We start from the raw sequence: 56811 nt of genomic DNA on the forward strand, positions 1-56811 counted from the left end.
ACATCTCAGTACCCGCAGGAAGAGAAAACAACCGTGATTCCGGGAGTAGTGGCGAGCGAAACCGGATGAGGCCAAACCGTATGCGTGTGATACCCGGCAGGGGTTGCGCATGCGGGGTTGAGGGATCTCTTTTCTGTCGTCTGCCGGCGACAGGACGAGTCAGAAACCGTTGGTGTAGGCGAAGGACATGCGAAAGGTCCGGCGTAGAGGGTAAGACCCCCGTAGCTGAAACATCAACGGCTCGTTTAAGAGACACCCAAGTAGCACGGGGCCCGAGAAATCCCGTGTGAATCTGGCGGGACCACCCGTTAAGCCTAAATATTCCCTGGTGACCGATAGCGGATAGTACCGTGAGGGAATGGTGAAAAGTACCGCGGGAGCGGAGTGAAATAGTACCTGAAACCGTGTGCCTACAAGCCGTGGGAGCGTCGCGCATTGAGTTTACTCAATGCGTCGTGACTGCGTGCCTTTTGAAGAATGAGCCTGCGAGTTAGCGGTGTGTAGCGAGGTTAACCCGTGTGGGGAAGCCGTAGCGAAAGCGAGTCCGAACAGGGCGATTGAGTTGCACGCTCTAGACCCGAAGCGGAGTGATCTAGCCATGGGCAGGTTGAAGCGGCTGTAAGAGGTCGTGGAGGACCGAACCCACCAGGGTTGAAAACCTGGGGGATGACCTGTGGTTAGGGGTGAAAGGCCAATCAAACTCCGTGATAGCTGGTTCTCCCCGAAATGCATTTAGGTGCAGCGTCGTGTGTTTCTTGCCGGAGGTAGAGCACTGGATAGGCGATGGGCCCTACCGGGTTACTGACCTTAGCCAAACTCCGAATGCCGGTAAGTGAGAGCACGGCAGTGAGACTGTGGGGGATAAGCTCCATGGTCGAGAGGGAAACAGCCCAGAGCATCGACTAAGGCCCCTAAGCGTACGCTAAGTGGGAAAGGATGTGGAGTCGCAGAGACAACCAGGAGGTTGGCTTAGAAGCAGCCACCCTTGAAAGAGTGCGTAATAGCTCACTGGTCAAGTGATTCCGCGCCGACAATGTAGCGGGGCTCAAGCGTACCGCCGAAGTCGTGTCATTCCAGCACATACCCCCAACGGGGGCTGGGATGGGTAGGGGAGCGTCGTGTGCCGGGTGAAGCAGCCGCGGAAGCGAGTTGTGGACGGTTCACGAGTGAGAATGCAGGCATGAGTAGCGATACACACGTGAGAAACGTGTGCGCCGATTGACTAAGGGTTCCTGGGTCAAGCTGATCTGCCCAGGGTAAGTCGGGACCTAAGGCGAGGCCGACAGGCGTAGTCGATGGACAACCGGTTGATATTCCGGTACCCGCTTTGAAACGCCCAATACTGAATCAGACGATGCTATGCCCGTGAAGCCGTTCCGGACCCTTCGGGGAAAGGAAAGTGGTGGAGCCGGCGACCCAGATCTGTACTAGGTAAGCGATGGGGTGACGCAGGAAGGTAGTCCAGCCCGGGCGGTGGTAGTCCCGGGGTAAGGGTGTAGGCCGTGTGATAGGCAAATCCGTCACACATTGAGGCTGAGACCTGATGCCGAGCCGATTGTGGTGAAGTGGATGATCCTATGCTGTCGAGAAAAGCCTCTAGCGAGTTTCATGGCGGCCCGTACCCTAAACCGACTCAGGTGGTCAGGTAGAGAATACCGAGGCGTTCGGGTGAACTATGGTTAAGGAACTCGGCAAAATGCCCCCGTAACTTCGGGAGAAGGGGGCCATCACTGGTGATCCGTTTTACACGGTGAGCTGGGGGTGGCCGCAGAGACCAGCGAGAAGCGACTGTTTACTAAAAACACAGGTCCGTGCGAAGCCGTAAGGCGATGTATACGGACTGACGCCTGCCCGGTGCTGGAACGTTAAGGGGACCGGTTAGTGCACTTTCGGGTGTGCGAAGCTGAGAACTTAAGCGCCAGTAAACGGCGGTGGTAACTATAACCATCCTAAGGTAGCGAAATTCCTTGTCGGGTAAGTTCCGACCTGCACGAATGGCGTAACGACTTCTCGACTGTCTCAACCATAGGCCCGGTGAAATTGCACTACGAGTAAAGATGCTCGTTTCGCGCAGAAGGACGGAAAGACCCCGGGACCTTTACTACAGTTTGATATTGGTGTTCGGTTCGGCTTGTGTAGGATAGGTGGGAGACTGTGAAGCTGTGACGCCAGTCATGGTGGAGTCGCCGTTGAAATACCACTCTGGTCGTGCTGGATGTCTAACCTCGGTCCGTGATCCGGATCAGGGACAGTGTCTGATGGGTAGTTTAACTGGGGCGGTTGCCTCCTAAAGAGTAACGGAGGCGCCCAAAGGTTCCCTCAGCCTGGTTGGCAATCAGGTGTTGAGTGTAAGTGCACAAGGGAGCTTGACTGTGAGACCGACGGGTCGAGCAGGGACGAAAGTCGGGACTAGTGATCCGGCAGTGGCTTGTGGAAGCGCTGTCGCTCAACGGATAAAAGGTACCCCGGGGATAACAGGCTGATCTTCCCCAAGAGTCCATATCGACGGGATGGTTTGGCACCTCGATGTCGGCTCGTCGCATCCTGGGGCTGGAGTCGGTCCCAAGGGTTGGGCTGTTCGCCCATTAAAGCGGTACGCGAGCTGGGTTTAGAACGTCGTGAGACAGTTCGGTCCCTATCCTCTGTGCGCGTAGGAATATTGAGAAGGGCTGTCCCTAGTACGAGAGGACCGGGACGGACGAACCTCTGGTGTGCCAGTTGTCCTGCCAAGGGCATGGCTGGTTGGCTACGTTCGGAAAGGATAACCGCTGAAAGCATCTAAGCGGGAAGCCTGCTTCGAGATGAGTATTCCCACCCCCTTTGAGGGGTTAAGGCTCCCAGTAGACGACTGGGTTGATAGGCCAGATGTGGAAGCCCGGTAACGGGTGGAGCTGACTGGTACTAATAGGCCGAGGGCTTGTCCTCAGTTGCTCGCGTCCACTGTGTTAGTTCTGAAATAACGAACAGTCCTGTGTTTACAGCCAGGTGTTCAGTGTTTCATAGTGTTTCGGTGGTCATAGCGTTAGGGAAACGCCCGGTTACATTCCGAACCCGGAAGCTAAGCCTTTCCGCGCCGATGGTACTGCAGGGGGGACCCTGTGGGAGAGTAGGACGCCGCCGAACAATTATTGCGAAGAGCCCCGTGCCGGGGATACCGGTACGGGGCTTTTCTGCGTTCACGGGACGATTCAACAATCGCCTTGCCCGGGTGGCCGGGGGCGATCAGGATCGGACCATGGAACACCTCATACGTCGTGTACGTGCCGATGAATGGCAGCAGGTTCGGGATCTCCGGCTGGCCGCGTTGCAGGATCCCGCCGCCCCGATCGCCTTCCTGGAAACGTACGAGGACGCGTCGGCCAGGCCCGACGCGTTCTGGCGGGAGCGGGCAGCCGGTGCTGCGGAGGGGGCTGCCGTGGCGCAGTTCGTGGCCGAGGCGCCCGACGGGAGCTGGGACGGGACGGTGAGCGTCCTGGTGGAGGGCCGGGGGAGCGCATCCGCGTTCTCCGACCCGGCCGTGATGGACCAGACGCACGTGGTGGGCGTCTTCGTACGGTCCGAAGCGCGTGGCGCAGGGCTGGCCGACGCGTTGTTCCGGGCCGGCGTCGCGTGGTCGTGGGCGGTGGAGGAGCCGCGGGTCCAGCGGGTGCGGTTGTTCGTGCACGAGCGAAACGCGCGGGCCGAGGGGCTGTACAGGAAACTCGGGTTCGAGCGGACCGGGGTCACCGTCCCGATGGCCGGTGACCGCGTGGACGAGCGGGAGATCGAAATGGCGGTGCGGAGGCCGGGGTCCGGATAGGCGACCGGCGTGCTGTGCAACAGGCGGGATCAGTAGGCGGAGTTGCAGGCGCAGCCGGGGCCGGTTGCCGGTGCCGGCGGTTCGGCGGCCGGTGGGGCGGCGGCGGCCGCCCTGGCCACGTCGGCGAGGAGGTCTGTGCGTTCGTGCGGGTCGATGTAGCGGCCGGCGTTGACGACCGCGTGGATGCGGCGGGTGTGGGTGATGTCCACGAGCGGGTCCGCGTCGAGGACGACCAGGTCTGCGAGGCGGTCCTTCGGGAGCCGGAGCAGCTGGGCGGGGGTCGTGGTGGCGGCCTGCAGTACCCGCTGGGCGGGAATGCCTGCCTCGGCGAGGAGGCCGAGTTCGCCGTGGAGTGAGAAGCCGGGCACCGAGTAGCCGGTACCGGTGTCCGTGCCGGCGACGAGGCGGACACCCGCGCGGTGCATCTCGTCCACCAGCCGCAGGCGGTGCTCGTAGATCTCGCGGACGCGGGCAGAGTCCTCGCGGGTGCGGGAGCCGACCAGGGCCTCCCAGGTGTGCGGCCAGGTTTCGACCTGGTGACCCGGGACGTACTTCCACTCGTCGGCCGGTGTGGGGAGGTCGTCGGTGCGCTCCAGGGCGCGGTGGATGGTGAGGGTCGGGACGACGTACGTGCCGTTCTCGGCGAGCGTGGCGAAGAGGCGGTCGGCGCGGCCCTTGTCGTAGGACCGCATCGCCTGCCACTCCAGCGGGTGCACCTGCCGGAACCAACTGTCGTAGCGGGAGGTGCTGGAGGGATCGTCGGGGTTGATGCGGACTGCGGCCAGACCTGCGCGGATCTCGCGTTCGCGGGAGGAGGTGGCGAGGAGCATCGCGTGGAGGTGCTCGATGGAGCGCTGGCCCGAGGTGGCGGCCGTGGCCATGGGGAGGGTGTCGGGGCAGTGGCCCGCGAACGGGATGTCCTGGGCGCGCGACTCGTCGGCGACGGCTGCGTACGCCTCGGGGGAGAGCCGGGAGTAGACCTTGACGAAGTCGGCGCCCTCGCGCTTGACCCGGCGGACGGCGGCGCGGGCGGACCGGGCGTCCGCCACCTCGATGACGGGCAGGCCGGTGTCGTGGGCCCAGATCGAGGGCGGGCCGTCGATGATCGGGCCGGCGATGACGAACCGGGGGCCGAGTAACGTGCCTGCCTCGATCCTTTCGCGCCAGGCGTGCTGGAGGGGCGTGCCCCACATCTCGCGGACCGAGGTGACGCCGGTGAGGGGAAAGAGGGGCGGGGTGTAGCCGTCCTGGCCGTCGACGGTGTGGATGTGCGACTCGATCAGACCCGGGATGACGTACTTGCCGGTGAGGTCGACGACGTGGGCGCCGGGCGGGGGTCGGAGCTGGGCGCTCGGGCCTTCGTCGATGAGGCGACCGTCGCGCAGGACCAGCGTGTGGTCGTGCCGGGGGCGTGAGGTGGTGCCGTCCAGAGCGGTGACGTGGGTGAGGACGACCGTGCCGGCGGTGGCGGTGGCGGTAGGGGTGTCGGCGGTGCCGAGGGTGTGGTGTCGGGTGCGCATGCTGGCCTCTTTGGTCGGTGCCGAGTCGGTGTTCCCGGGGGAACAGCTGTCACTCTCCCGGCTTCGGAGGCGTGCGGGAATGGGGGTGTCGTCCGGGTCGCGGGGGTGGGTGGGTACACCCTGGACGACTCAACGGCGCTGTGGCCAGCGGGAGTCGAACTGTTCCTGTGAGCGGAGCAGGGCCAGGGTCGGGAGGCCTTGGTCCTGCCCGGACGTGAGAAGTTCCGGGAGCCGGGGAAGTGGAGCCACGGCCGCGACATCGTCCAGGACGAGTGTCATTGGTGGGTCGAGCCGACCGTCGGATGACCGTGCGGCCATGCGGCGGCCGTGCTCGACCACGTGTGAGGCGAGGGCGGTGAGCAACGGCATCGCGCCCGGACCGGCGCGGCGGGTCCGGGGGTCCTCGATTGCTTCACCGACCATGTAGAGCGTTCCCCTCTCGTCCGCAAATGATTCCAAAGTGAGCGAATCGCTTCGGTTGGGTGTACAGGATTCGCGGATGTGGACCGATGAGAGGGCGGCGAACGCGCGGGCCGTCAACTCCTGCGCCATTTCCCGGCGTTCCGGGTACGCGGTGAGCGCGGACTCCAGGAGGCCGGCGGCACCGGAGGACGCCTTGGGGTGCGTACGGAGGATGCGTACGGCCTCGTGGGGGCTCGTGCCGTTGGCCCAGCGGTGGACCTGTTTGACCGGGTGGCCCGCGACGGCGGCGGCGTGCAGCCAGCTGCTGAGGAGGGTCGCCGCGGTGTCGGCGACGGCCGCGTCCATACGGGCCCGCGGGCGGACCGGGGCGAGCAGGGCGGCAGCACGTGCGGTGGCCGTGGCGGCGTCCTCGCAGCCGGAGAGGGGGGACCAGTGGAGCCGGGCGGGGGTGTCGCAGCGGTGCTCGGGGTCGTAGAGGAGGACGGGGCCGAGTTTGGCGCGGGAATCCTTGGTCTCTTGCCACAGGTTGGGCGAGGAGGAGAGGACCAGGGCCGGGCCGGGGGCTTCGAGGATGCGTTGGAGGGCACCGGGGTGCGGGGAGGGGTGGGGGCCGAGGAGGAGGCCGGGACCGGGACCGGGGGTGGGACCGGGGCTGGGGGTGGGGGTGTGGTGTGGGTGGGGGGCTTGGGTGTGGTGGGGGTGCTGGGTGTACGGGGTGGTGGCGCGGCGTGGGGAGGGAGGGGCGGCGTCCGGCGGGGGGCCGCCTCGTTGCCCGTGGGTCGCCGTGCAGTTGGGGTCGTGCGCGCAGGGGGGTTCTCCCGCGGCCCTGGAGGGCGGTGGCGCGGTCGAAGGACCGGCGGTGGGATGGCCCGCTGACTGCGGGGGCCCACCGTGGGGGTGTGACGACTCCGTCGGCCACGCGCGATTGTCGAGAGTGTGGGGGGCCGCCGTTTGTGGGGGGAGGGCGGCGTGGGTTCGTAGGTGGCGGCGGTGGGCGCGGACCAGCCGCCAGCGGGCGAGGGTGGTGAGGGTGAAGATCGCGAGCACTGTCAGGGTGAGGAGCTGGCCGATGAACAGGCCCCAGAACAGGCCGTAGCCGGAGAGCTCGGTGGCGGGTGTCTGCGGCCAGGCCGTCGCCAGGTCGGTGGGGGCCGAGGCGAGCCGGCGCAGTGCGGTGGGGGTGTGCGAGAAGGTCACGCCGGTGGGCCAGGAGCCGTGGGCGAAGAGGCCGGCCAGTCCGGTCGCGGCCCAGGTCAGGACCGTCGCGCTCAGGAGCAGGGCCAGGCCGCCGATCAGCAGGCTGTCCGGTACCCCTCGCTGTGGAGCGGGCCGGTGCGGGGCGGGCGGTCGGTGCGCAGGGGGTGGGGATGCGGAGGGCTGGGGAGAAGGCGGCTGAGGGGACGGCGGCCGGGGGGCGGGGTGGTCGGTGTAGTGCCCGGGATCTTGGCCGGGGGCTTGGCCGGGACCTTCGTGTCCGCCGGAGTTCTGACCGGTGTTTTTGTACACGGCGGGGTCCTGGCGGTGTTCCTCGTACGTGGCCGGGTCCCGGCTGAGGGCCTCGTATCCGGCGGGCGCTTGCGCGTTGTCTTGGTACCTGGCGGGGCCCTGGCGGCGGGCCCCGTACCCGGCGGGCGCTCGTCCGTTGTCCTGGTACGTGGCGGGGTCCTGGCGGTGGGCCTCGCGTCCGACGGGCCCCCGCCCGTTGCCCTCGTACCCGCCGGACCCTTGCCCGTTGCCCCCGTTGTCCCCGCTCCCGCCGGGGTCCCGGGCGGCGTTCTTGTGCGGGCCGGGATTCCGGGCGGTGTGCTCGTCGTCGGTGGGGCGTGGTCGATCGGCGGCGTAGCGCCCTTTGGGGTTGAGGAAGCGGGTGCGGCGTCTGGGCATGTCAGGCGACCGTGGCGTCCGAGGATTCGACTTCGGCCATCTGGGATTCGATCAGGGCGGCGCGTTGTTCGGCTTCCCAGTCGGCGGCGCGGGCGTCGTCGTTGAGGAAGGACTCCTCGGGGGTGGGATCGGCGGAGGACTCGGTCATGGCGCGGTCGGTGAAGACCAAAGGGCGTTCCGCTTCGGTGATGAGGTGTTTGACCACCTGGACGTTGCCGTTGACGTCCCAGACCGCGATGCCGGGGGTGAGGGTGGGGATGATCTCGACGGCCCAGCGGGGAAGGCCGAGCACCTTGCCGGTGGCGCGGGCCTCGTCGGCCTTCTGGGCGTAGACGGTGCGTGTGGAGGCCATCTTGAGGATGGCCGCCGCTTCGCGGGCGGCGGCTCCGTCGACGACGTCCGAGAGGTGGTGGACGACGGCGACGAAGGACAGGCCCAGGCGTCGGCCGAACTTGAGGAGGCGCTGGAAGAGCTGGGCGACGAAGGGGCTGTTGATGATGTGCCATGCCTCTTCGACCAGGAAGATGCGCTTCACGCGGTCCGGGCGGATCCAGGTGTGTTCGAGCCACACGCCGACGATCGCCATGAGGATCGGCATGGCGATGGAGTTGCGGTCGATGTGGGAGAGGTCGAAGACGATCAGGGGCGCGTCGAGGTCGATGCCGACGGTGGTGGGGCCGTCGAACATGCCGCGGAGGTCGCCGTCGACCAGTCGGTCAAGGACGAGTGCGACGTCGAGCCCCCACGCGCGGACGTCGTCTATGTCGACGTTCATGGCTTCCGCCGACTCGGGCTTCGGGTGGCGGAGCTGCTCGACGATGTCGGTGAGGACGGGCTGGCGGTCGCTGATGGTGGCGTTGACGTACGCGTGGGCGACCTTGAGGGCGAAGCCGGAGCGTTCGTCGAGGCCGTGGCCCATGGCGACTTCGATGATGGTGCGCAGCAGGGCGAGCTGGCCGGTGGTGGTGATGGAGGGGTCGAGGGGGTTGAGGCGGATGCCGTGGTTGAGGGCGGCCATCGGGTCCAGGCGGATGGGAGTTATTCCCAGCTCTTCGGCGATGAGGTTCCATTCGCCGACGCCGTCCTCGCCCTGCGCGTCCAGGACGACGACCTGGCGGTCCTTGAAGCGGAGCTGTCGCAGGACGTAGGTCTTCTCCAGCGCCGACTTGCCGTTGCCGGACTCGCCGAGGACGAGCCAGTGGGGGGCGGGGAGCTGCTGTCCGTACAGCTGGAAGGGGTCGTAGATGTAGCCCTTGCCGCTGTAGACCTCGCGGCCGATGATCACGCCCGAGTCGCCGAGGCCAGGGGCCGCGGTGGGGAGGTAGACGGCCTGGGCCTGGCCCGTGGAGGTGCGGACGGGCAGGCGGGTCGTCTCGACCTTGCCGAAGAGGAAGCTGGTGAAGGCATCCGTGAGGGCGGACAGCGGGTCTCGCATGTGTCTGTCCCTTCCAGGGTCCAGGGGGTGCTGTTAGCGACGGATGCCGGTGGCGAAGGGGAGGGTGTTGACGAAGGCGCGGTGGTGTTCGCGGTCGCACCATTCGAGCTTCAGGTACGACTTGCCGGCCGACGCACGGATGGTGCGCTTGTCGCGGGCCAGGGCCTCGGGGTTGCGGGAGGACACCGTGATGTAGCCGACGAGGTTGACGCCCGCGGCTCCGCTCGCGAGGTCTTCGCCGCGCTGGTCGAGGCGGCCGTGCGCGGCGATGTCGCGGGGGTCGACGGTGCGGTTCATCTTGGCGGCACGGGAGGCGTCGGCCTCGTCGTTGGTCTTCTCGGTGAGCATCCGCTCGATGGCGACCTCGGTGGGTTCGAGGTCCATGCAGACGGCGACGGTGCGGATCACGTCCGGGGTGTGGACGAGGAGCGGGGCGAGGAAGTTGACGCCGACGGGCGTCATCGGCCATTCCTTCACCCACGCCGTGGCGTGGCACCACGGCTCGCGGGTCAGCGACTCGCGGGTCTTGGCCTGGAGGTACGTGGGTTCCATCGCGTCCAGCTCGGCCGGCCAGGCGTTGCGCTTGGTCATCGCCTGGATGTGGTCGATGGGGTGGTCCGGGTCGTACATGGAGTGGACGAGGGAGGACAGCCGGCCCTGGCCGAGGGGCTGGCGTACCCGGATGTCGGCCTCGGCGAGGCGTGCGCAGATGTCGGTGAGCTCGCGCGCCATGACGATGGCGAGCCCCGAGTCCTTGTCGAGCTTCTTCGCGCCCTTGGGGCGGGTGGCGCGTGCCATGGCCGCGCCTTCGGCGGCGAGTTCGCGCGTGTAGTGCATGCAGGCGACCAGGTACGCGCGGTGCTGCTCGCTGGAGGTGGACACCATCGACTGGAGCTGGTCGTAGGACTCCTGGAGCCAGCCGGGGGCCGTGCGGTCGCCGCGCTGGCTGACGTCCTTGGCGTGTGCGTCGGGGTCGGCGGGGAGGGTACGGGCCAGCATCTGGAGCCGGGTGACGAACCCGTCGCCGTTCGCGACGTGCTTGAGGAGCGTGCCGAAACGGTCCACCAGGGCTTCCTGGTCCTCGCTGTCGCGCAGGCCGACGCCGGGGCCCTCGATCTCGATGGCGGCGGTGACGGTACGCCGGTCGGCGTGCAGGAGCACCGCGATCTCGTCCGGGCCGAAGGGGGCGGCCAGCCAGTTGATACGGCCGATGCCGGGCGGCGGGCCGATCTCGACCTCGCGGCCGTCGGCCTTGACGCCCGCCTCCATGGCGCTGGAACGGTACGTCGTCCCCTTGCGGAGGTTCCGCTTGTAGCTCCGGTTGATCTCGAACCACTTGTAGAACGTGCGGTGGCGGTAGGGGACGTACACCGCCATCAGCGCCAGCAGCGGCAGGCCGACGAGCAGCATGATGCGCAGGGAGAGGGAGGGGACGAGGAGCCCGCACATCATGCCGAGGAAGGCCCCCACGATGATGAGGGCGATCTCGCCGGTCTCGCGGTTCTTGCCGACGATCGCGTTGGGCCGGGCCCGGCCGATGAGATACGTGCGGCGGGGTGCGAGCGGGTGGATCTGGGTGGTCAACGCCCTCCACCTCCTCCTGTGTTCTTGCGGTGGCTGTGGGGGCCGGCCCCGGTGGCACCGGTGGTGCCCGTGTTGCTGGTACCGCGGTTGCTGTGGGTGCTGTTGCTGCGGGCGGAGGGGGCGGCGGAGGGGATGGGTCCGGTGCTGGACGTTCCTCCGGAGGTCCCTCCGGTTCCGCTTCCGGTCGGCGAGCTGCCCGTACCGCCGCCGCGGCCGCTGTGGGCGGCGATTCCGCCGCTGGCGTTGGCGGCCTGGCGGGGGGCGGGGGCGCTGCCTCCGCCGCCTCGGCTGCTGTGGGTCTTGATGCCCTGGGAGACGAGGTTCGCGGGGGAGGAGAGGACGGCGGACGCGCGGGCCCCGTCGGTGACCTGCTTGCGGCTGGCGCTGGCGGCGGCGATGTCGTCGCCGAAGCCGGGCACGAAGCGGTAGATCATCGCCGAGGCGAAGATGGCCAGGAGGATGATCGCGAGGCCGGAGACCACGGCGGAGAACGCGTTCGGTCCGTCGCCGGTGGACAGCGCCCCGGCGAGGCCGAGAACGATCACGATGACCGGTTTGACGAGGATGACCGCGATCATGATGCCCGCCCAGCGGCGGACGTGGTTCCACAGGTTCTTGTCGACCAGGCCCGCGTAGACGACGGTGCCCAGGAGCGCGCCGACGTACAGGAGGGCGGCCCGGATGACGAGTTCCAGCCACAGGACGCCCGCGGCGAGGATCGTGACGAGGGCGACGACGATCAGCATGATCGGTCCGCCGCCGATCTGGTCCCGCTTCTGGAGGGCCTCGGCGAACGACCCGAAGAAGACGTCGGTCTGGCCGCCGGACGCGGCGGCGATGACGTTGGTGACGCCGTCGGTGGCCGAGACGATCGTGTAGAGGATCAGCGGGGTGAAGGCGGAGGCGAGGACGGTCAGCCAGAGGAAGCCGATCGCCTCGGAGAGGGCGGTGGGCAGCGGGACGCCGCGCATGGCCCGCTTCGCCACGGCCAGCAGCCACAGGACGAGGGTCAGGATTGTGGAGGCGGCGAAGACCACGGCGTACTGCTGGAGGAACTTGGGGTTGGTGAAGTCCACGTTCGCCGTCGACTTCACGGCCTCGCTGAGCTTGCCGACGATCCAGGCGGCGGCGTCGGCACAGCCCTTGGCGAGGGAGGTGAGGGGGTCGAGGGAGGCGTCGGTGTCGGTGGGGGAGGGGGCTCGGGGGGTGGAGGCGCCGGGCTGGCTGCCGCGTTGGCAGTACTCCCGGGCCGGCCCAGCGATGAGTTCGCACGGATCGTTGCTCTGGCCGGGCGACGGCGTCGGTGTGGGGGTAGGTGCTGCGAAGGCGCGCGCCGACAGCAGGACGGCAGCTGTCTGGAGCGCAGCCAGAGCGCCGACAACGTTACGCACGCGGTGTCGAGGGCTACCGGGCATACGTGAACCCTCCGAACTCGGTGACCGCGTCGGCGATCTCTTCGGACTTGGACGCGGGGTTGTCGGCGGTGAGCGGAGTGGGGCCCTGCTTCTGGCTGGTTTCCAGGACCTTCCAGTCCGAGCCGCTCCATCTGAGCTTGAGGCTCACGGTGAACCAGCCGCTCGTCACCGGCTTGGTGGACTGGTCGCCGGCAAGCCCGAACAACCCCATGCACCAGACGTCCACGCTCGCGGCATCGTCCGAGTAGCTGGTGGCCTTGGTGCCCGAAGGCACCGTCCGGTTGACGAAGGTCATGCCAGTCGGCGCACTGCCGTTCTCGTCGAGGCCGATCTGCTTGAGGAAGTTCGCGGAGTAGTCGGCGTCGAACCCCGACTGGAGCCTGTCCACCGCACCGGGGTCCGCGATCGTTTGCACGATGCCTCGACGGCGGCCTGCATTGAACATTCCGTCGGACCCCAGAACCGAGGCGTAGTTGGCCGCCGCGCTCTCTGCGCCCTGTTGCGTTCGCGCGAAGCCTGAGGGAATGCCGCCGGCCCTGCCACTCACCGGCCTCTCCCCCGTAGCCGCCGTCGAGTCCGATGCCGGAGGTGCGCCCCGGGTGCCGCCCTGGTCCGCGGGGCCGTTGGCCGGGCCACGGTTGGCGAAGGCGATGGCGGCGACGAGCAGGACCACCACCCCCACCACCGTGATCATGGAGCGGGACGTCCGCGGTCCTCTCCCGCGGAACGGCGACGCGTCGCCGTCCGGCATCCGGGTGCGCGTCTGGCGGGTGCCGCCCATCGTCGTGTAGGGGTCGTCCGTCCCCCTCCGGCCGTCGTCCTCACCGAGGCTCATGCCGCGTACGCCCCCTCAGCCTTTCGCAGTCCCGCGTCGTAGTCGCACTCGCATTCGCATGCGTAGCAGTTAGACGGTAGCGGGGCTGCTTCCCGCGTGAGCGCCGTGCAGTGACTCGTCATCAGAGAACGCAACCTCAGGGGGAGAGCCGGGCACGCCCGGTGAGGACTGGGGAGAGGTGGCTAGACGGCCATTCCGTACACGATGGTGAAGAGGGTTCCGAGCGAACCGATGATGAACACGCCCGTGAGCCCCGCGACGATCAGCCCCTTGCCCTGTTCGGCACTGAACGTGTCCCGCAGTGCCGTCGCGCCGATCCTCTGCTTTGCCGCACCCCAGATCGCGATGCCGAGGCAGAGCAGGATGGCCACGGCCATCACGACCTCGATCATGATCTTCGCTTCGGTGCCGAGGTTCCCGAACGGGCCCCAGTTCGGCGCGATTCCGCCGATGATGGTGGTGATGTCGCCCTTTTCGGCTGCCAGGATCATTAAGTCACCGCCCCTGTCGGTTAGTTCGCGCCCCTGCCGGACGGCAGAGGGCATCGCCCTATCTTCCCTGATGAAACCGCCCCGGTATGTCGACTTGGCGGCTCTCTTTGCTCGGGTTTCGCACGGGAGTCCGGTACCAGTGCTCTGACCTGCGGAAGCGGAGCGGTGGAGACCGGAAAGTATGCGAAAAGCCGTATCGTCACTCTGTGTATCACGGAGCGTGACTCCGGGCAATGACTGGCGTTGTACACCCTTGCTCTGTTGGGGCGTCGACGGGCGCGGAACGGTGGCGGGAGGGCGGCGGTGGGCTGACCTCCGGCGGGTGCCGGAGTGCCGCCGTTCGGGGGCACTCTGAGTGACCGTCACGCCGGTCGACCTCGGAGGCGGGCGGGCTGTCCGTCACTCCGGCCGGGGGCGGGGGGTGCCCTCGCTCGGAGTGCGGAGTGTCAACTGATCGCCCTTTTCAGGTAGTTGGTCGCAACGTATAGTCGGCCACGAAGGGTGTCCAGGTCGGTACGCACATGCGGACTCGGACACCCTTTTTCCCATGTCCGGGGCCCCGTGCGTGCCGGGCCGGGGGCGCCGGGGCACCCGAGTGGCGCACGGCTCTCCGTACGGACTTCAAGGGCTCGGCCCCGAAAGGGCTGTGAACCCGCGCCGGATGGGGGAGGGTTGTGGGGTGCGCAAAGTCTGGGTGATCGGCGGGATCGGGACCGGGATGTTCCTGGCCTTCGTCGCGCTGCTCGTGGTCGGTACGTTTTCGGCCGCGGCGGGCATCGCGGGGCAGGGCGGCGCCGGAGGGCGGGCCGTCGGTCTGGCGAAGGGCGCCGTGCCCGCGCTCTACCAGCCGCTCGTCCAGAAGTGGGGCAACCTGTGCCCCGCCATCAACCCGGCGCTGCTGGCCGCCCAGCTCTACCAGGAGAGCGGCTTCAACCCCAAGGTCGTGAGCCCCGCCAAGGCGCAGGGCATCGCCCAGTTCATCCCCGGCACCTGGGCCACCCACGGCATCGACGGCGACGGGGACGGGGACCGCGACGTGTGGGACCCGGCCGACGCGATCCCCTCGGCCGCCTCGTACGACTGCGCACTCGCCGGGTACGTGAAGAAGGCCCCCGGCGACCCGACGAACAACATGCTGGCGGCGTACAACGCCGGCCCGTACGCCGTCATCAAGTACGGGGGCGTGCCTCCGTACAAGGAGACGCAGAACTACGTCAGGATCATCCGCTCCCTGGAGCAGAGCTTCGCCGAGCCCGTCGGGCGGATGGCGCCCTCCCGGCAGGCCGCCGCCGCCATCTACTACGCGCAGAAGAAGCTGGGCACTCCGTACCTCTGGGGCGGCAACGGAACCCCCGAGCAGGGCGGCCGGTTCGACTGCTCGGGGCTCACCCAGGCGGCGTACCGGACCGTGGACATCGAGCTGCCGCGCGTCGCCAACGACCAGTACAACGCCGGGCCGCACCCGTCGCGGGACGAGCTGTTGCCCGGTGACCTCGTCTTCTTCTCGGACGACCTGACCAATTCCCGCATGATCCGGCACGTGGGGATCTACGTGGGAGGCGGATACATGATCAACGCGCCGTTCACCGGAGCGGTCATCCGGTTCGACAAGATCGACACACCTGACTACTTCGGCGCCACCCGAGTGACCGAGGATGGCGCGAAAGCGCTGCCGACCAAGCCTCCGCAGGCATGAGGAAGCCCTGGCCGATGCCGTACGGAAGCTGACGGTGCGTGGGATGTGGCCGGAACTCTCTGTGACGAGCCCGCCCTGAGCTGGGGCGATGAGTCTCTCTTGGGTAACGTCATGGTGATCTTTCGGTAGAGAGTGGAACCCGGGCGGGGCGCAGGGCGTTCCCTGGACGGGGCAGTCGCACCGACCAGGCAGCTGACCCGCACAGACACGGAACCGCACCGACACGGACACAGAGAACTGTCACGGGGGTGAGGGGCCCACGCGCACACCGTCGTGCGTGCGGGCGGGTGATGCGAAGCGACTGCGACACAGCAAGGGCAAGGGGCCGTGCAGATGGCTGGACTGGCTGGACCGGTAATGGCTGGACCGCTGAAGGCTGGGCCGGTGATGGCCGGGCCGGAGATCGACGGGTCGTCGAATCCCGACGTCAGCCTGCTCTACGACATCAACGGGATCGCCGCCGATGCGCCGGTCTGGGTCGACCGGGTCATGGAGTACGTCGGCGAGTACGGCATCATGCTCGGGCTCGTGCTGGTGGCCGTCTGGTGCTGGTGGCGCGGACGCAGCAGGGGCACCGCCGAGGACTCGGCGGCGTCGGCGGCAGCGATCGTCTGGGCACCCCTCGCGGCAGGCATCGCGCTGCTGATCAACATTCCGATCCGCGGTTTCGTGGAACGACCGCGCCCCTTCCTCGACCACAAGGGCCTCGAAGTCCTCGTGCAGGGCAAGACGGACTTCTCCTTCGTGAGCGACCACTCCACGGCCGCGATGGCCATCGCGGTCGGGGTGTTCATGGCCGACCGCAAGTGGGGCCTGGTGGGCATCGCCCTCGCCGTCGCGGAGGGCTTCTGCCGTGTGTACATGGGGGTGCACTACCCGACCGACGTGGTGGGCGGCTTCGCACTCGGAACGGCCGTGACCCTGCTGCTCGCACCGCTCGCGATGATGGCTCTCAACCCGGTCGTGGCCGCGTTCTCCCGCTGGGGCGCCACGCGCTCGCTCGTACGGTCGCGGCAGGCGCGGGAGCACGACGCGGAGCGACGGGCCGTCGAGTTGGCGGGTCAGGCGCGCGCGGCGGCGGACTCGCGGCGGCGGGACGGCGACGGGCGCTTCAACGACCTCGCGGCGTAGCCGGCCTCGTTCACAGTGCCTGGGGGAAGTCGAAGAGCCGGGTCGGGTCGTAGCGCGCCTTGAGCGCGGTGAGCCGTCCGGCCGCGCTGCCGTAGTAGGCGCGGCGCCAGTCAGGGAGCGTCGCGTCCGGGTAGTTCTGGTACGCGGAGCCGCTGGCGTGACGGCGCATCGAGGCGTGGGTGTCGGTCAGCCACTTCTGCTGGGCGGTGCCCGGGGTCTGCGGGCGCCAGGAGGCCGTGTACTGGGCGAGCATCCGCATGTTCCGGTGGACGAAGGCGGTGGCGTCCGGGGCCACGCGGTTCACCGCGCCGCCGAGGGCGGTCAGGGCGACCGTCGCCGCGCCGCCGCCCTGGGCGGTGGTGACGCGGCTGAAGTTCTCGACGCCGGTGAGGAGCGTACGGATCCCGGCGGGCGAGAGGGAGCGGGCGAAGAGGTCCGAACGGGAGTCGTAGGTCTCCCGGTTGAGGACGCCCTGCGGGTCGCGGCCCGGGGTGCTGCCCGGCAGCCGGCACTGCGCCTCGGAGTAGTCGGCGCATCCCGCGTACTGGAGCATCCCCTCCAGGTAGCCGCGCGGGCGGAAACTGACCGACCGGGGGGCCGAGCCCGCCCGGTCGGCGAGGCGGTCCACGGCGTTCGCGAGGTCGGCGCGGGAGCCGAGGGAGAACAGGGCGACCGAGAAGGTCGGACTGCCGCCCGCCGCTCCGACGGAGGCGTGCGCGGACGACCAGATCTCGTCCGGCTGGTCCGGGCCCCACTCCTGCCACGCGCCGAGGACGGCGGATGCCTTCGACCAGGGCCAGGAGAGGTACCCGGTGACGGTGTCGGGTGTCGGATGGGTGCGGAAACGGAGTTCGGTGACGACGCCGAACTGGCCCGCGCCGGCGCCGCGCAGTGCCCAGAAGAGGTCGGGGTTCTGCTTCTCGGTGCAGCGGAGGGTCTTGCCGTCGGCGGTCACCAGGGTCGCCGCGGTGAGGCTGTCGCAGGTCAGGCCGTACGCCCGGGATACGACGCCGTGCCCGCCGCCGAGGACGAGACCGGAGATGCCGACCGTGGGGCAGGAGCCCGCGGGGATGGTGCGGGCGGCCTCGGTGGCGAGGGTGCGGTAGACGTCGACGAGTTTGGCGCCGGCGCCGATGGTGGCGGAGGGGCCGGGGCCGGCGGTGAGGGCGGCGAGCTTCGAGACGTCGAGGATCAGGCGGTCCGTGCCGCTGGACCAGCCGGTGTACGAGTGGCCGCCGTTGCGGATGGAGACGGGGGTGCGGGTGGCACGGGCGTACGCGAGGGCTTCACGGATGTCGGCCTCGTGGGCGACGTAGGCGACGGCGGCGGGGCGGTGGGAGTCGAAGCGGGGGTTGTAGAGCTGTCGGGCGGTGGGATAGGCGGGGTCCTGCGGCCGGACGAGGGGGCCTTCGAGGGAACGGGCGAGGGCGGACAGGTCGCGGGCCCGGGGGGCGGGGGTGGGCGATGGAGTGACGGCGTCGCTGGGGGCGGGGCGCGGCGCCGGGGAGCTTCCGCCGGGCGGGGTGGGCGGCCTGGCGCCCTGGCAGGCGGTGGCGAGGGTGGCCAGGGTGGCGGCGCCGGCGGTGCTGAGGAGGGTGCGGCGGGGCAGCGGGGAGAGCATGGCGGCTCCTGGAGGGAGGGGGTGTGCCGTCCCGGCGTCCGAGGGGCTCACGGGTGGTGGTCGGGCGCGGTGGGCGGGTGGGTCGACGCATCGGTCCGGGCCTTGTCGCGGCTGCGCCGTGAGGGTCCGCGCCAGCCGCACGTGCAGTGGGCGTAGCAGAAGGAGCCGCGTTCGGTGGTGGTGGTGCGGTGGGACTCGGGGCCGGCCGGGGCCGGCGGGTGGTTCGGAGGCACGGGGCCAAGGTACTGGGGAGCGCCAGGAGTTGCGGGGCGCGGGCCTCGGGGGCGTGACGAAGCGGCGTACGGGCTCGTTGTGCGGGGCGAGCAGGAGACTCGTACTCCCGAGGCAGGCGAGGCAGGGCGGGATGGACAGCAGGGTGAGAGGCGGGGCGGTCGCGCTCACGGCCGTGGTGGGGTTGGTGGGGGCCGCCTCGGGGTGCACCGGTGCGCAAGGGGCTGCCGCCGAGGACCACCGGGGCGGTGGGGATCCGGCAGAGGCCGTGCGTCGCGCGGCGGACGTGGTGGTGCGGTCGGGGACGGCGGGGAACGTGCGGACCGGCATGGAGATGGCGGCCGGCGGGACCCGCGTGACCATCCGGGGCGAGGGCACGTACGACTTCCGCGGACGGACCGGGCAGTTGGTGCTGCTGCTGCCGACGGGACCGGCGGGGAAGCCGGAACACCGGCCGATGGTGGAGGTGTTCGCGCCGGGGTCGCTGTACATGAAGAACCGCGGCGCGGGCGTGCCCGCCGACAAGTGGGTGCGGATCGAGACGGCGGAGCTGGCCGACGGGAACCTGGTGACGGGCGGGGCCACGGATCCCGGTGCGGCCGTGGAGCTGCTGCGGGGTGCCCGGGACGTGTCGTACGTGGGAAGGGCCGGCGGGCTGAGGCACTACCGGGGGACCGTCGAGCTGGGCGGTGCGGCCCGGACGGCTCCGGCACAGCTGCGCGGGGCGCTCGGGGCGGCGGCCAAGGGGTTCTCCCGCAAGACGGTGCCGTTCGACGCGTACCTCGACGATCTGGGGCGGGTGCGGAAGGTGCGGCACCAGTTCAGCTTCGTGAACGGGGGAAAGGACGTGGCGGTGGCGTCGACGACGTCGCTGGAGGCGTTCGGCAAGCCGGTGCGGATCGTCCTGCCGCCTGCGAAGGACATCTACGCGGGCAAGATCCGGCAGTAGGGGCAGGGGGGCGCGTGGGAGCGGGACCCCTGCCGAGTGGCCCCGGCGTGCTCCGGCGCATGGCGAGGGCGGGTGGGGGCGAAATGGTCCGTCCGTGCCATGCGCGGTGTGTGTCCTGCTCCCTACGCTAGGAAGTCGGCCCGCGGCAGACGGAGTCGGGAAGAGGTGATGCAGGTGGTTGTGATGCGTGGTGCGGCCGTTCAGGACCGCGTTGCCCTCGCCGAGATCGAACTGTGCGGTGAGTTGATGATCGCCGCTTCGTCGGCGGACGGGGAGCGGCTCAGTTCGGATCGGATCGACGAGGTGTTGAGGGGGGCGGCGAAGGACTTCGAGTAGGCGGCGGTCGTCGGGGCTGCGCGGAGGGGGGCGGCGGGGGCCGTTTTCCCTCCGCGGGTGTGCGGGCCGGGGGGTGCGCGCGGGGGTGATGGCGAGAGGTGCGGGTGTGCGGGGGCGCGACGTGGGGGTGGTGGCGAGAGGCGCGGGGGTGCGGGCGTGGGGTGGGGGCGAGAGGTGTGGAGGCGCGGGAGGGTCGCGTGGTTCCCCGCGCCCCGGGAGGGGGTGCGTCGCGTGGGTGTCCGTTCGCCTTGGAGGGGGTTGGTCGCGGTCCAGGCGCCCGCGCCTTGGAGGTGCGGCTCAGGTGCGCAGGAGTCTGGCGATGGCCTTGGTGGCTTCCTCGACCTTCTCGTCGATCTCCGCACCGCCCTTGACGGCCGCGTCCGCGACGCAGTGCCGCAGGTGTTCCTCCAGGAGCTGGAGGGCGAAGGACTGGAGCGCCTTCGTGGACGCCGAGACCTGGGTGAGTATGTCGATGCAGTAGACGTCCTCGTCGACGAGCCGCTGGAGGCCGCGGATCTGGCCCTCGATGCGACGCAGGCGCTTGAGGTGCTCGTCCTTCTGCTTGTGGTAGCCGTGGGTGACGGCCGGGGCCGGGGAGGGCGCGTCCGTCGTGGTCACGCCGGCCGCCTCTTCGGTGGTCGTCATCGCGTCCTCCTGAGGTAGGGGTGGAAGAGGGGGTTATACCCCTCGTGGGTATATTCTACGGCGCTTTTGCGCACCTTGCGGGGGTCCCTGCCCGCCACTCTGCCCGATGGGCGACACTGAAGAACGCCGGTTAGCCGTGGCCGGATGATGCGCCTAGCATCACCCTGACCGAATCCAATGCACCCCGAGGACCCCACGTGCGCTTTCGTCTGACCCCCCGGGAGACGAGCTTCTACGACATGTTCTCCGCATCCGCGGACAACATCGTCACGGGCTCCAAGCTCCTCATGGAACTGCTGGGAGCGGACTCCTCCGCCCGGGCCGAGATCGCGGAGCGGATGCGGGCAGCGGAGCACGCGGGTGACGACGCCACTCACGCGATCTTCCACCAGCTCAACTCCTCCTTCATCACGCCGTTCGACCGCGAGGACATCTACAACCTCGCGTCGTCGCTCGACGACATCATGGACTTCATGGAGGAGGCAGTCGACCTGGTCGTCCTGTACCAGGTGGAAGAGCTGCCGAAGGGCGTCGAGCAGCAGATCGAGGTACTGGCACGGGCGGCCGAGCTGACCGCCGAGGCCATGCCCGGTCTGCGGACGATGTCCAACCTCACCGAGTACTGGATCGAGGTCAACCGGCTGGAGAACCAGGCCGACCAGATCCACCGCAAGCTGCTCGCCCAGCTCTTCAACGGCAAGTACGACGCCATGGAGGTCCTGAAGCTCAAGCAGATCGTGGACGTGCTGGAAGAGGCTGCCGACGCTTTCGAGCACGTGGCGAACACGGTGGAGACCATCGCCGTCAAGGAGTCCTGAGCTTCGTGGACACCTTTGCGCTGATCGTGACCATTACTGTCGCGCTCGGTTTTACGTACACCAACGGCTTCCACGACTCCGCGAACGCCATCGCGACGTCGGTCTCCACGCGCGCGCTCACCCCCCGGGCGGCGCTGGCGATGGCCGCGGTCATGAACCTCGCCGGCGCCTTCCTCGGGCAGGGCGTCGCGAAGACCGTGAGTGAGGGGCTCATCGAGACCCCGCACGGGCAGAAGGGCATGGCGATCCTGTTCGCCGCGCTCGTCGGCGCGGTGGTCTGGAACATGGTGACCTGGTACTACGGGCTGCCGTCCTCGTCGTCCCACGCGCTGTTCGGCGGCATGGTGGGCGCCGCGCTGGCGGGCGGGACCGAGGTGATCTGGGGCGGCGTGCTGTCCAAGGTCATCATCCCGATGTTCCTGTCGCCGTTCGTGGGCCTGATCATCGGCTACCTGGTGATGATCGCGATCATGTGGATGTTCCGGAAGTCGAACCCGCACAAGGCCAAGCGGGGCTTCCGCATCGCCCAGACGGTCTCGGCCGCCGGCATGGCGCTCGGGCACGGGCTCCAGGACGCGCAGAAGACCATGGGCATCGTGGTGATGGCGCTCGTGATCGCCGATGTCGAGGGTCAGGACGACGCCATTCCGATCTGGGTCAAGATCGCTTGTGCGGTGACGCTGTCGCTGGGCACCTACGCCGGTGGCTGGCGGATCATGCGGACGCTGGGGCGGCGGATCATCGAGCTGGACCCGCCGCAGGGGTTCGCGGCGGAGACGACGGCGGCGTCCGTCATGTACACCGCTTCGTTCATGTTCCACGCGCCCATCTCGACGACGCACGTGATCACCTCGGCGATCATGGGCGTCGGGTCGACGAAGGGGTCGCGGGCGGTCCGCTGGGGCGTCGCGAAGAACATCGTGATGGGCTGGTTCATCACGATGCCGGCGGCGGCGGGGGTGGCGGCGGTCAGTCTGTGGGCCGTGCAGTTGGTGTTCGGGTAGGGGTTTCGTTTTTTCCGTGCGGAAGGGCTCGTCCTGGGGTGGACCTGGGGCGGGTCCTTTTTGCGTGGGGGTGCGTGGCGGGTGGGGGTGGGGGTGCGGGTGCGAGTGTGGGTGGGGCGTACGGCGCGGGGCGGGGCGTATGGCGGAGGGTGCACGTCCGGTGGGGGGCCGCCCCCTTGCCCGCCCGTTCCGCCCCCGGGGGCGGCCCCGCCGCCCAAGTGGGCTACGGGGGAGCGGGGGCGGTGTCGTCGCCCAAGTGGGCTACGGGGGAGCGGGGGCGGTGTCGTCGGCCAAGGGGGCTACGGGGGGTGCGCGGGAGTGGGGGGCTGGGAGGTGCGGGTGGGGTGGGGGAAGGGCTTCGCCCCGCCGGGGGGTTGCGCCCGGCGGGGCGAAGTGGTCTCGCGGTGGCACCGCCATGCAGCACCGCGAGGGATCGGGGCGGGCCCCGGTCGGGGCCCGGAGGGGCGCGAGGAGCGCCCGGGAGGGTCTAGCCGAAGCGGCCGGAGATGTAGTCCTCGGTGGCCTGGACGGACGGGTTGGAGAAGATCCGCTCGGTCTCGTCGATCTCGATGAGCTTGCCGGGCTGACCGACCGCCGCCAGGTTGAAGAAGGCGGTGCGGTCGGAGACGCGGGCGGCCTGCTGCATGTTGTGCGTCACGATGACGATCGTGAACCGCTCCTTGAGCTCGCCGATCAGGTCCTCGATGGCCAGGGTGGAGATCGGGTCGAGGGCCGAGCAGGGCTCGTCCATGAGCAGAACCTGCGGCTCGACCGCGATGGCGCGGGCAATGCACAGACGCTGCTGCTGGCCGCCGGAGAGACCGGAGCCCGGCTTGTTCAGGCGGTCCTTGACCTCGTTCCAGAGGTTGGCACCGCGCAGGGACTTCTCCACGACGTCGGAGAGTTCCGACTTCTTGTAGGAGCCGTTGAGGCGCAGGCCCGCCGCCACGTTGTCGTAGATCGACATGGTGGGGAAGGGGTTCGGACGCTGGAAGACCATGCCGACGGTGCGGCGTACGGACACCGGGTCGACGTGGGAGTCGTACAGGTTCTCGTCGTCCAGCAGGACCTTGCCCTCGACGCGACCGCCGGGGGTGACCTCGTGCATCCGGTTCAGGGTGCGCAGGAAGGTCGACTTCCCGCAGCCGGACGGGCCGATGAAGGCCGTGACGGAGCGGGGCTCGACGGTCATCGAGATGTCGTCGATCGCCTTGTGTGTGCCGTAGAAGGCCGAGAGGCCGGATACGTCGATTCGCTTTGCCATGATGACGGTCACTTCGCTTTCGATGGCCGCGTCAGCGACCGGTCTTGGGGGCCTTCCAGCGGGCGATGCCGCGCGCCACCAGGTTGAGGATCATGACGAAGGCGATCAGGACCAGAGCCGCTGCCCAGGCACGGTCGTAACTCGCCTCGCTGCCCACCCGGTACTGCTCCCAAATGTAGAAGGGGAGCGAGGACTGGGCGCCGTCGAAGGGGTTCGTGTTGATCAGCTGGCTGCCGAAGACGAGGAGCATGATCGGGGCGGTCTCGCCGGCGATGCGGGCGATGGCCAGCATGACGCCGGTGGTGATGCCGCCGACGGCGGTCGGCAGGACCACCTTGAGGATCGTGCGCCACTTCGGCACGCCGAGGGCGAGGGAGGCCTCGCGCAGCTCGTTGGGGACCAGCTTCAGCATTTCCTCGGTGGAGCGGACGACCACCGGGACCATCAGGATCGCGAGCGCCAGGGCACCCATGAAGCCGGAGGGCTGGAGGCTGAACATCAGCATGATCGAGAGGAGGAAGAGACCGGCGACGATCGACGGGATGCCGGTCATCACGTCCACGAAGAAGGTGACGGCCTTGGCGAGTGCGCCCTTGCCGTACTCGACCAGGTAGACGGCCGTCAGCAGGCCGATCGGGGCGGCGATCAGGGTCGCGAGGCCGACCTGTTCCAGGGTGCCGATCAGCGCGTGGTAGACGCCGCCGCCGACCTCGAAGCCGGGCACGCCCGCCATCGAGTGGGTGAGGAAGTAACCGTCGAGGACCTTCAGGCCGCGGCTGACCGTGACCCACAGGAGCGACGCCAGCGGAATGATCGCGAGCAGGAAGCAGACCCAGACGAAGCTGGTGGCGACGCGGTCCTTGGCCTGTCGGGTGCCCTCGACGGCCGAGCTGGCGAGGTACGTCAGCACGACGAAGAGGATCGCGGCGATCAGTCCCCACTGGACCTTGCTCTGCCAGCCGGCGGCCAGGCCCAGGCCGATCGCCAGGGCGAGCGAGAGGGCGCCGAAGCCGATCGGCGACCAGCGCGGCAGGCGCTTGCCGGCGAGGCTGGGGGCGACGGGCGCGGGGGTGGGGGCGGTGTCCTTGGTCATCGTTGCCTGGCTCATGCGTTGGCCCCCGAGTACTCCTTGCGGCGGGCGATGATCAGGCGCGCCGCACCGTTGACGAGGAGAGTGAGGACGAAGAGGACGAGGCCCGAGGCGATGAGCGCGTCGCGCCCGAACTCGTTGGCCTCGTCGAACTTCGCCGCGATGTTCTGTGCGAAGGTTCCGCCGCCCGCGTCGAGCAGGTGGCCGGAGAACAGGAAGCTGGGGGAGAGGACGGTGGCGACGGCCATCGTCTCGCCGAGGGCGCGGCCCAGGCCCAGCATCGACGCGCTGATCACGCCGGAGCGGCCGAACGGCAGCACCGAGAGGCGGATGACCTCCCAGCGGGTGGCGCCCAGGGCGAGGGCGGCCTCTTCGTTCATCTTCGGGACCTGGAGGAAGACCTCGCGGCTCACGCTGGTCACGATCGGCAGGATCATGATCGCGAGCAGGATGCCGACGGTGAACAGGTTGCGGGCCGGGCCGATCTCCGTCTTGTCGAAGATCAGCGTCCAGCCGAGGTAGCTGTCCAGCCAGGAGTTCAGGCCACCGAGGTACGGGACGAGGAACAGGGCGCCCCAGATGCCGTAGATGATCGACGGCACCGCGGCGAGGAGGTCCACCACGTACGCGAGGGGCGAGGCGAGCCGGCGCGGCGCGTAGTGCGAGATGAACAGGGCGATGCCGACGGCCACCGGGACCGCGATGACCATCGCGATGACCGAGCTGACGACGGTGCCGTAGAGGAGTACGGCGATGCCGAAGACCGGCGGGTTTCCGGCGGGGTCCCAGTCGAACGTGGTGAGGAAGTTGCCCTCGTTGCCCGAGATGGCGATCGCCGCGCGGAACGTCAGGAAGGCGGCGATGGACGCCATCACGACGAGCAGCAGGATGCCGGAGCCGCGGGACAGGCCGCGGAAGATCTTGTCACCCGGGCGGGTGGGGGTCCCCTTCGCGGCGGGCGGCGGCGGGGGGCTCGGTGGGGAGTCCGGGGGGATCACGGTTGTGGTCATGGCGGTTCTTTCCGGTCTGGGAGGGAGGGCGCTCTGCGAGCGGCTCCCGGGCGGCGGTGCACCGGATGGGTGGGGCGGGATTTCGGTGTGCGTACGGGGAGATCGGGTGGGGCGTGCGGCGGGGTCGTGCGGGGGGCGGGGCGTCCGGGTGGTCGCCCCGCGTCCCCGGCGGCCCCGCCGACCGGGGAGGCTCACCGGGGGGTGGGCCCGGCCCCGCCGCCCGAGGGGGCTCCGGGGAGCCACCGGGGGCGGGCGGGGCGACTGGGGACCTCGGTTACTTCAGGCCGGCGATGATCTCGCGGACCTTGGAGTTGATCTCGGTCGGGATCGGGGCGTAGCCGTGCTGGGAGAGGATCTTCTGGCCGTCGTCGGAGGCGGCGTACCCCAGGAAGGACTTCACGTTGGCCAGCGAGTCGGGGTTGTTGCCCGAGTCGCAGACGATCTCGTACGTAACCAGGACCATCGGGTACGCGCCCTCGGCCTTCGTCGCGTAGTCCAGGCTCAGCGCCAGGTCCTTGCCGGTGCCCTTGACCTTGGCGGCGGCGATGGCCTTGGAGGCGTTCTCGGAGGTGGCGGCGACCGGGGCCGCGGCACCCGTGTTGATCTTCACCGTGGGGATGGACTGCGAGGTGGCGTAGCTGAGCTCGAAGTAGCCGATCGAGCCCTCGACCTGCTTCACCTGGGCGGCGACGCCGGAGGAGCCGGTCGCGCCCTGGCCGCCGGGGGCGGGCCACTTCTTCTCGGCCTCGTACTTCCAGTCCGAGGCGGCGGCCTTGCCCAGGTACTTGCCGAAGTTCTGCGTGGTGCCCGAGTCGCCCGAGCGGTGGACCGACTGGATCGCCGAGTCCGGGAGCTTGACGCCCGGGTTCAGCTTGACGATCGCCGGGTCGTTCCACTTCTTGATCTGGTTGTTGAAGATCTTGGCGATGGCGGGGGCGTCCAGGACGAGGTTGTCGACCCCCGGCAGGTTGTAACCGATCGCGATCGGGCCGCCCACCATCGGCAGGTTGATGCCCTGGCCGGTCTTGCAGACCTTCTTCGACTCCTCGACCTCGTTGGGCTTGAGGGCCGAGTCGGAGCCGGCGAAGCCGACGGTGCCCTGGGTGAAGGAGGTGATGCCTTCACCGGAGGAGGAGGACTTGTAGTTGATCTCCACGCCCGAGCAGGCGGCCATGTAGTTCTTGACCCAGAGGTCCATGGCGTTCTTCTGCGCGGAGGAACCGGCGGCGAGGAGCTTGCCCTTGGCGCCCTCGCACTCGACGTTCTTGGCGGCTGCGGCCGAGTTGCCGTTGCCCGCGCCTCCGCTGTTGTTGTCCGAGCCGCACGCCGTGAGGAGCAGGGCGCCGGAGACGGCGAGGGCGCCGACTGCGGAGGCGCGGAGCCGGTTCTTGCGCTGGAGCTTCATCACTTTCTGGTTCCTTCCGGGGGCCGCCGGCCCCGTGGGCGGACGGCGTGCGTGGAGTGGGTCGTACGAGTAAGGGGTGGTTTCCGGCCGGTGGCCGGTCGCCTTGTACGTACGAAATTAGGCAGAACAGGTGAAGCGGCCTACGGGGGCGAGTGAACGTGAGGTGAACCGTGGCGGGCGGCGAGGTGCGGCTCGGGGCAGGGCGGGGACGGCGCGCACGGGGGCGGTGTGGGGGCACGGTGCGCGAGGAGTGGACGCCGGTACGGAAGGGGCTGCACGAGGGCAGGGTTGCACGGGGGCTCGCGGTGCGCGCGGAGGCCGTGCGGGGGCGGGGTCGCGCGTGGGCCGGGCCGGACGGGGGCCGGGTCGTGCGGGGCCGCGGCTGTGTGCGGACGGGTTTGCGCGCGGGCGGGGTGGGCATCGCGGCACGGCCTGGCCCCGTCGTGCCGCACGGAATTCCGGGGCGCGCCCTCACGCGTCGGGTCGGCCGGAAAAGGGCTGGACCACCCGCAGCAGAGCGGCCACCAGTTCACCGTCGCGGTACTGGGTGAGGCGGTTGCGGGCGGCGGCCGGGGGCAGCCACAGCAGCCGGTCGACCTCGTCGTTGGGCGTGAAGGCGCCCGTGGTGGCCTCGGCGGACCAGTAGCGGACCAGCTTGGGACGGCCGCCCGCCACGTAACGGACCGCGGGGAGCGGTGGGCCGGGCAGGCAGTGGAAGCCGGTCTCCTCCAGGACCTCGCGGAGCGCGCCCGTCAGGGGGGCCTCGCCCCGCTTGAGCTTGCCCTTGGGGTACGACCAGTCGTCGTAGCGCGGCCGGTGGACGAGACAGAGTTCGAGCCCCCCGTCGTACGGGGCGTGCCGCCACAGGACGCAGCCCGCCGCGAGGACGGTGGTCCTGGTGCGGTCGGTGCGGCTCATCCCCGGCGCGCCCCCACTCCCACCGCCGTCTGCCGCCACTGCCGCTGGAAGGCGAAACGTGCCGCCTCGACCTCGTGGCGCTGTTCGGAGTGCAGGATGCCGAGCGCGTAGGCGGTGGCGGGCGCGATGCGGGCGGTGCGGGCCGCGGAGGCGGCTGCGGCGGCTGCTTCCGCCGCGTCGCGGTGCTGGTCCAGGATGCGGCTCGCCTCCTCCAGGGTGGTCGTGTCGCGGCCGATGACCTCCTGGGCGTACCGGTGCAGGCGCAGCAGCAGCCGGACGTGGTGCCAGGGGGAGTCCTGGCCCTCGTGCACCGCCTCGGAGTTGTACGGGCGGGCCGCCCGCCCCAGCGGAAGCGCGGCCACCGCTTCCGCGAGCCGGTGCGCGGCGTGGTCGGCGCAGGGGTACGGGTCGCCGGGCGTCACCGGTGCCTCCGAGGCGAGCACCGCCACCGCGTCCGCGACCGCGTGGAAGCGCGAGGAGCCGAGGGCCTGGAGGGCGGCCGAGTGGGCGCGGGTACGGGCGAGCGTGAGCTGCCGCTCCAGGAGTGCCCCGGCGCGGGCGATGCCCAGGGCGGTCTCGCGGGACGGGGGCCGTGAGGCGGGTGTTCCGGCGGGTGCCGCGGCGGGTGTGCCGGCGGGAGCCGCGACGGGGGCTCCGGCCGGGGCCGTCCTGCCCGCGGTCGTCCCGGCGGGCGTTTCCCCGCCGGAGGCCGCGACGCCGGGCGGGGTCCGCCCGGGGGCCCCGCCGTCGGCGCCCCTCCGCCCGGGGGCCGCCCCGCCCGCAACCGTGCCGCGCGGGGCCGTACCGGGCGAGGCTGTCCCGGGCGAGGCCGTCCCGGAGCCCGGGGTGTCGTCCCGTGGCCCGCGGACCGGCGCCGCCCTGTGCGGGCGGGCCGTGGGGAGCGGGGTCGGCGCGTTGAGGCGTTGCAGTGCGTCCAGCAGCCGGCCGAGCTGTTCGGCGTGCGCGTGTTCGCGGGCCAAGGTCCCCGACAGCCAGGCGAGTTCGGCGCGCAGGGGGTCCGCCCAGGACCGGTCGGTGAGCGGGCGGAAGGTGTGCAGGGCGCCTCCGATGCGGCGGGCCGCGCGGCGGATGTCGAGTGCGGAGCGGGCGGATCCGTCCGGGTCGGTCGCCTCGGTGCACTCCCCGTGCCGGCGCAGGGCGCGCAGGAACTCCGCTGCCTGCGCGTGCAGATAGGGGGCGAGAAGGTTGCCGTCGGAGCGGTCGAGCGGGTGGTGGGCTATCCCGCTGGGGGTGGTCTCACGGTGTGGCACGTCGGCGCCTCCGGGCGTCGATCAGCATTTCCTGTACGTGGCGCAAGGGGTGTCCGTCCGCGTCGGTGCAGTGGCGGGTCCAGTTGCCGTCCGGGCCGAGGTGCCAGGACGCGGTGTTGTCCGACATGCCGGTTTCGAGGAGCCGGCTGAGGGCCGCCCGGTGCGCCGGGTCGGTCACCCGTACCAGCGCCTCTATGCGGCGGTCGAGGTTGCGGTGCATCATGTCGGCGCTGCCGAACCAGACTTCGGGTTCGCCGCCGTTGCCGAAGGCGAAGAGCCTGGAGTGTTCGAGGAAGCGCCCGAGGATCGAGCGGACCCGGATGTTCTCGGAGAGGCCGGCGACTCCGGGGCGGACCGCGCAGATGCCCCGTACCCACACGTCGACCGGTACGCCCGCCATCGACGCCCGGTACAGCGCGTCGATGATCGCTTCGTCGACCATCGAGTTGACCTTGATGCGGACGTACGCGGGGCGGCCGGCCTGGTGGTGCACGACCTCCTTGTTGATGCGGGAGATCAGCCCGTCGCGCAGGGACTTGGGGGCGACGAGCAGGCGGCGGTAGGTCTCGCGGCGGGAGTAGCCGGACAGCCGGTTGAAGAGGTCGGAGAGGTCCGCGCCGACCTGGGGGTCGGTGGTGAGCAGACCGAGGTCCTCGTACAGGCGGGCCGTCTTGGGGTGGTAGTTGCCGGTGCCGACGTGGCTGTAGCGGCGGAGGGTGTCGCCCTCCTGCCGTACGACCAGCGACAGCTTGCAGTGGGTCTTCAGGCCGACCAGGCCGTACACGACGTGGCAGCCCGCCTCCTCCAGCTTGCGCGCCCACTTGATGTTGGCCTGTTCGTCGAAGCGGGCCTTGATCTCGACGAGGACGAGGACCTGCTTGCCGGACTCGGCGGCGTCGATCAGCGCGTCCACTATGGGGGAGTCGCCGGAGGTCCGGTACAGGGTCTGCTTGATGGCCAGTACGTCCGGGTCGGCCGCCGCCTGCTCCAGGAAGAGCTGCACGGAGGTCGAGAAGGAGTCGTACGGGTGGTGCAGGAGGACGTCGCGCTCGCGCAGCGCGCCGAAGATGTCGGGCGCGGACGCGGACTCGACCTCGGCGAGGTCGCGGTGGGTTCCGGCGATGAAGCGCGGGTACTTCAGCTCGGGGCGGTCGAGACCGGCGATGCCGAAGAGCCCGGTGAGGTCGAGCGGGCCGGGCAGGGGGTAGACCTCCGCGTCGGAGACCTTCAACTCCCGTACGAGCAGGTCCAGTACGTACGGGTCGATGGACTCCTCGACCTCCAGGCGCACCGGCGGGCCGAAGCGGCGGCGCATCAGCTCCTTCTCCAGGGCCTTGAGGAGGTTCTCGGCGTCGTCCTCCTCCACTTCGAGGTCCTCGTTGCGGGTGACGCGGAACATGTGGTGGGCCAGCACCTCCATCCCCGGGAACAGCTCCTCCAGGTGCGCGGCGATGACGTCTTCGAGCGGGACGTAGCGCTGCGGGGACGCCTCAAGGAAGCGGTGCAGGAGCGGCGGGACCTTCACCCGGGCGAAGTGGCGGTGGCCGCTGACCGGATTGCGCACGACCACGGCCAGGTTCAGGGACAGGCCGGAAATGTACGGGAAGGGGTGCGCGGGGTCGACGGCCAGCGGGGTCAGGACGGGGAAGATCTGCTGGCGGAACAGGGTGAAGAGGCGGGCCTGCTCCTTCTCGGTCAGGTCCGGCCAGCGGATCAGGTGGATGCTCTCGTCGGCGAGCGCGGGCGCGATGTCCTGCTGGAAGCAGGCGGCGTGCCGGGCCATGAGTTCGCGGGACCGGGTCCAGATCAGGTCCAGCACCTCGCGGGGCTGGAGGCCGGAGGCGGAACGCGTCGCGACCCCGGTCGCGATGCGGCGCTTGAGCCCGGCGACGCGGACCATGAAGAACTCGTCCAGGTTGCTGGCGAAAATCGCCAGGAAATTAGCCCGTTCGAGGAGGGGGGTGGACGGGTCCTCGGCCAGTTCCAGGACCCGCTCGTTGAAGGCGAGCCAACTGCGTTCGCGGTCCAGGAAACGGCCCTCGGGCAGCGCGGGGGCGGTGCCGTCGCCGTACTCCGCCTCCTCGTACACGTCCGCGTCCGCGTCGAGGTCCGGGCTCAGCGCCCGCAGCCCGGCGGGGGTGGTGCCGGTGTCACGGGTGTGCGGCCGGTGGGCGGCGATCGAGCCGACGGACGGCTGCGGTTTCGAGGACGACGGCGGTGGCTGCGGCGACGGCTGCGCGTGCTGGACGGGGACCTCGGCGTCGACATCGGCACCGGTACTGCGCGACGGCTGCGGCTGCTGGCTCATCCCCCCATTCTTCCGCGCGAGACCCTCGGCGGGCGCGCCGAAATAGAGGGCGTCTGGCGAGGACGGGATGGGGGGTCGCATTCGGTGAGGATCGCAAGCGTGTCTGAATCGTGGGTTACGGAGACATGTCATGTGGGGGTGCGGGGGCGGGCGCGGCGCGATCCGGGCTGCCGTGGGGCCGCCCCGGGGCTGCCGCGGAGCCTCCGTGGGGCGGCGGTGGGCGGCTGAGGCGACGCGGTGGACGGGGCGGCAACGGCCCCGGCCTGCTCGCGGGGTCGCGCGGCGGCGGGGTGCGGTGCGGTGGGCGGGGGCGCGGCGGGCCCGGTCGGCTCGCGGGGGCGTGCGGCGGGCGGGAAGCGCGGCTTGCGGGGTCGCGCGGCGGCGGGCGGGGTGCGGGGGCCCTGTGGCGGCGTGCGGCGGACGTGGTGCAACGCGCGGAGGGCGGGGTGCGATGCGGTGGGCGGGCGCAATCGGTGCGGGGCTCCGGCACCCTACCCGTGGATCCGCCGCAGCACCCGGAACGCCAGCCATCCCGCCAGTGCGGCCAGGGCCAGCAGGATGCCCGTTTCCACCAGTTGGAGCGGCCAGAAGTGCGACTGCGGGTGGAAGTCCGCGAAGCGTTCCGTCGCTCCCCGGGACGTCATGCACGCCTGGTAGGTCTGTGCGGTCTCCTCGACCCGGCGGAAGCAGGTCTCCGGGTCGAGCACGTCGCCGGACGCGGTGCGCCAGCCTGCGGCGAGCTCCCAGACGCCCGGCCCGTCCACCCGCATGTTCACCGTCATGTCGGCCGGCCCGGCCACGGTCAGGGGCGGCCACAGGTGGGCGCGGACCGAGCCGAGGGTCAGCAGGACGCACCCGACGGCGCACGCCGTCGCGCCCATCGCGGGCGCCGTGCGCCGCACCAGCAGGCCGATCAGGGCGCCGAGGGCGACCCCGAGCACCGCATACCCGACGACCGCCGGACCCAGCGCCTCGTACGTCCCACGCCCGTACCAGCTCTCCGGAACGCCGTACGGGTCCCGCTGGAGGGCCGTCCGGCCCAGGCGGAAGAGGCCGACCAGGGCGCTCGTGGCGAGGGCCGTGACGACGAGCGGAAGGGCGAGCTTGACCGCGAGCCACCGGGCGGGGGAGACGGACTGCGTCCAGGCGAGCTTGTACGTCCCGGACTCAAGTTCCCGCGCGATCAGCGGACCCGCAACGAACGCGCCGAGGGCGAGGGGGAGGAGGGCCAGGAGGGTTCCGCCGTGCTCCTGGGAGAACCTCAGCAGTCTGCTCGCGTACCAGCCCGTGCCGCCGCCGGACCGGCCGCCGCCCTGCCACCACAGCCCGCAGACCGTGACGACGGCCGCCGTCGCGACGAGTGCCACCGCCGCCCACGGCGCCCACCGGTGCTGTCGCAGAATCACCGGGCCGAGGCGGGGCCCCGGCGGCCCCGTCGTGCTTCTCGCGGTCCGGGCGCGATCCGTGGCCATCTGGTCCCCCTGGTCTCACGTCGACGTGTGTTCTACGAGCGGTGGTCGGGCGGTGCGGAAGGTCAGCCGTGCAGTCTGCGCAGCACCCGGAACGCCAGCCATCCCGCCAGTGCGGCCAGGGCCAGCAGGATGCCCGTTTCCACCAGTTGGAGCGGCCAGAAGTCAGCCGCCGTGTGATGGTCGAAGTACGCGGTGACGCCCCCCAGATCCGTGACGCACTGGGAGAAGACCCGTTGGTGCTCGTCGCCGGGCGTCTCCGTGGCCTGGGCCGCCGCTCGCATCGCCGCGTCCTCGCACGGGCCGAGATCCAGCCTCTCCCCGGCGGCGTTCATCCAGCCGCTGCCGTGGCCCCAGAGGGAAGCGGTCGAACCGGCGTCGGTCAGCGTCGCGTCCCGACCGATCAGGGTCCGCATCGGCCACAGGGCCCCTCGCCAGTGTCCGAGGGCCAGCATGACGCCGACCACGGCGACCGCGGTCTGGACCATCGCGGGCACGGTGTGCCGGGCCAGCAGGGCGACGAGCGCTCCGAGTGCGACGCCCACGGCCGTGTAGCCGAAGGCCACCGGGCCGATCGCCACGAACACTTCCGCGTCGTGCCAGGCGAACTGGGCGAACTCGTCCCCCGTAAAGGGCCCCCGCAGCAGCCGGAAGGCGACCACGAGGCAGCCGGTCAGCGTCATGGCGACGGCCAGGGCCAGTCCCAGCTTCACCGCCAGCCAGCGGGCCGGCGAGATCGCCTGGGTCCAGGCGATCCTGTACGTCCCGGACTCCAGCTCCCGCGCGATCAGCGGGCCGGCGACGAACGCGCCCACCACGATCGGAAGGAACACCAGGGCGTCGCGGCTGTAGGAGGCGAGGACGTTCATGAGCGCCGGCCCCCGGAAGAAGGGCAGGCTTCCCTCCGAGACCTCCCACCACCCCCGCAGCACAGTCGCGGTCAGCAGCGCCAGCGCCACCGGCGGCCCCACGATCCACAGCGCCCGCCGGTGTTGCCGCCGCACGGTCCGTACCGGCCCGGACAGCGGGCCGGGGCGGGCCTCCGGGGCGGGTGGGGGGCGGAGTCTCGCGGGAACGGAGGGAGACGATGTACTCACGACGTACCTCCATGGGGAGCCCGGAGCGGGTTCGGCAGGGTCGCGGGCCGGCTCACGTGGCCCCGTTGTGGCGCTTGTTGAGGACCCGGAAGGCGACCGCGACCGCCACGGCGGCGACGGTGACCAGGATGCCGGTCTCGATGAGCTGCATCGGCCAGAAGTGCGACTCGGGGTGGACGTCCGCGTAGAAGGAGACGGCGTCGTGGGCGGCGGCGCACTCCTCGGTGGACTGACCGGCGGCCAGGCAGACCGACTCCGGCACCCGTGTGCCGGTGGCACTCATGAGACCGGACTCGACCACGTGGTGCGGGCCGCTGCCCCTGATGTCGCTCTTCGAGACCATCGTTTCGACCGGCCACAGTGTGTCGCGCAGGCCCGTGAAGAAGACCAGGTTGACGGCGCCCACCGCGACCGCGGTGACGACCATGGCGGGCACGGTCCTGCGCATCAGCAGGCCGATCGGAACGCCCAGCCCCACGCCCAGGAGGCTGTACCCGACGGCGACCGGGCCGACCATCCCGTAGGTGCCCTCGGTCAGAAGGGTGAAGCGCGGGGTGGCGGCATTCTCCAGGGCCAGCCGGAGCGCGGCGGCCGTCACGCCGGAGCCGACAGTGGTGACGACGGTGGCGATCACGACCTTCGTGGCGAGCCAACGGACGGGTGTGACCGACTGGGTCCACAGCCAGGTGTACGTCCCGCTCTCCAGCTCCCGTGCCACCAGCGGGCCCGCGACGAAGGCCCCGACGAGCAGGGGAAGCACGTTCATCGGTGTCTGTGCGGCGAGCAGCAGGTAGTCGAGGACGCCCTTGCCGAACCGGGTCGTTTCGGGCTCGGCCTCCGCGGAACCGGAGGCGAGTACGGCGAGCACGACGACCAGTGCGGCGCCGAGCGTCACGGTCGCCGTGAAGAACCGCAAGGTGAGCCGGTGGTGACGGAGGGTCACCTTGGGGGCGCCGGAGAGGCTGAGCACGCTCATGCGGCGACCCCGCCGATCCCGTTTCCGTTCCGTCCGCCGTCACCGAGGTGACCGCTTCCGTGGCGCGGCTCGGCGCTCGGGGTGAGGAGTGCGGGGGCCTCGGGGGAGCGCATGTGGGCGAGCAGCAGCTCTTCGAGGGAGGGCTCGTTGACCTGCCAGTCTCCGCCGATCGCCTCCTCGCGCCGTACCAGCGCCGTTATCTGACGCCCCGTGACCCGGGACTCGACGACGGTGTGCGGGGCGAGGTCGGCGACCGGGCCGGTCAGCAGGGCGTGGGCGTCGATCAGCTCCTCGGACTCGCCGGCCAGTCGGATGCGGCCCTTGTCCAGCAGGAGGAGGTAGTCGCAGGCCCCTTCCAGCTCGGCCAGGATGTGCGAGGAGATGACGACGGTGGCGCCGCTCTCGGCGGCCTCCGCGAGCAGGTTGCCCATCAGCTGGTGGCGGGCGAGCGGGTCCAGGTCGGCCATCGGCTCGTCGAGCAGCAGCAGTTCGGGCCGCTTGCCGAGGGCGAGGGCCAGGGCGACGCGGGTGCGCTGGCCGCCGGAGAGGGTGCGGACGCGGTGCTTGGGGTTCAGGTCGCCGTCGCCGACGATGCGTTCGGCGGTGACCATGTCCCAGCGGACGGGGTTGAGGTCCCGGCCCATCTCCAGGGTCTCGGCGATGGTCAGCTGCCCGTACAGCGGCTTCTCCTGGGCGACGTACGCGATCCGGTCCCGGGCCTCGGCGGGGGTCCTCCCGCCGAGGAGCACCTCGCCGTCCGTCTGTCGCAGCAGGCCGGTGAGGACCGCCAACAGCGTGGATTTACCGGCTCCGTTGGGGCCGACCAGAGCGCAGACGTGTCCGGCCGGGACACGGAAGGAGCAGTCGTTCAGGGCCCACCCCGGCCGGCGGCCGTAACGTTTCCCGAGGCCGAACGCCTCTATCGCGGCGGTGGTCATGTCTGCTCCCCTTCGAAGATCTCTTCAAGTACGGAGGTGAGAAGCGCGGCCACGTCGTCCCTGTCCATGCCGGACGCACGGGCGCGCTCGCCCCACTCCTTCAGCTCGTCGCGCAGCGGTCCCGCATCCGGCTGCTGGGCCGATCCCAGGGAACGGGTCACGAAGGTCCCCATCCCGCGCCGGCCCTCCACGAGCCCCTCCCGCTCCAGCTCGCGGTACGCCTTGAGCACGGTGTTCGGGTTGATCGCGGTGGCTTCCACCACGGCGCGTGCCGTGGGGAGTTGGTCGCCCGGGACCAGCAGCCCGAGCCGCAGGGCGTGCTTCGTCTGCTGCACGATCTGGAGGTAGGTGGAGACGCCACTGCGCCGGTCGATGCGGTACTCGACCATCACGCTCACCACCCTTTCACTAATCAAGTAGTGAAAGGATGGGACAGAAGAGGGGCCGGTGTCAACTTCCACCGGCCCCTCGGGGATTGAGCGATGCGCGCGTACCGGGGCGTTACGACTCGGTTCGGTACATCAGGTCCGTTTCGTACGTGGTGAACCCGAGCCGCTCGTACACGGTGACCGCCGCGACGTTGTCCGCGTCCACGTACAGCGAGGCCGTCGGCAGCCCCTCCGCCGCCAGGTGCCGGAGCCCGGTCGCGGTCAGCGCCTTGCCCAGCCCGCCGCCCTGGGCGTCCGGCGCGATCCCGACCACGTACACCTCGCCGAGCTGCTCCTCGCGGTGCACCTTGGTCCAGTGGAACCCGACGATCCGCCCGTCCTCCGCGGACTCCGCGAGGAAGAAGCCCTTCGGGTCGAACCACTCCTCGCCCATCCGGTCGTCCAGGTCCCGCTGGGTCAGCGACCCCTGCTCGGGGTGGTGCGCGAACGCGGCGGCGTTCACCGCCAGCCACGCGGCGTCGTCCTGACCGGGCACGAAGGTGCGGACCGTGACACCGGCCGGGTACGTCGGCTCGGGGATGTCCAGCGGGCTCAACGGCCGCCGAAGCTGCCGCAGTTCGCGGAACATCTTCAGCGACAGCACCTGCGCGAGGTGCCGCGCGGCCGGCTTCCCGCCGTGCGCCCAGGCCCGCAGCCGCCGCCCGGACGCCGCGAGGAGGGCTTCGCCGAGCGCCCGCCCGTGCCCCTTGCTCCGCTGCTCGGGGTGGACGACGAGTTCGGCGGCCGGAGCTTCGACGGAGTCCGTGTCTTCGAGCTGCGCGTAGCCGAGGAGTGCGCCGCCGGAGTCGCTCAGCAGGAAGTGCCGCACGCCTTCCCGCCTCCCGCCCCGCAGCTGGAGCCGCCCCTGCTCGGAGACGGCCTGCACGCCGTCGGAACGGGCGGCGGCGGCGAGAAGACCGAGGACCTGCGCGGCCTGGTCCTCGGTGAGCTCGTCGAGGGTGTCGAGGCGGCGGTCGGGCGTGGGGAGGGGTGCGTCGCTGGTCATGGGATCGAGGGTAAGGGGGGTGGGGCGGACGGTCCGGTCCTTCGGGTGCTCAACTCGTCCCGTAGTCCGGTAGTCCCGTAGTCCGGTAGTCCCGGAGCACGGCGTCCGCGACGCGGGCCAGGTCGTCGGCGGCCGGGAGCGACTCCTGTGCCTCGCGGTCCAGGCCGGTCCAGGTGGCGACGGCCATCGGACTGCCGCTCCGCTCCAGTGCGTACCGGGCCACCTCGCCGTCACGGTTGGCTGCGACGAGCAGGCCGATGGTGGGTCCGTCCAGTTCCCTGTTCCGTACGAGATCGTCGGCGACGGCCAGGTAGAAATTCAGCTTGCCGTAGTGCTCCGGCTCGGCCCGGCCGGTCTTGAGCTCGATGATCACGAAGCGGTGCAGCCGCACGTGGTAGAAGAGCAGGTCCAGCCGGAAGTCCGAGTTCCCGACCCGAAGCGGGTACTGGCGGCCGACGAAGGCGAACCCGGTGCCGAGTTCGGTGAGGAAGAGGACCATGCGGGCCACGAGCGCGTCCTCCAGGCTGCGCTCGGAGGCGTTGCCGCCAAGGCCGGTGAAGTCGAAGAGGTACGGGTCCCGGGTGATCTCCAGGAGGACGTCGGACTCGTCCGGGACGGTGAGGGTGAAGTTGTTGAGGGCGGCACCCTCGCGCTCGTGCAGGCGTTGCTTGATCTGAAGGTCCAGGACACTGCGGGACCAGCCGTGCTCGATGGCGCGGCGGGCGTAGAACTCCTGCTCGGCGCGGGTCGCGCACTGGCTCATGAGGGCGATGATGTGCCCCCAGGGCAATTGGGCAACAAGCTGTTGCCCAATTCGTTCGGACCATGTTCGAGCGAACTGCTGCATGTACCTGATGTTGCGTGAGCTGAACCCCCGCTGGCCCGGGAACTCCGTCCGCAGCTCCGTCGCGACGCGGTCGATGACCTTCGTTCCCCAGCGTTCCTCGCCCTGCTTCTCCAGGATCGTGCGCCCGATCTCCCAGTACATCCGGATCATCTCGGTGTTCACCTTGAGCTGCGCTCGCACATGCGCACCGCGCACGATCGACTTCAGGTCGTCGACCATCTCGTGGAAGCCCGGCGGCAGGCCGGAAGCCTGGGCGGGGACAACGGCAGCGGCCTCAGCCGCGATCTTCTCATTCACGCGCACAGCCTTGCGCCCCGCATATGCCGCAGGCGTGATATTCGTCCGCCTTCAGCCGAACGGGTGACTGTTGCTCAAACCCTGACGTACCGCCGACGGAAACCACCTCGTAACCCCTTACCCCCTGTCGCGCTACGCGCGTTGACTTTAGGCTGCCGAACGCAGCCCTCACCCTCACGCTGAACTCACAAGGGGACAGATGTCAGCGAACCCTCGCCCGAACCGTGCCGCCCGCCGGTTTCTGGTCGCCGCCGCCGGTCTGACCACCGCAGGCGCGCTCGTCGCCGCGATGCCCGCAGCCGCGCAGAGCCAGAACGCTCCCACCTCGACGGAAAGCCGCTCCGGCAACGGAAACGGCAACGGCAACGGTCACGGAAACGGAAACGGGAACGGCCATGGCCACGGCCACGGCCACCCCAAGCCGTCGTCGCGCACCGTTGACGTACAGCTCCTCTCCTTCAACGACCTGCACGGCAACCTGGAGCCCCCGGCCGGTTCCGCCGGCATGGTCAACGAGACGCAGCCCGACGGCACGGTGAAGGCGATACCGGCCGGTGGCGCCGAGTACCTGGCGACCAGCCTCCGCGAGGCACGCAAGGGCAAGAAGTACTCGATCACGGCCGCCGCGGGAGACATGATCGGCGGCAGCCCCATGCTCTCGGGGCTCTTCCACGACGAGCCGACCGTCGAAGCGCTCAACAAGATGAAGCTCGACGTGTCGTCCGTCGGCAACCACGAGTTCGACGAGGGCGCCGCAGAACTCGTGCGGATACAGAACGGCGGCTGCCACCCCACCGAGGGCTGCTTCGAGAAGGACGCGAAGGGCAAGCCGAAGAAGTTCAAGGGCGCCGAGTTCCCGTACCTGGCGGCCAACGTCACCAAGGAGAAGACCGGCAAGCCGCTCCTGAAGCCGTACACCGTCTGGAAGAAGGACGGCGTCAAGATCGGCTTCATCGGCGTGACCCTGGAGAACACCCCGGGCATCGTCACGGCGGCGGGCGTCAAGGGACTGAAGTTCCACGACGAGATCGAGACGGTCAACAAGTACGCCAAGGAGCTCGACCGGCAGGGCGTGAAGTCCATCGTCGCGCTGATCCACGAGGGCGGCGCCCCGGCCTCCTCCTCGTACAACTACAACTGCGACAGCCCCGGCGCCGGGGACGGGATCTCCGGGCCGATCGTCGAGATCGCCAAGGGCATCACCCCGAAGGTCGACGCCCTGGTCACCGGTCACACCCACCAGGCGTACGTCTGCACCGTGCCGGACCCGTCCGGCAAGCCCCGCCTGGTGACCTCGGCGTCGTCCTTCGGCAAGGCGTACACGGACACGACGCTCACCTACGACCGCCGTACCAAGGACATCGTCCGTACGACGGCCAAGTCGGCCACCTCGAAGAACTACGTCGTCACCCGTGACCAGCCCAAGGCCGCGGACATGACGCAGCTGATCAACCGCTGGAACACCCTCGCCGCCCCCATCGCCAACCGGCCGCAGGGCTACATCTCCGCCGACATCAACGGCCGCGGTTCCACGGCGTACGAGAAGCCGCTCGGCAACCTGATCGCGGACGCCCAGCTCACCGGCCTGGCCCCCGCCGACAAGGGCGGCGCCCAGCTCGCCCTCATGAACCCGGGCGGCATCCGCTCCGACCTCGTGTACAAGGCGTCCGGCACGGAAGGGGACGGCGTCGTCACCTACGGCGAGGCCTTCACCGTCCAGCCCTTCACCAACCTCATGAACGTCGTCGACCTGACCGGCGCGGACCTCATCGCCGCACTGAAGCAGCAGGTCAGCGGCAAGAACGAGGAGTCCCCGAAGATCCTCCAGATCTCCCGGGGCCTCACCTACACCCTCGACCTCACCAAGACCGGCGCGGACCGCGTCGACGCCGCCACCATCAAGCTCAACGGTGAGGCGATCGACCCGGCCAGGACCTACCGCGTCGCCATGAACGAGTTCCTGGCCGGCGGCGGCGACAACTTCCCCGCCCTCGCCCTGGGCAAGAACAAGCTCAACGCGGCCTCCGACCTGGACGTCTTCAACGCCTACCTGGCCGCGAACTCCAGCCCGACCAAGCCGCTCGCCCCGCCGGTGGCCGACCGCATCACGATCGTGAAGTAGTACGTCCGCACCTCGACCCACCAGGGGCGGCGCCCGGAATCTCCCGGGTGCCGCCCCTGGCGCGTGCGGGGTCGTGGACGGGGTTCACCCGGCCGCCTTCGGTCAACCTCTACGCGCGTGCCCGAACGGCGGGCGCTTTCGTTTCTTTCGTTTCAGAGTACTCTTGAAGCCCTGAACGAGGGAGACCCGTCATGCACAGCACAGCAGAGGACCGGACACTCCTGCCCGAGCACCGGGCGGAGATCGCGGAGCTGCGCGCGTTTCTCGACCGCACGCCGCACGCGGCCGAGCCGGCGGTGTTGCGCGGCCCCGACGGCACGGCGCACACTCTGCCCGTCGAGGTGTACGAGATCCTCCTCGCCGCCGTCCGTACGCTGTCCGAGGGCAAGGCGGTCACCGTCGCCCCCGTGAACACGATACTGACCACTCAGGAGGCGGCGGATCTCCTCGGAGTCAGCCGTCCGACCTTCGTGAAGATCCTCGACGAGGGCAAGCTCCCGTTCACTCGCCCCGGACGCCATCGTCGTGTGCTGCTTTCCGATGTGCTCGCCTACCGGGACCTACGCCGTTCCGAGAGGCGCGGCGGCCTGGACAGACTCGTTGAACTGACCGAAGAATCCGGGCTGTACGGCAACTGACCCACTGGGATCATCGTGCAGCGCATCGTTCTCGACACATGTGTCCTCTATCCCCACTACCTGCGGGACACCCTGCTCGGGCTGGCCGTGGCGGAACTCTACGAGCCCCTGTGGTCTGCGGACATCCTGGAGGAGCTCCGGCGCAATCTCGCGAAACGGATCTCCGAGGACAGGGCCAAGATGCTGGTTGAAGCCATGTCGCAGGCATTCCCGTACAGCGCGGTGACCGGGTACGACTCGCTCGTGCCGGTGATGCGTAATGACGCCAAGGACCGGCACGTCCTTGCGGCTGCCGTGCGCGGCGAATCGCATTGCGTGGTCACTCGCAACCTGCGTGACTTCCCCGGCGAGGCGACCGAACCGTACGACATCGAGGTGCTGAGCCCCGATGACTTCCTCCTCGACCTTCTGGATCTCGCCCCGGTGCGCGTCATGCTCGTGCTGCGGGAGCAGGTGGCTCGCTACCAGCGCGAACCCAAGGACTTGCACGGGCTGCTCGATCGGCTGGCGAAGGGCGGTGCGGAGCAGTTCGCGGCGGAGGTACGGCGGCGGATCTGAGGCCGCTGCTCAGGGGCGGCGCCCGGAATCTCCCGGGTGCCGCCCCTGGCGCGTGCGGGGTCGTGGACGGGGTTCACCCAGCCGCCGGCGCCAGCCGCTCGCTGTCCGCGAACCGTTCCCGCAGGAGTCGGTCGTGCGAGGCGACGACCAGGGTGCCGGAGTACGTCGCGAGGGCCGCCTCCAGCTCCTCCACCAGGGCGGGGGAGAAGTGGTTCGTCGGCTCGTCGAGGAGGAGCAGGTCGACGGGTTCGGCGACGAGCGCGCCGAGGGCCAGCTTGCGCCGCTGCCCGACGGAGAGGGCGGCGAGGGGACGGTCCACGTCCACCGGCCGCAACAATCCATGCAGCAGCAGGAGTCGTACGCGTTCCTCGCCCAGCGCACAACGGTTCGCGGGGCGTCAGTCGCGGGAATTCCTTCCGGTGCCGCGCATGGCCGCTGCTCGCAAAAGAGACCTCGGGAAGCTCACTACGCGAGGCTACGACTGCCGGAAGGGGAGCGGGGGCGGCGGTGGGGGTACCGACAAGGGTGCAGGTCGGATGGCGGGACATCAGCATGAAGGGCGTGACGTACACATGCACGGCTACTCGCGACCGACCGGTCGCCGCGACACGAGTGACGTTCAGCGACTGCTCCTGTCCCTCGCGCTCGTCGTCGTGGGACTGCTGTGGATCCGACAGGGGCTGAGTGCCTGGGCGACGGTGCTGTGTGGGGCGGGGATCGCGGTGGGAGGGTGCGGGGCCGTCTGTTTCGGGTGGCGGATCTTCAGGTCGCGGGGCGACACCTGACGGGCGCGCGCGTGGCACGTGGCACTCGGGCGTGCGGGCGTTGAGTCCCCTGGTGCTTGCCCCAGTCGGCGAAACGGTGCGTGGGCAAGTGCCGGGGAGCTTGGCGGCGCGGGACCGCCCAGTGTGGGCCGGTGCCGGGGGGCGAGCGCAGGGTTACTTGACCACGGTCAGGAAGGTGGTCCAGGCGTGGTCGGTGACGGTGATGACGGGACTGGCGTCGGCAAGTTTGGTGTCGCGGAGGTGGGTGCGGCCGGGGGTGTTGTCGGCGATCTCGACGCAGTCGTTGCCGTCCCCACCGCTGTAGGTGGACTTGTGCCAGTTCAGGGGCTCGTTGTTCAACGGAACTCCTCGGTGTCTCGCCGGCGAGCGCTGCGCTATGTGATCAGGGTCAGGAAGGTGGTCCAGGCGTGGTCGGTGACGGTGATGACGGGGCTGGCGTCGGCAAGTTTGGTGTCGCGGAGGTGGGTGCGGCCAGGGGTGTTGTCGGCGATCTCGACGCAGTCGTTGCTACCTCCGCTGCTGTACGAGGACTTCTGCCAGTTCAGGGTGTCGCCGCTCAACGGAACCTCTTCAGTGCCTCGTGGATTGCCGCAGTGGACGCCTCGGCTGACATCGAGTCGGCGGCCAGCCGATCATAAACCTTCTGGAATCGCAGGACTTGGGCCAATTCCTCGCTGTAATGACCGGTATCAAAGCCCTCCGTATAGGCACCTCGGGCGCCATTGGGGAGGGTAAGGATCATCATGGTCCCCAGTACGTGTCCGGCTCGGTTCGGAAGAACGCGCAAGGTGATGTTCGGCGTCTCCTGAGCTTCCAACAGCTTCTTGAGCTGCGGACCGGTAGCCCCGTGCAGCACCGATTCAGCCAGCACGGCGGACATCCATGGAGGGCTGTCCCTCTCCCACACGACTTGACGCGCCATGCGCTGTTCCACGAAGGATTCGATGTCCTTCGGGTCGCCTGCCTGACCGGATAGCAACAGTTCGCGTGTGTAGTCCGGCGTTTGGAGCAACCCGGGTACGACAGGCCCGCACGCGTGCATCAGTTCTGCCTGTGCTTGGCGCCGCAGGAAGGGCTTTGCGTAGTCCCGAACCGTGTCCTGCTCCAAAATCCGGACCAGATTCACCAGCTGATCGCGGCGCAGCTCCAGCACGGATTCCAGCTTTCGCGCCAGCTCCGTGTCCGGCGGCGCGTCCCCCGTCTCCACTTCCGAGATCCGGGACTGGCTGGTGAAGACCCGCTTCGCGAGGAAGGTCTGCGACCAGTCCTCGCCCGGGATCTTGGCCCGCGCCCTGGCCAACCGCGCTTCCTGGACCACATTGCCGATGTACTGCTCGATGTTCTCGCTGGGGTCTGGCTCCCGCGCCTTTGGCATATGCCCAGTACCTCGATTGCGCTCCGGTAGCGAACTCCTACCGATCGTAACCAAGCGTCGCCAACCTGGAGGAAGAACAACGCAGTTCCACTGCGCGAGCAGGAAGCAGAGGCATGACCATCGAGCCCCGAATCCCCACCACACCCCCACGCGACACCGCTGTGGAGAGGCAGAACCAGACGGCCACCGTCGCTTTCAACGAACTCTTCGCCGCCATGGTGAAAGTCGGCACCCTTCTCCCGCACCTCACCCTGTGCCTCGACGAACCGGGGGTCCCGCTCGACCTCGGGCGGCTGAGCGCCGTGGACTGCCTGCACCTGGCCCGGAGGCTCAACCTGCTCCTGGCCCTTGAGGCCGACGTACGGAGGCACCAGCATCCGTTGCTGGAGCGCAGGTGGGCGGCGGAACAGAGGTGAGCGCCGAGGACGGGGGCTCTGCGGTGCTGTGCCCCGCGTGCGAGAAGATCGTTCTGTGGATGAACGGTACGAGCCGCTGCGCGGCCTGTCGGGCACCGCTGTCGGCTCTCCACTCGTCCCCGGAGCCGTCGAAGTCCGTGCGTTCACCGGTGGCTTGACCGGGCATTGGATGCTCGAGCTTCGAGGTATGAGAGTCGAGCGGTCTTTACTCGGAAGAGGCCGGTGGGAACCTACCCACCCACCCGTCCTTCGCGCGTACGCACCCGCGCGCGTCGGCGACGCGCTGTCCCCCAACTCGCCTTCGAAGCACGGCGGGTGACAAGTAGTGACCGAGTGGCGGCGGTGCGTGGTGAGCGTGTACGGTCCGTCACAACAAAGCGGCCCCTGTGGGTGTTAGCGCACCACACAGAGGCCTTACCACTTCGATCGTTAGGCCCGATCTCATGGCTGTTGGCCAGCTTAGTCGTACCCCCCATGCCCCCGCCCACCCGATGGCCTCCCCCGGCTTCGGCAAGCGGGCCGCCCCCGACCAACAGCCGCGCCGCAAGGGCGATTTCGTACACCTGCCCAGGCGTGAAGCGGCCATCGCCCAGTACATCGACCGGTTGCCCGAGGGTGCCGACATCAGCATCAAGACCCTCGCCCGGGAGATGGCCGACTACGGCCAGTGCGCGATCGGTACCGCCCTCAACCGCCTCACCGACGCCGGGCACCTGCGCCGCCGCCGCACGGGCCTCATGGACGACCAGGGCAACGTCCGGTACGTCACCGAGTCCTACTTCAGCCGTACGCCCAGGCCCGCCGCCTGGTGGCACGACGTCTTCACCGACAGCGTGCCGTCGTCCGGGTACGTGGACGCGGAGCCCGGCGAGCCGCAGGGCGGGGGCGGGCACGAGGGGCGCGGCTTCCGTGCGCTGGCCCGGCTCGGGCGGCGCGAGCCGCAGTTGGCGCTGTCGGAGGGCGAGTGTTACGCGCTGGCGGAGACGGCGGGGGAGTGGTTCCGGCGCGGAGCGAGCGAGACCCAACTCGTCTACGCACTGACGCTGTTGCTGCCTGCGCGCATCACCCACCCCTTCGGATTCGTACAGTCGCGCTTGCTCTCCAAGCTGCCGCCCGAACTCCCGCCCGTTCCCCTCGGCGTGGCCATGACGGAGTGCGTCGGCTGCGGCGCGGCGGGGCGACCCGAGGAGCTGACGGGCGGGCTGTGCCGGCCCTGCCGGAGCACGGAGCCGGTGCGGTGCGCGACCGGGGAACACGGCGGGTGCGGGCGTCCCGGCTGTACGGACCCCGCCTGCGGGCCGTCCCCGAGGGCCGTACGCGGCAAGGCTGCCCGTATCCGCCGGGAGATGCGACTGCGGCGGGGTGGAACTGCCGGTGACGTCACCCCGGGCCGCCGGTCACGCGGCCGGAGGCGCGGCAGGTAGACGAGTGCGTCTATGCCGATCCGAGCTGACCCGTCGCGGAGCCGGTGTACCGCGAACCCCCGAGCGGGAGTGGCGCGACGTCCGCCAGGACTCTCCGTCGATGACGTTCGGATCACGGCCGCCTCCCATCGTGGGCAAGCCCGCAGTGGCCGCGTGGGTGCCTCGCGAACTGCCGGAACTCGTGGTCGCCGGTGTCGGCCGTTCTCGCGTGGTTCTGCGGGGTGTCAGCGGTCGACGTAGCCTTCGCGGAGAGGCCCGCCTGTCAGGTTCAGCACTCGCATGACTGAGGTCGTCAGTGGCGTCGGATCAGCGTGTCTGGCCAGGGCGAGGTGTCCGTCGAGCAGATTTTGCCCGATGTCGGGATCAGCTGCTTTCAGGCGTCTGGGCAGCCACTTCCCGGCACCGTTCCACCTGCGACGGTGCGCCGTGAGCAAGTGTGCGGCTTCGCGCAGTACTCGGTCCGCGACCGCCAGTTGTTCGTGCGGGTCCCCGTGGGAGCTGGTGGCAGCGAGGTCGTCCACGAGGTCTGTCAGCAGGGCCCGCTGGGCATCGCGCTCGGCCCTTGTCAGGGGATCCGGGCCTGCTGCCAAGAGGGCTTCCGCTTCTTGGCGAAGCGCCTCCACATGGCCGTCGGCATCGTGGAGAACGATGGAGTCGGCGAAGAGGAAGAGTGCTGTCGCCCTGCGCGTGGTGCGGCTTTCCGCGAAGGCGGCCCGCAGGTCGGAGCGACTGTTGAGGAAGACCTCTGCCAAGCGGTCGTCGTGACGAAGCACCTCACGACGCCTCCTGCCGTGGTCAGGGAGCAGGACTGTGATGTCGAGGTCACTGCTTGCGGTGGACTGACCCCGGGCGGCGGAACCGCCCAGCACCGCGCCGGTCGCCTCCGGATAACGCGCGGAGACGAGTCGGCCGGCCGCACGGATGTCCGCGGCGGTTTGGTCGGAACCGATACGGGGGCGTGGGTGCGACGGGTGATTCATGGCCGTCATCGTGCCAGGGCAGGTCGGGGCCGTTCCGTCCAGCGGCCAGTGCGGGGGAGGGCCTTGCGGTGAGGCGTTTGCTCCGCACGGCGGTGAGTGCCGAGCTCCATCGCCTACCAGGTAGTTCTCTCCCCTGCCGCCGTCCTCGACCGGACCCGTTGGCGACGACGGGCAGGCGGTCACTCAGTCGTAGAAGAAGAGCTCAAGGTCCTCGATGGATCCTGGTCCGGTGAGGAAGCACTCAGCCTTCGCGAGCGCGTTCTTTGGGGGCAGTCCGCCTTTCATGAACTGCTCCATCCAGATCTCCCCCTGCTCGCCGATTGCGTAGATGCCCGACAGCAGCTCGGCCATCCCGGCAGAAGCCGGCGGGTTGCGTCGGGCGACCGGTTCGAGCACCCAGCCGCCTGAGCGGGCCGCGAGACGCAGCACCCCGGCCCAGTTCGCAATCCTCCCGATGCGCACGTGCCACGTATCCGCCGTGAACGGGGCCGTCCTCCCGCCGTGGAGGGGGTTGGTGGCAGCACAGATGTCCTTGATCACTCGGCGTTCCACCTCGTCACGGACCCAGCGTCCTTCCTGGGCCTCTTCGATGGCGGCCTCCCACCACTTCATCCCTCCGTCGAGTCGGTCCGCGAACGTATCCATCCAGCCAGCCTCCCATTCGCGATGCCGCAGGACGATCGGGGAACAAGCCCGTCGGGCACTCCACAGCGCGGATCCGGTCGGTCGGCCAGGCGACGGCGGGGCACGTTGCCCGTGCTTGGAAGTCTGCGGTCGTCACCGTCTGACCGGGGGTCTGCCGGGGGGACTGTGCGCTTGTCGCGCATCCTCACCAAACTGCGCGCCGACCCGGCCCGATCCGTCCTGCGTCACCGCCCCGAAGCCCCCCGCGGCCAGCACCTTCGTGTTGGGGCAGCTTTACGGAACATCCGTCGGCGGAGGGGTCGGCGCGCCCGGTAGGCGGATCACTGCTTCCGTGCCGGGGCCGCCGTCCTCCGGAGGGCGGAGTGCGACGTCGCCACCCGCCTCGCGGACCGTACGGGCGACGATCGACAGCCCGAGGCCGGAGCCGGGGAGGGCGCGGGCGGTGGGGGAGCGCCAGAAGCGTTCGAAGACGTGGGGGAGTTCGGCGGGCGGGATGCCGGGGCCGTGGTCGCGGACGGTGAGCGTCCCGAGATGGAGACGGACGTCCACGGAGCCGCCCGGCGGGCTGAACTTGACGGCGTTGTCGAGGACGTTGACGAGGGCACGTTCCAGAGCGGCCGGTTCGGCCCGTACGTACCAGGGCGCCAGCGAGGTGGTGAAGGTGAGTTCGGGGCCGCGCAGACGGGCGCGGTCGAAGGCGGTGCGGGTGAGGTCGTGCAGGCCGACGACCTTGGGCGAGGAATGTCCCGGAGCGGCCTCCGGCCTGGCCAGCTCCTGCAAGTCGCCGATGAGGGCGGCGAGTTCCGTCATCTGTGCCTTGACCGAGCTGAGGAGCGCCTTGCGGTCGGCGGGCGGGAGGGCGCGCCCGGTGTCCTCGCTGCGGGAGAGCAGCTCGATGTTGGTGCGGAGCGAGGTGAGCGGGGTGCGCAGCTCGTGGCCCGCGTCGGCGATCAGCTGCGACTGGAGGTCCCGCGAGGAGGCGAGCGCGGCGGTCATGGCGTTGAAGGAGGCGGAGAGCCGGGCGATCTCGTCGTCGCCCTCGACGGGGATGCGAAGGCCCAGGTCCTCGGTGCGCGCCACGTGCTCGACGGCGTCGGTCAGCCGGTCCACGGGGCGCAGCCCGCTGCGGGCGACCCAGAGGCCGGCTCCGCCCGCGAGGAGGACACCGACACCGGCGACGAAGGCGAGGATCAGGGCGAGGTCGTCGAGGGTGCCGTCCACCTCGCCGAGGGGGCGCGCCACGGAGACGGCGAGCGAAAGCTGCGGATACCCCCGCAGCGGGTACGTGTAGACCCGGTACTTCTTGCCGTTGGACGCGACCGTGTTGTGGAAGGCGTCGGTGGTCTGGCGCTCGGCGACGGCGATGTCCTCCGCGCGGACGTCGACGGACTGCCGCCCCCAGATGACGCACTTCGTGCCGTTCTTGGCGACGATCTGGATGGTCTGGTCGAACAGGTCGGGGTTGTCGCGGCCGGGGATCTGGCGCACGCACCGCGCCTGGCCCGCGACCGCGTCGATGTCGATCTGCCGGACGACGTCGCCGTCGTCGGGGTGGTTGCTGCTCAGCGCGGTGTCCAGCGAGTTCACCAGGGTGTCCCGCGTGACGAACCAGCAGGTCACCGACGCTGCGGCGACGGCGAGGGCCACCGCCGTGGTCACCAGCAGCGCCAGCCGTGAACGCAACGGCAACCGCCGGAACCGGCCCAGTGGCCCGCCCGACGGCACGGATCTCCCCGGCCCCGCGGCGGCCACGGCCTGCGGCCCGCCGGATGGTGCGGGCCCCCGTCCGGTGTCCGGCCCGCCCGACGGTACGGACCCCCGACCGTTCGACGATACGGACCCCGCCCCGTCCGTCGGCCCGTTCGTCGGCCGGTTCGTGGGCCCGTCGTCGGTCGGCCCGGTCACTGGTCGGACCGCAGGGCGTACCCGACGCCCCGCACGGTGTGCACCAGGCGCGGTTCCCCGCCCGCTTCCGTCTTGCGGCGCAGGTACATCACGTACACGTCCAGCGAGTTGGACGACGGCTCGAAGTCGAAGCCCCAGACGGACTTGAGGATCTGCTCCCTGGTGAGGACCTGTCGGGGGTGCGAGAGGAACATTTCCAACAGGGTGAACTCGGTGCGCGTCAGGTCGACTTGGCGCCCGCCCCGGGTAACCTCCCGGGTCACCATGTCCATGCGCAGATCGGCGAAGGTCAGGACGTCGCCGGGGGTGGGCGGCAGGCCCGCTGCCGCCGCGTACGAGCTGCGGCGGAGCAAGGCCCGTACGCGTGCGAAGAGTTCGTCGAGTTCGAAGGGCTTCACGAGGTAGTCGTCGGCGCCCGCGTCGAGCCCGGACACCCGGTCGCCGACCGTGTCGCGGGCGGTCAGCATCAGGATGGGCGTCGTGTCACCGCCGTGGCGCAGGCGGCGGGCCGCGGTCAGGCCGTCCATGCGGGGCATCTGGATGTCCAGGACGATCAGGTCCGGTGCGTACGAGGACGTCTTCTCCAGGGCCTCGATGCCGTCGGCGGCGACCTCCGTTCCGTACCCCTCGAAGGCGAGGCTGCGCTGGAGGGCCTCCCGTACCGCGGGTTCGTCGTCGACGACGAGGATGCGTTCGGTGGCGGGACGGTCCTCGGCGGGGGGCGTGGGGGAACTCGCGGGGGTCATGAGGTCCTGGTGTCCTGGTCTTCTCCGGAGCCGTCTCCGGTCGGGGTGGCGGGGGCGATCCCAGCTTTACACGCCGAAGCCGGAGAAGGGGTCGCGCCTGTCGGTGCTGCCGTCGCTGTCCTGTCCCTGGCCGGAGGAGGAGTCGTCGCCCGTTCCGCCCTTGCGCAGGCTGTCCAGGTCGGCCTTCACGGTGTCGGAGGGGATCGCGAAGCCCAGCCCGACGCTGCCGGATCCGCCGCCACTGCCGGAACTCGGGGCGTACATGGCGGAGTTGATGCCGATGATCTCGCCGCGCATGTTGATCAGCGCACCCCCGGAGTTGCCTGGGTTGAGGGAGGCGTCGGTCTGGATGGCCTTGTACGTGGTCTTGGACCGGCCGGTGTCGCCGTTGAAGCTCTCGCCGCCGAATTCGAAGGGCCAGCCGCCGCCCTGCTGTCGGCCGTCGGACCGTCCCTTGTCCTGCTCCTTGGAGACCGTCACGTCACGGTCGAGGGCGGAGACGATGCCGCTGGTGACCGTGCCGGAGAGGCCCTCGGGGGAGCCGATGGCGACGACCTGGTCGCCGACCTTGACGTCCTTGCTGCTGCCGAGCTTGGCGGTGGGGAGCTTGCTCGCGTCCTGGAGCTTGAGCAGTGCGAGGTCCTTGTCGGGGTCGGTGCCGACGACCTTCGCGGTGTACGTCTTGCCGGAGGAGAGCTTCACCTTGACGGTGTCGGCTCCCGCGACGACGTGGTTGTTCGTGATGACCTCGCCGTCGGCGGTCAGGATCACGCCGGAGCCGGTGGAGGCGCCCGCGGACGAGGTCGCGCTGATCTCGACGATGGCGGGGCCGACGGCCTGGGCGATGCCGGAGACGGTGCCCATGCTGGACTGCGAGACGTTGCTGCCGGGGGCGGCGGCGCTGTTCACGCCGCTGCCGTCGCCGGTGTACCGCTCGGTCAGGTACGCGGCACCGCCCCCGGCCGTCGCGGCGACGAGCGCCACCGCCGCCAGCAGCGCGACGGGCCGCCCGGCGCGGCGGCGATGCGCGGTGGGGGCGTGCGGCGGGGGCGGGGGGAAGCCGGCGTAGGAGGCGGTGGGGGCGGACTCGGGGTGCGGGGGCGGGGGTGTCGTCGTCATGTTCATGAGCTTGGGCGGGCTGGATGAGAACTGTCTGAGGGGGAGTTAAGAAGGGCGGCAGATTCCTGTATGCCCGGTATAAGGGGTGGGGTGGGGTGAGGGGGTGCGGTTGCGGGTGCGTGTGGGTGCGTGTGGGGGAGTGTGTGCGTGGGTGCGGGTGCGGGTGCGTGGGAGTGCGCGTGCGTGAGGGTGGCTGGGCGTAGGGCGGGGGGTGCACCTCCGGTGGGGGCCGCCCCCTTGCCCGCCCGTTCCGCCCCCGGGGGGCGGCCCCGCCGCCCAAGGTGGCTGACGTCAGGCGGCCCCGGCGCCCAAGGTGGCTGACGACCGGTGGCCCCGGCGCCCAAGGGGGCTGACGTTCGGCGGCCCCGCCGCCCGAGGGGGCTGCGGGGGGAGGGAGGCGTGCGGCAGCGGCCCGTCAGGGGCGCGGGGAACTGCGCGGGTGAGCCTCACGCGCCCGCACGGAAGAACCCGGCCCTGCGGCGAGCAGTTTCGGGAAGGGGCGGGGAGGGGCAGGCGCCGCAGGCAACAGCAACCACCCGCACCGGACCGAACACGTCCCACCGGACCGAACACGTCCCACCGGGCCGGACGCGTCCCACCGGGCCGGACGCGTCCCACCGGGCCGGACGCATCCCACCGGGCCGGACGCATCCCACCGGCCCGGACACGCCCCGCTTCCGCCCCGCCGCGCAGGAGGGCCGCGGTGTGCGCCACGCCGCGCCCCGTGACGACGCCCGCTACCCGCAGCCGCAGGACCTGCGGACGATCAGCGCCGAGGGGAACTGCTTGACCCGTTCCCGTCGCGACCCCGCCACCCGCAGCCCGTCGTCGAGGACGAGGTCCACCGCCGCGCGTGCCATCGCCGGCCGGTCCGAGGAGATCGTCGTCAGCGGCGGGTCCGTCAGCGCCGCCTCCTTGACGTTGTCGAAGCCGACCACCGCCAGCTCCCCCGGCACGTCGATGCGCAGCTCACGGGCCGCCCGCAGCACCCCGATCGCCTGGTCGTCCGTCGAGCAGAAGATCGCGGGCGGTCGCTCGGGCCCGGCCAGCAGTCCGAGCGCCACCTCGTAGGCCGCGTACCTGTCGTAGGGGGCCTGCACCAGCCGGCCCTCCGTCGACCGCCCGGATTCCCGCATGGCCCGCCGCCAGCCCTCGATGTGGTCGGCCACCGGGTCGCCCACGGACGGGGTGGACTCGACGCCGCCGAGGCACACCACGTACGCGTGGCCGTGTTCCAGCAGGTGGCGCGTCGCGAGCTGCGCACCGCCCACGTCGTCCGTCACGACCGCGACGTCGTCGATGGCCTCCGGCCGCTCGTGCAGGAGCACCACCCGGGCGTCCCACGCGTCGATCTCCGCCGCCGCGCTCTCGCTCATGCCCTGGCTGACCAGGATGAGCCCGGACACTCGCATGCCGAGGAAGGCCCGCAGGTAGTGGATCTCGCGTTCGTTGCGGTAGTCGGAGTTGCCGACGAGCACCATTTTCCCGCGCTCGGCGGCGGCCTGCTCGACGGCGTGCGTCATCTCCGCGAAGAACGGCTGCCGGGCATCGGGGACGATCATGCCTATGAGATCGGTCCGCCGGGACGCCATGGCCTGCGCGACCCGGTCCGGGCGGTAGCCCAGTTCCTTGATCGCGGCGAGGACACGCTCGCGCGTGGCCGGGGCGACCGGCCGGGGTCCGTTGTTGATGACGTAACTGACGACCGCGGTGGAAGTACCCGCCAGTCGTGCCACATCGTCCCGCGTCACCTTGGCCACGCGCAGGAGTCTACGCGGATGGACCAGGTCACAGGCCGGTCGTCCCAAGGATCGAGCCGACTTGCGCCGACTTACTCGCGTACGGGCGATTCGGCCGTACGGGCTACCGAGGCGGAAGCCCGCGCCCGCGCCTTCTCGACCTCCCGTGCCGACGCTCCCGCCGCCTTGGCGTCCTCGGCGGCCTGCTCGACCTTCTCCGGCACCACGAAGCGGTAGCCCACGTTCCGCACCGTCCCGATGAGAGCCTCGTTCTCGACGCCGAGCTTCGCGCGCAGCCGCCGTACGTGCACGTCGACCGTCCGCGTACCGCCGAAGTAGTCGTAGCCCCACACCTCCTGGAGGAGCTGCGCCCGGGTGAAGACCCGGCCGGGGTGCTGCGCGAGGTACTTCAGCAGCTCGAACTCCTTGAAAGTGAGGTCCAGGACCCGCCCCTTGAGCTTCGCGCTGTACGTGGCCTCGTCCACCGACAGGTCGCCGTTGCGGATCTCGGTGGGTACGTCGTCGGCGACCATGTTCTGGCGGCCCATCGCGAGTCGCAGCCGCGCCTCGACCTCGGCAGGGCCCGCCGTGTCCAGGAGCACGTCGTCGACGCCCCAGTCCGCGGTCACGGCGGCAAGACCGCCCTCCGTGACGACGAGGATCAGCGGGCACCCGGGCCCGGTGGAACGCAGCAGCTGGCACAGCGACCTGACCTGCGGAAGGTCGCGGCGGCCGTCGATGAGGATCGTGTCGGCGCCCGGGGTGTCCACCAGGGCGGGGCCCTCGGCGGGGGCCACCCGCACGGTGTGCAGCAGCAGGCCGAGAGCGGGGAGCACCTCCGCCGACGGCTGGAGGGCATTGGTGAGGAGCAGCAGAGAGCTCATCGCGCTTCACCTGCCCGGATGCTCGTGGTCGTCGTACGAGTGGCAGTCGCACGCACGGTTGTCGTGCGGGTCGCAGGAGTCGTACGACCCGCACCCCTCGTACCGGTCGTCGTACTCGTCGTATGCGGTGGATGCACGGTTCGCTCGCCCATAACGTCGGTTCCTCCTCGGTCCCTGCGGGAGGGGGTCCCCCTTGCTCCTTTCGGGAGCCCGGGGGCGTTTGCGGCACTGCTTCGTACTGCTTGTCGCCTCGGCCGGTCACAGGCGGACGACCCCCGCGCCCTGGGGTCCGACCTGCCTCGTTTCCGGCTCTCCTGCCCTGCTCCTTCCCGGCATTTCAGGCCGCCCGGAAAGCACAAAAGGACCCGGGGGCAACGTTGCCCGAGTCCTTCGCCCAGCAGAATAGCCCACGTGGCAGGCACCGCTTCTGTTCCCTTGGTCACTTTGGGGGCCCGGTGTGCCACGCTCCGTACGGACGGTTCGGTGCGGATCGAGACGCTGAACGAGCCGGGAACGGACGGGGGCGAAGATCCCTCCGGCCGTCCCGTCCTCGCCCTCGCGCACCGTGTCATCCGGAGCCCTTGAGCGGGCCGCCGTGCGGCGGGCGGCGCGGACGTTCTCGCAGGAGGGAGCCCTGATCACGTTCCTGTTCCGGGGACACGACGGGTCCTGCGGTCGGCCCACGGCCGGCGGCCGGGAGGTGCTCGGCCCGGCGGGCGCGGTGCCCCGGGGACGGTAGCCGGGGCACTCGACCGCGGCCGTCGTGGGGTTCTCGACGCGGGACCGGTGGTGTGTCGGCACGCGGCGCTGTACGGCCCTTCGTACGGGGAGTGGCCCGTGCCGGAGCAGAGGGGGCGCACGGAAGCGTGTGGTGGCGCGGGAGCCGGGCAAGCGGCGGATGCGGAGGGCGGGGGCGGGACGCGGACGGGGCGCGGGCCCCGGACCCGCTTCGCCGGTGGAAGCGGCTCGGGACCTCGCAACGGGTACTGGTCGACCGGGGCGGTCGGCCGGATGGCCCATCATGGACAGCTGACGAGGCCGAAGAACGGGCCGGACGCCAGCGAAGGACCGGACGCGCACGAGGTGTCGGGCCGGACCGGGCGACGGAGGACGAGAGGAGCGCCGCCATGGCAGCGGGCACCATCCGCTTTTGGGCTGCGGCCAAGGCCGCCGCCGGTACCGGCGAGGAGCCGTACGCGGCCGAGACGCTCGCCGAGGCGCTGGACGCGGTCCGCGCGCAGCACCCCGGGGAGCTGGTGCGGGTGCTCCAGCGGTGCTCGTTCCTGATCGACGGCGACCCCGTCGGGACTCGTGACCACGGGACGGTACGGCTGACCGAGGGCGGCACGGTCGAGGTGCTCCCGCCGTTCGCAGGAGGGTGACCGAAGACCATGAGCGCTGACGACCAGCAGTACCCGTACGGGCGACAGCCGTCGCAGGGGTACGGGGAGCAGCCCCCGTACGGCGAACCCGCCCAGCCGCAGCAGCGGTTCCCCGACCCCGCCGCACAGGACGCTCCCGGGACGGGACCGGACGGCCGGGGGACGACGGGACAGGACCACGGGCAGGGCCAGGACCCGTACGCCACGCAGAGCTGGCACGGCCTGACCTGGGACACCCAGTACCAGCCGGTCCACCAGTCACTCCGACCCCAGGATCCCCGGCAGGCTCAGCAAGCTCCGCGGGTTCAGGATCCACAGCAGGCCCAGCAGGCCCAGCAGGCCCAGCAGGCCCAGCAGGCCCAGCAGGCCCAGCAAGCTCCTCGGGCTCAGGATCCGCAGCAGGCGCAGCGGGCCCAGAACCCGCAGCAGGGGCAGCAGTTCCCTCAGGGATACGAGCCGCCCCAGGCCACCGGAGCCCCTGGAGTGCACCGAGCCCCGCAGCCCCGGCAGGCGCAGCAGGATCCGCAGGGCTACCGGGACTCGCAGGGCTACTCGGACTCGCAGGGCTACTCGGACCCGCAGTCCTACCCGGACCCGCAGCCCTACTCGGACCCGCAGTCCTACGAGCCGCCCCGGACCCCCGGTGCTTCCGGATCCCACAGAGGTTCCCCCGGGCCCCACGGAGCCGCCGGAGCGAGCCCGTCCGGGTCCCACCGCGCCCCGCAGCCCCAGCCTCAGTCCCAGCCTCCGCAGGGCCAGCCCCAGCCTCAGTCCCAGCCTCCGCAGGGCCAGCCCCAGCCCCCGCAGGCCCAGGAACCGCAACTGCCCTACCAGTCCCACCCGTCACCGCACACCCACCAAACCCCTCACCCCCACCACCCGCTTCACCCCCACCACCCGCTTCACCCCCACCAACCGCATCCGGCTGCCGCCGCCGACACCGCCTACCTCCCGCCCCAGAGCTTCCGGGCCCCCGACCCGGCGCACGAAGACCTCCCGCCCCGGAACCTCCCGCCCCAGAACTCCACGCCCCAGAACCCCCCGCCCCGCCCCGTCGGCCCCTCCGGGTCGTACCCGCTTCCGCCCGAGGTCCCCATGCAGGCCGCGTCCCCGAGCGCCCACGCACCGGAGCCGGAGTCCGCGTACGGTTCCGCCCCCACCGCCGCGCACCCCCGCGTCTCCGATCACGCACCGGACCAGCACGCCTCGGACCACGCCTCCGCCTCGTACGACTCGTCCCCCGGCCCCCAGTACAGCTCGCCCGCCACCCGGGGCAACGCGCGCATCACGGACGCCCAGCGGGCCCGCGCCGAGGGCCGGTCGCCGATCATCGACCCGGGGATGAAGCCCGCGCTTCTCACCGCTGTTCTCGGCGGACTGCTGGCGGTCGCCGCGGGGATCGGGCAGTTCGCTGTGGTCGTGCCCGTGGTGCTGCTCCAGGCGGTCATGGCGGCGGGCTGGTTCCGGCTCAACGGGATGTGGCCGGCCCGGCAGGGCATCGCGCTCGCCTTCCTCGGCGGCGTGGTCGCGGACGTGGCGATCCTGTCCGTGGACGCCCTGAACGCGCCCACCGCCCTCCTGGGCACGCTCGGCGTGTGGGTCCTGCTCACCCTCGTCCTGCATCTGCGCAACCGGATGTCCGCCGACGAGCGGATGTACGCGCTGACCGCGGGCGTCACCACCGCCGCCCTCACCGTCGTCGCCTCCGGGCACCTGGCCGCCGACCCGAAGGCCCTGGCGGTCGGCGGGGTCGCGGTGGCCGCCGCGGTGTTCGCCCGTGCGCTGCCGCTGCCCACCGTCGCCTCCGTCGTCGTCGCCCTGCTCGCCGCCGCCGGCGCGGGCATCGCGGTCGGCGGGGTCAACGGGCTCGGTTCCGGCGGGGCCGTGATCGGTCTCGGGGCGGGCGTGTGCGCGCTGGTCGGGCTGCGGGTCGCCGCGTACGACTACCCGTC

49 protein-coding genes and 2 rRNA genes (2 of these 51 running past the window's edge) are annotated in these 56811 nt (G+C 70.3%); 16 read left to right on the plus strand and 35 right to left on the minus strand.

What is annotated here, in order from left to right; translation table 11 throughout:
• The 3 genes from ACQPZG_RS18475 to ACQPZG_RS18485 all read left to right on the plus strand — a co-directional run.
• Positions 1-2925, plus strand: a 23S ribosomal RNA gene (locus ACQPZG_RS18475) (it extends 199 nt beyond the left edge of the window).
• Between the two features lie 81 nt (positions 2926-3006).
• Positions 3007-3123 (plus strand): 5S ribosomal RNA (gene rrf / locus ACQPZG_RS18480).
• 112 nt (positions 3124-3235) lie between these two features.
• A complete protein-coding gene (locus ACQPZG_RS18485; RefSeq protein ID WP_433546839.1) occupies positions 3236-3799 on the plus strand; it encodes an N-acetyltransferase family protein in 564 nt (187 codons plus the stop codon).
• 29 nt (positions 3800-3828) lie between these two features.
• On the opposite strand, the gene ACQPZG_RS18490 is transcribed toward ACQPZG_RS18485, so the two are convergent.
• The 7 genes from ACQPZG_RS18490 to ACQPZG_RS18520 all read right to left on the minus strand — a co-directional run bounded on the left by ACQPZG_RS18490 (position 3829) and on the right by ACQPZG_RS18520 (position 13386).
• Positions 3829-5319 (minus strand): amidohydrolase family protein, encoded by a 1491-nt coding sequence (locus ACQPZG_RS18490; protein ID WP_433546840.1) that lies wholly within the window; start codon positions 5317-5319, stop codon positions 3829-3831.
• A gap of 129 nt (positions 5320-5448) precedes the next feature.
• Entirely contained in the window at positions 5449-7626 is a 2178-nt protein-coding gene (locus ACQPZG_RS18495; RefSeq protein WP_433546841.1) for a type VI secretion protein, read from the minus strand.
• A 1-nt stretch (position 7627) separates the two neighbouring features.
• Positions 7628-9061 carry an ATP-binding protein gene (locus ACQPZG_RS18500; RefSeq protein WP_433546842.1) on the minus strand — a complete coding sequence of 478 codons (1434 nt, stop codon included), beginning with the start codon at positions 9059-9061 and terminating at the stop codon, positions 7628-7630.
• A gap of 33 nt (positions 9062-9094) precedes the next feature.
• Positions 9095-10645, minus strand: coding sequence for an SCO6880 family protein (locus ACQPZG_RS18505; protein WP_185029528.1), 1551 nt, complete (start codon positions 10643-10645; stop codon positions 9095-9097).
• Complete coding sequence (locus ACQPZG_RS18510) at positions 10642-12060, minus strand: hypothetical protein (protein WP_433546843.1); 1419 nt, start codon at positions 12058-12060, stop codon at positions 10642-10644. The genes ACQPZG_RS18505 and ACQPZG_RS18510 overlap by 4 nt, the downstream gene beginning before the upstream one ends.
• Positions 12050-12895: a hypothetical protein gene (locus ACQPZG_RS18515; protein WP_433546844.1), complete on the minus strand. Its 846-nt coding sequence runs from the start codon at positions 12893-12895 to the stop codon at positions 12050-12052. The genes ACQPZG_RS18510 and ACQPZG_RS18515 overlap by 11 nt, the downstream gene beginning before the upstream one ends.
• Positions 12896-13077: 182 nt before the next feature.
• Positions 13078-13386: a hypothetical protein gene (locus tag ACQPZG_RS18520; protein WP_185029525.1), complete on the minus strand. Its 309-nt coding sequence runs from the start codon at positions 13384-13386 to the stop codon at positions 13078-13080.
• Between the two features lie 661 nt (positions 13387-14047).
• Between ACQPZG_RS18520 and ACQPZG_RS18525 the strand changes: the two genes are divergently transcribed.
• Positions 14048-15082: an NlpC/P60 family protein gene (locus tag ACQPZG_RS18525; RefSeq protein ID WP_433546845.1), complete on the plus strand. Its 1035-nt coding sequence runs from the start codon at positions 14048-14050 to the stop codon at positions 15080-15082.
• Between the two features lie 387 nt (positions 15083-15469).
• Positions 15470-16213 carry a phosphatase PAP2 family protein gene (locus tag ACQPZG_RS18530; RefSeq protein ID WP_433549456.1) on the plus strand — a complete coding sequence of 248 codons (744 nt, stop codon included), beginning with the start codon at positions 15470-15472 and terminating at the stop codon, positions 16211-16213.
• 10 nt (positions 16214-16223) lie between these two features.
• Here the strand turns inward: ACQPZG_RS18530 and ACQPZG_RS18535 are convergent, their stop codons facing one another.
• Positions 16224-17834, minus strand: coding sequence for an FAD-binding oxidoreductase (locus ACQPZG_RS18535; protein WP_433546846.1), 1611 nt, complete (start codon positions 17832-17834; stop codon positions 16224-16226).
• Between the two features lie 47 nt (positions 17835-17881).
• The gene (locus ACQPZG_RS18540; RefSeq protein WP_433546847.1) at positions 17882-18067 is read right to left on the minus strand and encodes a hypothetical protein; all 186 of its coding nucleotides are present in this window, start codon (positions 18065-18067) and stop codon (positions 17882-17884) included.
• A 131-nt stretch (positions 18068-18198) separates the two neighbouring features.
• Between ACQPZG_RS18540 and ACQPZG_RS18545 the strand changes: the two genes are divergently transcribed.
• Together ACQPZG_RS18545 and ACQPZG_RS18550 are read left to right on the plus strand one after the other, a co-directional pair.
• Positions 18199-19014, plus strand: a complete 816-nt coding sequence (locus tag ACQPZG_RS18545) for a hypothetical protein (protein ID WP_433546848.1) — start codon at positions 18199-18201, stop codon at positions 19012-19014.
• Between the two features lie 165 nt (positions 19015-19179).
• Positions 19180-19350, plus strand: a complete 171-nt coding sequence (locus tag ACQPZG_RS18550) for a hypothetical protein (protein WP_433549641.1) — start codon at positions 19180-19182, stop codon at positions 19348-19350.
• A 297-nt stretch (positions 19351-19647) separates the two neighbouring features.
• Here ACQPZG_RS18550 and ACQPZG_RS18555 read toward each other — a convergent pair whose 3' ends face one another.
• Entirely contained in the window at positions 19648-19995 is a 348-nt protein-coding gene (locus ACQPZG_RS18555) for a metal-sensitive transcriptional regulator (protein ID WP_433546849.1), read from the minus strand.
• Between the two features lie 197 nt (positions 19996-20192).
• Here ACQPZG_RS18555 and ACQPZG_RS18560 point away from each other — a divergent pair, with 197 nt between their 5' ends.
• The gene (locus ACQPZG_RS18560; protein WP_433546850.1) at positions 20193-20813 is read left to right on the plus strand and encodes a DUF47 domain-containing protein; all 621 of its coding nucleotides are present in this window, start codon (positions 20193-20195) and stop codon (positions 20811-20813) included.
• 5 nt (positions 20814-20818) lie between these two features.
• Positions 20819-21817: an anion permease gene (locus ACQPZG_RS18565; protein ID WP_433546851.1), complete on the plus strand. Its 999-nt coding sequence runs from the start codon at positions 20819-20821 to the stop codon at positions 21815-21817.
• A gap of 487 nt (positions 21818-22304) precedes the next feature.
• On the opposite strand, the gene pstB is transcribed toward ACQPZG_RS18565, so the two are convergent.
• From pstB to ACQPZG_RS18635, 14 genes are all read right to left on the minus strand, one after another.
• Positions 22305-23081 (minus strand): phosphate ABC transporter ATP-binding protein PstB, encoded by a 777-nt coding sequence (gene pstB / locus ACQPZG_RS18570; RefSeq protein WP_433546852.1) that lies wholly within the window; start codon positions 23079-23081, stop codon positions 22305-22307.
• Positions 23082-23112: 31 nt separating this feature from the next.
• Positions 23113-24189 (minus strand): phosphate ABC transporter permease PstA, encoded by a 1077-nt coding sequence (pstA, locus tag ACQPZG_RS18575; protein WP_433546853.1) that lies wholly within the window; start codon positions 24187-24189, stop codon positions 23113-23115.
• Entirely contained in the window at positions 24186-25181 is a 996-nt protein-coding gene (gene pstC, locus ACQPZG_RS18580) for a phosphate ABC transporter permease subunit PstC (RefSeq protein WP_433546854.1), read from the minus strand. The genes pstA and pstC overlap by 4 nt, the downstream gene beginning before the upstream one ends.
• 274 nt (positions 25182-25455) lie before the next feature.
• Complete coding sequence (pstS, locus tag ACQPZG_RS18585) at positions 25456-26586, minus strand: phosphate ABC transporter substrate-binding protein PstS (RefSeq protein WP_433549457.1); 1131 nt, start codon at positions 26584-26586, stop codon at positions 25456-25458.
• 471 nt (positions 26587-27057) lie between these two features.
• Positions 27058-27504 carry an NUDIX hydrolase gene (locus tag ACQPZG_RS18590; RefSeq protein ID WP_433546855.1) on the minus strand — a complete coding sequence of 149 codons (447 nt, stop codon included), beginning with the start codon at positions 27502-27504 and terminating at the stop codon, positions 27058-27060.
• Positions 27501-28775, minus strand: coding sequence for a CHAD domain-containing protein (locus ACQPZG_RS18595; RefSeq protein WP_433546856.1), 1275 nt, complete (start codon positions 28773-28775; stop codon positions 27501-27503). Before ACQPZG_RS18595 ends, ACQPZG_RS18590 begins: the two co-directional genes overlap by 4 nt.
• A complete protein-coding gene (locus tag ACQPZG_RS18600; protein WP_433546857.1) occupies positions 28762-31083 on the minus strand; it encodes an RNA degradosome polyphosphate kinase in 2322 nt (773 codons plus the stop codon). Before ACQPZG_RS18600 ends, ACQPZG_RS18595 begins: the two co-directional genes overlap by 14 nt.
• A 491-nt stretch (positions 31084-31574) precedes the next feature.
• The gene (locus ACQPZG_RS18605; RefSeq protein WP_433546858.1) at positions 31575-32489 is read right to left on the minus strand and encodes an ABC transporter permease; all 915 of its coding nucleotides are present in this window, start codon (positions 32487-32489) and stop codon (positions 31575-31577) included.
• Between the two features lie 128 nt (positions 32490-32617).
• The gene (locus ACQPZG_RS18610; RefSeq protein WP_433546859.1) at positions 32618-33649 is read right to left on the minus strand and encodes an ABC transporter permease; all 1032 of its coding nucleotides are present in this window, start codon (positions 33647-33649) and stop codon (positions 32618-32620) included.
• A 52-nt stretch (positions 33650-33701) separates the two neighbouring features.
• A complete protein-coding gene (locus ACQPZG_RS18615; protein ID WP_433546860.1) occupies positions 33702-34625 on the minus strand; it encodes an ABC transporter permease in 924 nt (307 codons plus the stop codon).
• Positions 34622-35563 (minus strand): ABC transporter ATP-binding protein, encoded by a 942-nt coding sequence (locus ACQPZG_RS18620; RefSeq protein WP_433546861.1) that lies wholly within the window; start codon positions 35561-35563, stop codon positions 34622-34624. Before ACQPZG_RS18620 ends, ACQPZG_RS18615 begins: the two co-directional genes overlap by 4 nt.
• Entirely contained in the window at positions 35560-35952 is a 393-nt protein-coding gene (locus ACQPZG_RS18625) for a GntR family transcriptional regulator (protein WP_433549458.1), read from the minus strand. Before ACQPZG_RS18625 ends, ACQPZG_RS18620 begins: the two co-directional genes overlap by 4 nt.
• 112 nt (positions 35953-36064) lie before the next feature.
• Positions 36065-36997: a mycothiol synthase gene (gene mshD, locus ACQPZG_RS18630; protein WP_433546862.1), complete on the minus strand. Its 933-nt coding sequence runs from the start codon at positions 36995-36997 to the stop codon at positions 36065-36067.
• A gap of 49 nt (positions 36998-37046) precedes the next feature.
• Positions 37047-38141, minus strand: coding sequence for a PDDEXK nuclease domain-containing protein (locus tag ACQPZG_RS18635; protein WP_433546863.1), 1095 nt, complete (start codon positions 38139-38141; stop codon positions 37047-37049).
• Positions 38142-38340: 199 nt separating this feature from the next.
• On the opposite strand from ACQPZG_RS18635, the gene ACQPZG_RS18640 reads away from it, so the two are divergent.
• The 3 genes from ACQPZG_RS18640 to ACQPZG_RS18650 all read left to right on the plus strand — a co-directional run bounded on the left by ACQPZG_RS18640 (position 38341) and on the right by ACQPZG_RS18650 (position 41459).
• Positions 38341-40263 carry a bifunctional metallophosphatase/5'-nucleotidase gene (locus ACQPZG_RS18640; RefSeq protein WP_433546864.1) on the plus strand — a complete coding sequence of 641 codons (1923 nt, stop codon included), beginning with the start codon at positions 38341-38343 and terminating at the stop codon, positions 40261-40263.
• A gap of 191 nt (positions 40264-40454) precedes the next feature.
• The gene (locus ACQPZG_RS18645) at positions 40455-40901 is read left to right on the plus strand and encodes a helix-turn-helix domain-containing protein (protein WP_433546865.1); all 447 of its coding nucleotides are present in this window, start codon (positions 40455-40457) and stop codon (positions 40899-40901) included.
• Between the two features lie 15 nt (positions 40902-40916).
• On the plus strand, positions 40917-41459 hold the full coding sequence (locus ACQPZG_RS18650; protein ID WP_433546866.1) for a PIN domain-containing protein: 543 nt from the start codon (positions 40917-40919) through the stop codon (positions 41457-41459).
• Positions 41460-41532: 73 nt separating this feature from the next.
• Here the strand turns inward: ACQPZG_RS18650 and ACQPZG_RS18655 are convergent, their stop codons facing one another.
• The 4 genes from ACQPZG_RS18655 to ACQPZG_RS18670 all read right to left on the minus strand — a co-directional run bounded on the left by ACQPZG_RS18655 (position 41533) and on the right by ACQPZG_RS18670 (position 43619).
• Entirely contained in the window at positions 41533-41796 is a 264-nt protein-coding gene (locus tag ACQPZG_RS18655; protein WP_433546867.1) for an AAA family ATPase, read from the minus strand.
• A gap of 601 nt (positions 41797-42397) precedes the next feature.
• Positions 42398-42583: a DUF397 domain-containing protein gene (locus ACQPZG_RS18660; protein ID WP_433546868.1), complete on the minus strand. Its 186-nt coding sequence runs from the start codon at positions 42581-42583 to the stop codon at positions 42398-42400.
• A gap of 35 nt (positions 42584-42618) precedes the next feature.
• Entirely contained in the window at positions 42619-42804 is a 186-nt protein-coding gene (locus tag ACQPZG_RS18665; protein WP_433546869.1) for a DUF397 domain-containing protein, read from the minus strand.
• Positions 42801-43619: a helix-turn-helix domain-containing protein gene (locus ACQPZG_RS18670; protein WP_433546870.1), complete on the minus strand. Its 819-nt coding sequence runs from the start codon at positions 43617-43619 to the stop codon at positions 42801-42803. The genes ACQPZG_RS18665 and ACQPZG_RS18670 overlap by 4 nt, the downstream gene beginning before the upstream one ends.
• Before the next feature lie 113 nt (positions 43620-43732).
• Between ACQPZG_RS18670 and ACQPZG_RS18675 the strand changes: the two genes are divergently transcribed.
• Complete coding sequence (locus ACQPZG_RS18675) at positions 43733-44035, plus strand: hypothetical protein (RefSeq protein ID WP_433546871.1); 303 nt, start codon at positions 43733-43735, stop codon at positions 44033-44035.
• 443 nt (positions 44036-44478) lie between these two features.
• Complete coding sequence (locus ACQPZG_RS18680) at positions 44479-45459, plus strand: hypothetical protein (protein ID WP_433546872.1); 981 nt, start codon at positions 44479-44481, stop codon at positions 45457-45459.
• 224 nt (positions 45460-45683) lie between these two features.
• Here the strand turns inward: ACQPZG_RS18680 and ACQPZG_RS18685 are convergent, their stop codons facing one another.
• The 7 genes from ACQPZG_RS18685 to ACQPZG_RS18715 form a co-directional block, all read right to left on the minus strand.
• Positions 45684-46439, minus strand: a complete 756-nt coding sequence (locus ACQPZG_RS18685; RefSeq protein WP_433546873.1) for a nucleotidyltransferase domain-containing protein — start codon at positions 46437-46439, stop codon at positions 45684-45686.
• Between the two features lie 183 nt (positions 46440-46622).
• Complete coding sequence (locus ACQPZG_RS18690) at positions 46623-47084, minus strand: hypothetical protein (protein WP_433546874.1); 462 nt, start codon at positions 47082-47084, stop codon at positions 46623-46625.
• Positions 47085-47357: 273 nt separating this feature from the next.
• The gene (locus tag ACQPZG_RS18695) at positions 47358-48836 is read right to left on the minus strand and encodes a HAMP domain-containing sensor histidine kinase (RefSeq protein ID WP_433546875.1); all 1479 of its coding nucleotides are present in this window, start codon (positions 48834-48836) and stop codon (positions 47358-47360) included.
• Positions 48837-48985: 149 nt separating this feature from the next.
• Entirely contained in the window at positions 48986-49735 is a 750-nt protein-coding gene (locus tag ACQPZG_RS18700; protein WP_433546876.1) for a response regulator transcription factor, read from the minus strand.
• A 66-nt stretch (positions 49736-49801) separates the two neighbouring features.
• Positions 49802-50854: a S1C family serine protease gene (locus tag ACQPZG_RS18705; protein ID WP_433546877.1), complete on the minus strand. Its 1053-nt coding sequence runs from the start codon at positions 50852-50854 to the stop codon at positions 49802-49804.
• Between the two features lie 737 nt (positions 50855-51591).
• Positions 51592-52614 (minus strand): LacI family DNA-binding transcriptional regulator, encoded by a 1023-nt coding sequence (locus ACQPZG_RS18710; RefSeq protein WP_433546878.1) that lies wholly within the window; start codon positions 52612-52614, stop codon positions 51592-51594.
• A gap of 71 nt (positions 52615-52685) precedes the next feature.
• On the minus strand, positions 52686-53477 hold the full coding sequence (locus ACQPZG_RS18715; protein ID WP_433546879.1) for a winged helix-turn-helix transcriptional regulator: 792 nt from the start codon (positions 53475-53477) through the stop codon (positions 52686-52688).
• Between the two features lie 1127 nt (positions 53478-54604).
• Between ACQPZG_RS18715 and ACQPZG_RS18720 the strand changes: the two genes are divergently transcribed.
• Positions 54605-54859, plus strand: coding sequence for a MoaD/ThiS family protein (locus tag ACQPZG_RS18720; protein WP_433546880.1), 255 nt, complete (start codon positions 54605-54607; stop codon positions 54857-54859).
• Positions 54860-54868: 9 nt separating this feature from the next.
• On the plus strand, positions 54869-56811 hold the 5' portion of the coding sequence (locus tag ACQPZG_RS18725; protein WP_433546881.1) for a hypothetical protein. The gene runs 88 nt beyond the window's last position; 1943 of the gene's 2031 nt are visible here — the first part of the coding sequence; the start codon lies at positions 54869-54871; the stop codon falls past the right edge of the window.

Source organism: Streptomyces sp. CA-294286, assembly GCF_050947155.1.
Taxonomy (GTDB): Bacteria; Actinomycetota; Actinomycetes; order Streptomycetales; family Streptomycetaceae; genus Streptomyces.

What these genes read in the sequence shown, in the direction of transcription:
- ACQPZG_RS18485 (WP_433546839.1), top strand. Translation starts at nt 3,236, where the DNA reads ATGGAACACCTCATACGTCGTGTACGTGCCGATGAATGGCAGCAGGTT.
- ACQPZG_RS18490 (WP_433546840.1), bottom strand. Translation starts at nt 5,319, where the DNA reads ATGCGCACCCGACACCACACCCTCGGCACCGCCGACACCCCTACCGCC.
- ACQPZG_RS18495 (WP_433546841.1), bottom strand. Translation starts at nt 7,626, where the DNA reads ATGCCCAGACGCCGCACCCGCTTCCTCAACCCCAAAGGGCGCTACGCC.
- ACQPZG_RS18500 (WP_433546842.1), bottom strand. Translation starts at nt 9,061, where the DNA reads ATGCGAGACCCGCTGTCCGCCCTCACGGATGCCTTCACCAGCTTCCTC.
- ACQPZG_RS18510 (WP_433546843.1), bottom strand. Translation starts at nt 12,060, where the DNA reads ATGCCCGGTAGCCCTCGACACCGCGTGCGTAACGTTGTCGGCGCTCTG.
- ACQPZG_RS18515 (WP_433546844.1), bottom strand. Translation starts at nt 12,895, where the DNA reads ATGAGCCTCGGTGAGGACGACGGCCGGAGGGGGACGGACGACCCCTAC.
- ACQPZG_RS18520 (WP_185029525.1), bottom strand. Translation starts at nt 13,386, where the DNA reads ATGATCCTGGCAGCCGAAAAGGGCGACATCACCACCATCATCGGCGGA.
- ACQPZG_RS18525 (WP_433546845.1), top strand. Translation starts at nt 14,048, where the DNA reads ATGGGGGAGGGTTGTGGGGTGCGCAAAGTCTGGGTGATCGGCGGGATC.
- ACQPZG_RS18530 (WP_433549456.1), top strand. Translation starts at nt 15,470, where the DNA reads ATGGCCGGGCCGGAGATCGACGGGTCGTCGAATCCCGACGTCAGCCTG.
- ACQPZG_RS18535 (WP_433546846.1), bottom strand. Translation starts at nt 17,834, where the DNA reads ATGCTCTCCCCGCTGCCCCGCCGCACCCTCCTCAGCACCGCCGGCGCC.
- ACQPZG_RS18545 (WP_433546848.1), top strand. Translation starts at nt 18,199, where the DNA reads ATGGACAGCAGGGTGAGAGGCGGGGCGGTCGCGCTCACGGCCGTGGTG.
- ACQPZG_RS18555 (WP_433546849.1), bottom strand. Translation starts at nt 19,995, where the DNA reads ATGACGACCACCGAAGAGGCGGCCGGCGTGACCACGACGGACGCGCCC.
- pstB (WP_433546852.1), bottom strand. Translation starts at nt 23,081, where the DNA reads ATGGCAAAGCGAATCGACGTATCCGGCCTCTCGGCCTTCTACGGCACA.
- pstA (WP_433546853.1), bottom strand. Translation starts at nt 24,189, where the DNA reads ATGAGCCAGGCAACGATGACCAAGGACACCGCCCCCACCCCCGCGCCC.
- pstC (WP_433546854.1), bottom strand. Translation starts at nt 25,181, where the DNA reads ATGACCACAACCGTGATCCCCCCGGACTCCCCACCGAGCCCCCCGCCG.
- pstS (WP_433549457.1), bottom strand. Translation starts at nt 26,586, where the DNA reads ATGAAGCTCCAGCGCAAGAACCGGCTCCGCGCCTCCGCAGTCGGCGCC.
- ACQPZG_RS18590 (WP_433546855.1), bottom strand. Translation starts at nt 27,504, where the DNA reads ATGAGCCGCACCGACCGCACCAGGACCACCGTCCTCGCGGCGGGCTGC.
- ACQPZG_RS18600 (WP_433546857.1), bottom strand. Translation starts at nt 31,083, where the DNA reads ATGAGCCAGCAGCCGCAGCCGTCGCGCAGTACCGGTGCCGATGTCGAC.
- ACQPZG_RS18615 (WP_433546860.1), bottom strand. Translation starts at nt 34,625, where the DNA reads ATGAGCGTGCTCAGCCTCTCCGGCGCCCCCAAGGTGACCCTCCGTCAC.
- ACQPZG_RS18620 (WP_433546861.1), bottom strand. Translation starts at nt 35,563, where the DNA reads ATGACCACCGCCGCGATAGAGGCGTTCGGCCTCGGGAAACGTTACGGC.
- ACQPZG_RS18625 (WP_433549458.1), bottom strand. Translation starts at nt 35,952, where the DNA reads ATGGTCGAGTACCGCATCGACCGGCGCAGTGGCGTCTCCACCTACCTC.
- mshD (WP_433546862.1), bottom strand. Translation starts at nt 36,997, where the DNA reads ATGACCAGCGACGCACCCCTCCCCACGCCCGACCGCCGCCTCGACACC.
- ACQPZG_RS18640 (WP_433546864.1), top strand. Translation starts at nt 38,341, where the DNA reads ATGTCAGCGAACCCTCGCCCGAACCGTGCCGCCCGCCGGTTTCTGGTC.
- ACQPZG_RS18645 (WP_433546865.1), top strand. Translation starts at nt 40,455, where the DNA reads ATGCACAGCACAGCAGAGGACCGGACACTCCTGCCCGAGCACCGGGCG.
- ACQPZG_RS18670 (WP_433546870.1), bottom strand. Translation starts at nt 43,619, where the DNA reads ATGCCAAAGGCGCGGGAGCCAGACCCCAGCGAGAACATCGAGCAGTAC.
- ACQPZG_RS18675 (WP_433546871.1), top strand. Translation starts at nt 43,733, where the DNA reads ATGACCATCGAGCCCCGAATCCCCACCACACCCCCACGCGACACCGCT.
- ACQPZG_RS18680 (WP_433546872.1), top strand. Translation starts at nt 44,479, where the DNA reads ATGGCTGTTGGCCAGCTTAGTCGTACCCCCCATGCCCCCGCCCACCCG.
- ACQPZG_RS18685 (WP_433546873.1), bottom strand. Translation starts at nt 46,439, where the DNA reads ATGAATCACCCGTCGCACCCACGCCCCCGTATCGGTTCCGACCAAACC.
- ACQPZG_RS18690 (WP_433546874.1), bottom strand. Translation starts at nt 47,084, where the DNA reads ATGGATACGTTCGCGGACCGACTCGACGGAGGGATGAAGTGGTGGGAG.
- ACQPZG_RS18700 (WP_433546876.1), bottom strand. Translation starts at nt 49,735, where the DNA reads ATGACCCCCGCGAGTTCCCCCACGCCCCCCGCCGAGGACCGTCCCGCC.
- ACQPZG_RS18705 (WP_433546877.1), bottom strand. Translation starts at nt 50,854, where the DNA reads ATGACGACGACACCCCCGCCCCCGCACCCCGAGTCCGCCCCCACCGCC.
- ACQPZG_RS18715 (WP_433546879.1), bottom strand. Translation starts at nt 53,477, where the DNA reads ATGAGCTCTCTGCTGCTCCTCACCAATGCCCTCCAGCCGTCGGCGGAG.
- ACQPZG_RS18720 (WP_433546880.1), top strand. Translation starts at nt 54,605, where the DNA reads ATGGCAGCGGGCACCATCCGCTTTTGGGCTGCGGCCAAGGCCGCCGCC.